General features: G+C 61.1%; 48 protein-coding genes and 1 pseudogene (2 of these 49 running past the window's edge). 22 read left to right on the top strand and 27 right to left on the bottom strand.

Annotated features, from left to right (window positions below):
- The 6 genes from dinG to REH34_RS08005 all read left to right on the top strand — a co-directional run.
- Positions 1–576 carry the end of an ATP-dependent DNA helicase DinG gene (gene dinG / locus REH34_RS08030; protein WP_226505082.1) on the top strand. The gene continues 1569 nt to the left of window position 1, outside the view, so only the last 576 of its 2145 coding nucleotides appear in the window; the start codon falls outside the window, past its left edge; it ends in the stop codon at positions 574–576.
- A 109-nt stretch (positions 577–685) separates the two neighbouring features.
- Positions 686–3103 (top strand): beta-galactosidase, encoded by a 2418-nt coding sequence (locus REH34_RS08025; RefSeq protein ID WP_311971328.1) that lies wholly within the window; start codon positions 686–688, stop codon positions 3101–3103.
- Between the two features lie 104 nt (positions 3104–3207).
- Positions 3208–4353, top strand: a complete 1146-nt coding sequence (locus tag REH34_RS08020) for a serine hydrolase domain-containing protein (protein ID WP_311972059.1) — start codon at positions 3208–3210, stop codon at positions 4351–4353.
- A 110-nt stretch (positions 4354–4463) separates the two neighbouring features.
- Positions 4464–5450 (top strand): OmpA family protein, encoded by a 987-nt coding sequence (locus REH34_RS08015; protein WP_311971327.1) that lies wholly within the window; start codon positions 4464–4466, stop codon positions 5448–5450.
- Positions 5451–5467: 17 nt separating this feature from the next.
- Positions 5468–6115, top strand: coding sequence for a pyridoxamine 5'-phosphate oxidase (gene pdxH, locus REH34_RS08010; RefSeq protein WP_311971326.1), 648 nt, complete (start codon positions 5468–5470; stop codon positions 6113–6115).
- 192 nt (positions 6116–6307) lie between these two features.
- The gene (locus REH34_RS08005; protein WP_226505086.1) at positions 6308–6772 is read left to right on the top strand and encodes a glycine zipper 2TM domain-containing protein; all 465 of its coding nucleotides are present in this window, start codon (positions 6308–6310) and stop codon (positions 6770–6772) included.
- Positions 6773–6844: 72 nt separating this feature from the next.
- Here the strand turns inward: REH34_RS08005 and nhaA are convergent, their stop codons facing one another.
- The 8 genes from nhaA to REH34_RS07965 form a co-directional block, all read right to left on the bottom strand.
- Positions 6845–8026 carry a Na+/H+ antiporter NhaA gene (nhaA, locus tag REH34_RS08000; protein WP_311971325.1) on the bottom strand — a complete coding sequence of 394 codons (1182 nt, stop codon included), beginning with the start codon at positions 8024–8026 and terminating at the stop codon, positions 6845–6847.
- Positions 8027–8284: 258 nt separating this feature from the next.
- The gene (locus tag REH34_RS07995; protein ID WP_311971324.1) at positions 8285–9901 is read right to left on the bottom strand and encodes an NAD(P)/FAD-dependent oxidoreductase; all 1617 of its coding nucleotides are present in this window, start codon (positions 9899–9901) and stop codon (positions 8285–8287) included.
- Between the two features lie 100 nt (positions 9902–10001).
- Positions 10002–10673 carry a hypothetical protein gene (locus tag REH34_RS07990; RefSeq protein ID WP_311971323.1) on the bottom strand — a complete coding sequence of 224 codons (672 nt, stop codon included), beginning with the start codon at positions 10671–10673 and terminating at the stop codon, positions 10002–10004.
- A gap of 209 nt (positions 10674–10882) precedes the next feature.
- On the bottom strand, positions 10883–11584 hold the full coding sequence (locus REH34_RS07985) for an ABC transporter ATP-binding protein (protein WP_311971322.1): 702 nt from the start codon (positions 11582–11584) through the stop codon (positions 10883–10885).
- A complete protein-coding gene (livG, locus tag REH34_RS07980; RefSeq protein ID WP_226505091.1) occupies positions 11585–12352 on the bottom strand; it encodes a high-affinity branched-chain amino acid ABC transporter ATP-binding protein LivG in 768 nt (255 codons plus the stop codon).
- On the bottom strand, positions 12349–13605 hold the full coding sequence (locus tag REH34_RS07975; protein WP_226505092.1) for a high-affinity branched-chain amino acid ABC transporter permease LivM: 1257 nt from the start codon (positions 13603–13605) through the stop codon (positions 12349–12351). The genes livG and REH34_RS07975 overlap by 4 nt, the downstream gene beginning before the upstream one ends.
- Complete coding sequence (livH, locus tag REH34_RS07970) at positions 13602–14525, bottom strand: high-affinity branched-chain amino acid ABC transporter permease LivH (protein WP_226505093.1); 924 nt, start codon at positions 14523–14525, stop codon at positions 13602–13604. Before livH ends, REH34_RS07975 begins: the two co-directional genes overlap by 4 nt.
- Positions 14526–14590: 65 nt before the next feature.
- Positions 14591–15709, bottom strand: a complete 1119-nt coding sequence (locus REH34_RS07965; protein WP_311971321.1) for a branched-chain amino acid ABC transporter substrate-binding protein — start codon at positions 15707–15709, stop codon at positions 14591–14593.
- A 440-nt stretch (positions 15710–16149) separates the two neighbouring features.
- Between REH34_RS07965 and REH34_RS07960 the strand changes: the two genes are divergently transcribed.
- Positions 16150–16452, top strand: a complete 303-nt coding sequence (locus REH34_RS07960) for a DUF2288 domain-containing protein (RefSeq protein WP_311971320.1) — start codon at positions 16150–16152, stop codon at positions 16450–16452.
- A 44-nt stretch (positions 16453–16496) separates the two neighbouring features.
- Here REH34_RS07960 and REH34_RS07955 read toward each other — a convergent pair whose 3' ends face one another.
- The gene (locus REH34_RS07955; RefSeq protein WP_311971319.1) at positions 16497–18716 is read right to left on the bottom strand and encodes an EAL domain-containing protein; all 2220 of its coding nucleotides are present in this window, start codon (positions 18714–18716) and stop codon (positions 16497–16499) included.
- 194 nt (positions 18717–18910) lie between these two features.
- Positions 18911–21757: an RNA polymerase-associated protein RapA gene (rapA, locus tag REH34_RS07950; protein WP_226505097.1), complete on the bottom strand. Its 2847-nt coding sequence runs from the start codon at positions 21755–21757 to the stop codon at positions 18911–18913.
- Between the two features lie 303 nt (positions 21758–22060).
- On the opposite strand from rapA, the gene REH34_RS07945 reads away from it, so the two are divergent.
- Positions 22061–22417 (top strand): aspartate-semialdehyde dehydrogenase, encoded by a 357-nt coding sequence (locus REH34_RS07945; RefSeq protein WP_226505098.1) that lies wholly within the window; start codon positions 22061–22063, stop codon positions 22415–22417.
- 76 nt (positions 22418–22493) lie between these two features.
- Positions 22494–22655: a hypothetical protein gene (locus tag REH34_RS07940; protein WP_226505099.1), complete on the top strand. Its 162-nt coding sequence runs from the start codon at positions 22494–22496 to the stop codon at positions 22653–22655.
- A gap of 137 nt (positions 22656–22792) precedes the next feature.
- On the opposite strand, the gene REH34_RS07935 is transcribed toward REH34_RS07940, so the two are convergent.
- Entirely contained in the window at positions 22793–23263 is a 471-nt protein-coding gene (locus tag REH34_RS07935) for a MaoC family dehydratase (RefSeq protein ID WP_226505100.1), read from the bottom strand.
- A gap of 281 nt (positions 23264–23544) precedes the next feature.
- Between REH34_RS07935 and REH34_RS07930 the strand changes: the two genes are divergently transcribed.
- The 3 genes and pseudogenes from REH34_RS07930 (at position 23545) to hrpA (ending at position 31317) form a co-directional block, all read left to right on the top strand.
- The gene (locus REH34_RS07930; RefSeq protein WP_311971318.1) at positions 23545–25227 is read left to right on the top strand and encodes a long-chain-fatty-acid--CoA ligase; all 1683 of its coding nucleotides are present in this window, start codon (positions 23545–23547) and stop codon (positions 25225–25227) included.
- Between the two features lie 268 nt (positions 25228–25495).
- Positions 25496–27193 carry a long-chain-fatty-acid--CoA ligase FadD1 gene (fadD1, locus tag REH34_RS07925; protein WP_226505102.1) on the top strand — a complete coding sequence of 566 codons (1698 nt, stop codon included), beginning with the start codon at positions 25496–25498 and terminating at the stop codon, positions 27191–27193.
- 213 nt (positions 27194–27406) lie between these two features.
- A pseudogene (hrpA, locus tag REH34_RS07920) lies at positions 27407–31317 on the top strand (ATP-dependent RNA helicase HrpA).
- A 32-nt stretch (positions 31318–31349) separates the two neighbouring features.
- Here the strand turns inward: hrpA and REH34_RS07915 are convergent.
- On the bottom strand, positions 31350–32660 hold the full coding sequence (locus tag REH34_RS07915) for a hypothetical protein (RefSeq protein ID WP_311971317.1): 1311 nt from the start codon (positions 32658–32660) through the stop codon (positions 31350–31352).
- A gap of 383 nt (positions 32661–33043) precedes the next feature.
- On the opposite strand from REH34_RS07915, the gene REH34_RS07910 reads away from it, so the two are divergent.
- Positions 33044–34165: a beta-ketoacyl-ACP synthase III gene (locus REH34_RS07910; protein ID WP_311971316.1), complete on the top strand. Its 1122-nt coding sequence runs from the start codon at positions 33044–33046 to the stop codon at positions 34163–34165.
- Between the two features lie 109 nt (positions 34166–34274).
- Here REH34_RS07910 and REH34_RS07905 read toward each other — a convergent pair whose 3' ends face one another.
- Positions 34275–35573 carry a putative porin gene (locus REH34_RS07905; protein WP_311971315.1) on the bottom strand — a complete coding sequence of 433 codons (1299 nt, stop codon included), beginning with the start codon at positions 35571–35573 and terminating at the stop codon, positions 34275–34277.
- 453 nt (positions 35574–36026) lie between these two features.
- Between REH34_RS07905 and REH34_RS07900 the strand changes: the two genes are divergently transcribed.
- Both REH34_RS07900 and REH34_RS07895 read left to right on the top strand, forming a co-directional pair.
- Complete coding sequence (locus tag REH34_RS07900) at positions 36027–37346, top strand: OprD family porin (RefSeq protein ID WP_311971314.1); 1320 nt, start codon at positions 36027–36029, stop codon at positions 37344–37346.
- Positions 37347–37616: 270 nt separating this feature from the next.
- On the top strand, positions 37617–38741 hold the full coding sequence (locus REH34_RS07895) for a GNAT family N-acetyltransferase (protein ID WP_311971313.1): 1125 nt from the start codon (positions 37617–37619) through the stop codon (positions 38739–38741).
- A gap of 58 nt (positions 38742–38799) precedes the next feature.
- Here the strand turns inward: REH34_RS07895 and REH34_RS07890 are convergent, their stop codons facing one another.
- The 4 genes from REH34_RS07890 to REH34_RS07875 are packed head-to-tail and all read right to left on the bottom strand — an operon-like array spanning position 38800 to position 43003.
- Entirely contained in the window at positions 38800–40632 is a 1833-nt protein-coding gene (locus tag REH34_RS07890; protein ID WP_311971312.1) for an ABC transporter ATP-binding protein, read from the bottom strand.
- Positions 40633–40686: 54 nt separating this feature from the next.
- On the bottom strand, positions 40687–41259 hold the full coding sequence (locus REH34_RS07885) for a peptidylprolyl isomerase (protein WP_226505110.1): 573 nt from the start codon (positions 41257–41259) through the stop codon (positions 40687–40689).
- A 4-nt stretch (positions 41260–41263) separates the two neighbouring features.
- Complete coding sequence (locus REH34_RS07880) at positions 41264–42067, bottom strand: alpha/beta hydrolase (RefSeq protein ID WP_311971311.1); 804 nt, start codon at positions 42065–42067, stop codon at positions 41264–41266.
- A 12-nt stretch (positions 42068–42079) separates the two neighbouring features.
- A complete protein-coding gene (locus REH34_RS07875) occupies positions 42080–43003 on the bottom strand; it encodes a LysR family transcriptional regulator (RefSeq protein ID WP_226505112.1) in 924 nt (307 codons plus the stop codon).
- Positions 43004–43178: 175 nt separating this feature from the next.
- Here REH34_RS07875 and REH34_RS07870 point away from each other — a divergent pair, with 175 nt between their 5' ends.
- Positions 43179–44075 carry a carboxylate/amino acid/amine transporter gene (locus REH34_RS07870; protein ID WP_311971310.1) on the top strand — a complete coding sequence of 299 codons (897 nt, stop codon included), beginning with the start codon at positions 43179–43181 and terminating at the stop codon, positions 44073–44075.
- A 135-nt stretch (positions 44076–44210) separates the two neighbouring features.
- Here the strand turns inward: REH34_RS07870 and REH34_RS07865 are convergent, their stop codons facing one another.
- The 7 genes from REH34_RS07865 to REH34_RS07835 all read right to left on the bottom strand — a co-directional run bounded on the left by REH34_RS07865 (position 44211) and on the right by REH34_RS07835 (position 51845).
- Positions 44211–45518, bottom strand: coding sequence for a mechanosensitive ion channel family protein (locus tag REH34_RS07865; RefSeq protein ID WP_311971309.1), 1308 nt, complete (start codon positions 45516–45518; stop codon positions 44211–44213).
- A gap of 260 nt (positions 45519–45778) precedes the next feature.
- A complete protein-coding gene (locus REH34_RS07860; RefSeq protein ID WP_311971308.1) occupies positions 45779–46624 on the bottom strand; it encodes an ABC transporter ATP-binding protein in 846 nt (281 codons plus the stop codon).
- Positions 46625–46636: 12 nt separating this feature from the next.
- Positions 46637–47440, bottom strand: a complete 804-nt coding sequence (ntrB, locus tag REH34_RS07855; protein ID WP_409373317.1) for a nitrate ABC transporter permease — start codon at positions 47438–47440, stop codon at positions 46637–46639.
- Between the two features lie 221 nt (positions 47441–47661).
- Positions 47662–48993 carry a CmpA/NrtA family ABC transporter substrate-binding protein gene (locus tag REH34_RS07850; protein ID WP_311971306.1) on the bottom strand — a complete coding sequence of 444 codons (1332 nt, stop codon included), beginning with the start codon at positions 48991–48993 and terminating at the stop codon, positions 47662–47664.
- Positions 48994–49290: 297 nt separating this feature from the next.
- A complete protein-coding gene (locus tag REH34_RS07845) occupies positions 49291–50568 on the bottom strand; it encodes a nitrate- and nitrite sensing domain-containing protein (RefSeq protein WP_311971305.1) in 1278 nt (425 codons plus the stop codon).
- A gap of 103 nt (positions 50569–50671) precedes the next feature.
- A complete protein-coding gene (locus REH34_RS07840; RefSeq protein WP_226505119.1) occupies positions 50672–51397 on the bottom strand; it encodes a TorF family putative porin in 726 nt (241 codons plus the stop codon).
- A gap of 259 nt (positions 51398–51656) precedes the next feature.
- A complete protein-coding gene (locus REH34_RS07835) occupies positions 51657–51845 on the bottom strand; it encodes a hypothetical protein (protein ID WP_226505329.1) in 189 nt (62 codons plus the stop codon).
- A 162-nt stretch (positions 51846–52007) separates the two neighbouring features.
- Between REH34_RS07835 and REH34_RS07830 the strand changes: the two genes are divergently transcribed.
- Positions 52008–52844, top strand: a complete 837-nt coding sequence (locus tag REH34_RS07830) for a S1-like domain-containing RNA-binding protein (protein ID WP_311971304.1) — start codon at positions 52008–52010, stop codon at positions 52842–52844.
- Between the two features lie 83 nt (positions 52845–52927).
- Entirely contained in the window at positions 52928–53332 is a 405-nt protein-coding gene (locus REH34_RS07825; protein ID WP_226505121.1) for a DUF2177 family protein, read from the top strand.
- 120 nt (positions 53333–53452) lie between these two features.
- On the opposite strand, the gene REH34_RS07820 is transcribed toward REH34_RS07825, so the two are convergent.
- A complete protein-coding gene (locus REH34_RS07820) occupies positions 53453–53833 on the bottom strand; it encodes a hypothetical protein (RefSeq protein WP_311971303.1) in 381 nt (126 codons plus the stop codon).
- A 201-nt stretch (positions 53834–54034) separates the two neighbouring features.
- Here REH34_RS07820 and REH34_RS07815 point away from each other — a divergent pair, with 201 nt between their 5' ends.
- The 3 genes from REH34_RS07815 to def all read left to right on the top strand — a co-directional run bounded on the left by REH34_RS07815 (position 54035) and on the right by def (position 55975).
- Positions 54035–54217, top strand: a complete 183-nt coding sequence (locus REH34_RS07815; RefSeq protein ID WP_311971302.1) for a CsbD family protein — start codon at positions 54035–54037, stop codon at positions 54215–54217.
- Between the two features lie 256 nt (positions 54218–54473).
- The gene (locus REH34_RS07810; RefSeq protein WP_226505330.1) at positions 54474–55439 is read left to right on the top strand and encodes a YihY/virulence factor BrkB family protein; all 966 of its coding nucleotides are present in this window, start codon (positions 54474–54476) and stop codon (positions 55437–55439) included.
- Positions 55436–55975, top strand: a complete 540-nt coding sequence (def, locus tag REH34_RS07805; protein WP_226505124.1) for a peptide deformylase — start codon at positions 55436–55438, stop codon at positions 55973–55975. The genes REH34_RS07810 and def overlap by 4 nt, the downstream gene beginning before the upstream one ends.
- Positions 55976–56080: 105 nt before the next feature.
- Here the strand turns inward: def and REH34_RS07800 are convergent, their stop codons facing one another.
- Positions 56081–56482, bottom strand: a complete 402-nt coding sequence (locus REH34_RS07800; protein WP_311971301.1) for a GNAT family N-acetyltransferase — start codon at positions 56480–56482, stop codon at positions 56081–56083.
- 315 nt (positions 56483–56797) lie between these two features.
- Between REH34_RS07800 and REH34_RS07795 the strand changes: the two genes are divergently transcribed.
- Positions 56798–57064: a DUF2790 domain-containing protein gene (locus REH34_RS07795; RefSeq protein WP_311971300.1), complete on the top strand. Its 267-nt coding sequence runs from the start codon at positions 56798–56800 to the stop codon at positions 57062–57064.
- Between the two features lie 58 nt (positions 57065–57122).
- On the opposite strand, the gene alkB is transcribed toward REH34_RS07795, so the two are convergent.
- A protein-coding gene (alkB, locus tag REH34_RS07790) for a DNA oxidative demethylase AlkB (protein ID WP_409373262.1) crosses the window boundary here: on the bottom strand, positions 57123–57671 show its 3' portion. It continues 156 nt past the right edge of the window; 549 of the gene's 705 nt are visible here — the last part of the coding sequence; the start codon falls outside the window, past its right edge; its stop codon occupies positions 57123–57125.

Raw genomic sequence — 57671 nt, 5'->3', positions numbered from 1 at the left:
GTTCCGGACCTGGGCGCCGATCCCCGGGATGCCGCCGCCCATACCGCCGCTATCATCCGTGACTTGCCCGACCTGGTCGAAGGCTCGCGCGGCACCCTGGTGCTGTTTTCCTCGCGCAAACAGATGCAGGACGTCTTCGATGGACTGGATCGCGACTGGCGGCGTCAGGTGTTCATTCAGGGCAACCTGTCCAAGCAGGAAACCCTCAACAAGCACAAGGCGCGAGTCGACGGTGGCGAGAGCAGCGTGCTGTTCGGCCTTGCCAGTTTCGCCGAAGGCGTCGACTTGCCTGGCGCCTATTGCGAGCATGTCGTGATCGCCAAGATCCCCTTCGCCGTACCGGACGATCCCGTCGAGGCGGCGTTGGCCGAATGGATCGAGGCGCGGGGCGGTAATCCGTTCATGGAAATCGCCGTGCCCGATGCCTCGCTGCGCCTGATCCAGGCCTGTGGTCGGTTGCTGCGCACCGAGCAGGACCGCGGCACCATCACCTTGCTGGATCGCCGTGTCGTCACCCAGCGCTATGGCAAGGCGATCCTCAATGCACTGCCGCCGTTCCGCCGCGAAATCAGCTGAGCCGTTGACCGCTCAGGTCCAGTGCGGGCATTGAGCGCAATGCCCTTCTATGCTGTCTATACACAAGTACCGAGGTCCGCCGGGCCTCATCGAGGAGATACATCCGTCTATGTTGCGCCGTTCCCTGCCAGCTGTACTTGCGCTGATGTTCGTGGCTCCACTGATGGCCGCCGAGAGCGAGGCACCTGCCGTGCCCGCCAGCGCGCCGAGCCAAATGCCAGTCGCTGCCACGCCGAGCACTGAGGCGCCAACCCCTGTTACCCCGGCAGCCGCTATCCCGCCATCCGCCACTTCGGCTGCGGACTCCAGCGGCCCGCAGGCACTGTTCAACTTCGTGCGGCCGACCGATACGGTCAAGATCATCACGCAGGGTGCCGATCTGCCTCAGGCCAATGCCGAGCAGACCGCAGAGGGTGAGGTCTTGCGGCGCGTTACCTTCAGTGCAGCAGACAAACCCAGCCTGCGCCTGGCACCCCCGACTGGAGTGTGGGACTGGCGGCAGAACAGCGCCCTGACCCTGCGCGTGCAGAGTGCGATGGATTGGGCCCTGACCCTTTATGTCACGCTGCAGAGTACTGACGGCAAGACCCTCACCAGCCGCATCGATCTACCGGCCGGTCCTGCCCAGACGGTGATCGTGCCGCTGCTGGCCAGTTCGCCATCCAGCCAGGGCATGCGTGCCGGCCCGCCGATGCCCTGGACGCAGGACGGCCAACGCGTGCTGCTGGCCAGCAGTGCCGGTGACCTGAGTCGTGATCAGGTGGCGTCGGTGACGCTGTCGCTGGACAAGCCCAACGTCGCGCAAAGCATTTTGGTCGAACGTGTGGCGTTGTCGTCCGGCGATACGCTGCAGAAGGCCGCGTACAGCCAGATCGTCGATGCCTACGGGCAGTTCACTCGCAGCCGCTGGCCGGAAAAAATCAGCAGCGACGAGCAACTCCAGACCGAAGCCGGGCGCGAGCAGCAGCAACTCAAGGGCTGGCTGGCTGAGCGTAAAAAATCGGGCCTTGATCGATTTGGTGGCGTGACGGGGGGCGTGAGCTTCGAGGCCACCGGTTTTTTTCGCACCCAGAAACAGGACGGTCGCTGGTACCTGGTGACGCCTGAAGGCCATCCGTTCTATTCGCTCGGGGTCAACGCGGTGACGGCCGACAACGAGCGGACTTACACAGAAGGCCGTGAATGGATGTTCTCCAGCCTTCCCAAGCCTGAAGACCCGGCGTCGGCATTTTACGGCCAACGGGATGATCGCAGTGGCAACGGCTCGGCCCAGGGCGTGGGCTATAACCATGGGCGCTGGTTCGATTTCTATGCTTCCAACCTGCAGCGCACCTATGGCAAGCCTGGCGCGCCGGCGGCGTTCGATGCCGCGCGCTGGCAGGCCCATACCCTTGATCGCCTGCAAGGCTGGGGTTTCAACACCATCGGTAATTGGAGCGACGCCGGCTTCGAAAGCGCCGAGCGCGTGCCTTACACCCTGCCGCTGTCGATCGTCGGCGATTACGCCAGCATCAGCACTGGCATGGATTGGTGGGGGCGCATGCCCGACCCCTTCGATCCACGCTTTGCCATGGCCACCGAGCGCGCCGTGGCTATCGCCGCCCGCGACCATCGCGAAGATCCTTGGTTGATCGGTTACTACGCGGACAACGAGCTGGCCTGGGCCGGCCCCGGCGCGACGCCTGAAACCCGCTATGCGCTGGCCCTTGGAACGCTCAAGCTGACGACCGATATTCCGGCCAAACGCGCTTTCCTAAAGCAGTTGCGCGATAAATACCGCAATCAGGAAGGGCTGTCGAAAGCCTGGGGCATCCAGCTATCGGCGTGGGAATTGATGGAAGATCCCGGCTTCCAGGGCCCGCTGCCAAACGCCGAACATCCACAGATCGAAGCCGACTACCAGCACTTCCAGGAAACCTTCGCGGACACCTACTTCAAGACCGTGTCCGATGCGTTGAAATGGCATGCGCCGAACCAACTGCTGCTAGGCGGCCGCTTCGCTGTCAGCACTCCGGAGGCGGTCGAGGCCTGCGCCCAGTATTGCGATGTGCTGAGCTTCAACTTCTACACCCCGACGCCGCAGGACGGCTATGACTTCAAGGCCCTGGCGGCGCTGGACAAACCGGTGCTGGTCACCGAGTTCCACTTCGGCTCGCGTGATCGCGGTCTGTTCTGGCCGGGTGTGATGGAGGTGGCCCATGAAGAGGACCGTGGCCCGGCCTACGATAAGTTTCTCGATGCCGCCTTGAAGGAACCGTCGATCGTCGGTGTGCACTGGTTCCAGTATCTGGACGAACCCCTGACCGGGCGCTTGCTGGACGGTGAAAATGGCCACTTCGGCCTGGTGGCGATCACCGATCTGCCCTATACCGGATTTGTGACGTCGGTACGCAAGAGCAATCTCGCCGCCCTTGACCGGCTGCGCAAGCTGGCCCCGGCTGTTGCAGCCCCGGCCCATGATGGCAAGGGCGGCGCCCATGGCGCGGCTGGCGGCCCTGGTCATGGCGGTAAAGGCGGCTCGCACTGACCGGATAACCGGCCATGGGCGCCACCCAGCGCCCATGGGTTCCCAAACGCCGCGCAGACTGGAACAATGCCCGCACTTTTGTTCATGGGTTGCGGGGGCTTTCGGTGCAGATTCAGGGTCATTACGAGCTTCAGTTCGAACCGGTACGCGACGCTTTCGCGGCGTTGTTCGATGATCCTCAGGAGCGCGGAGCGGCATTGTGCATCCAGATCGGCGGCGAGTCGGTCATCGATCTGTGGGCCGGCACCGCCGACAAGGACGCCAGCCAGGCCTGGCACACCGATACCATCGCCAACCTGTTTTCCTGCACCAAGACCTTCACGGCGGTTACCGCCCTGCAACTGGTGGGCGAGGGCAAGCTCAGCCTCGACGCGCCGGTCGCCCATTACTGGCCGGCGTTCGCTGCCGCGGGCAAGGAGCGGGTCACCCTGCGGCACTTGCTCAGTCACCGTGCCGGCCTGCCTGCGTTACGCCAGCAGTTGCCGGCCGAAGCGCTCTACGACTGGCAGGTAATGGTCGATGCCCTTGCCGCCGAAGCACCCTGGTGGACGCCCGGTACCGCCCATGGCTACGCGGCGATCACCTATGGCTGGCTGGTGGGCGAACTGATTCGACTGGCCGACGGTCGCGGCCCGGGCGAGTCTATCGGCGCGCGAGTGGCACGGCCGTTGGGGCTGGATTTCCACGTCGGGCTGGATGACCAGGAGTTCCACCGCGTCGCCCATATTGCCCGTGGCAAGGGCAACAGTGGCGACGACGCCTCCCGGCGCCTTTTGCAGGTCACCATGCGCGAGCCCGAAGCCCTGAGCACCAAAGCCTTCACCAATCCGCCTTCGATCCTGACCAGCACCAACAAACCCGAATGGCGGCGCATGCAGCAGCCAGCGGCGAACGGGCACGGCAACGCCCGCAGCCTGGCCGGCTTTTATAGCGGCCTGCTGGACGGGCGGCTGCTCGAGCCGGAGCTGCTCGAAGAGCTGACCCGCGAGCACAGCATCGGCCAGGACCTGACCCTACTGACGGCCACGCGCTTCGGCCTGGGCTGCATGCTCGATCAACCGCACGTGGCCAACGCCACGTTTGGCCTCGGGCCGAAGGCGTTCGGCCACCCGGGCGCCGGTGGCTCCATCGGTTTCGCCGATCCCGAGCGAGACGTCGCTTTTGGTTTTGTCACCAACACTTTGGGGCCTTATATCCTCATGGACCCAAGGGTGCAGCGGTTGTCAGCGGTACTGGCGAGCTGTCTTTGAGCGAATCGACCGACGGTGCGCTATGATGCGCCGAATGTTCTACTATCCAATCAATAGTTTATGCGGGTTTGTTAACCCGATTTATCTTCACATCACCTTGCGGACTGATCATGTTGCCGAATAAATCCTTCGCTTTTGCACTTTGCCTGGCCATTACCGGTTGCGCGCAAACCCCGTCCCTGAGCGGTGCCGACACCGGGCCGCACTGGTGGCAGTTCGGTTTTCAACAGTCGGCGGACAAAGGCGTCGAGCAGGCGGTGAACGATCGCGTCGCCAAGGCTGATGCGGCCTCCGATGCCAAGGCCCAGAGCGAAAACCACTGGTGGTGGCCGTTCGCAAGCAGCGACAAACCAGCCGATGCCCCGGCCGTGGCAGCCGTTCCCAAGATCGATGCCAAAGCGACCAAAGCCTGGCTCGACAACTACGAGCCCAAGGTGCGCGAAGCTCTCAAGGACAGCAACTTTCAGGTCGAGCGTCGTGAGGACCTGCTGGTCATCACTGTGCCTGCTGACAGCAACTTCAACCCCAAACGTCCGGAAATGCTCCTGCCAGTGACCCTGGGACCGATCACCCGCGTCGCCAAGGTCATCGAAACCGATCCGAAAACTGCCGCATTGGTGCTTGGTCACGCCGACACCAGTGGTGCTGCCAGCGCCAACCAGTCATTGAGCCTGCAGCGTGCACAGTCAGTGGCGTCGATCTTTCGCCTGAGCGGCCTGCAGCGTGACCGCCTCAACCTGCGTGGCATGGGCTCGGTCATGCCGCGCGCCGCCAACGATAGCGTCGAGGGCCGTGCCCTTAACCGCCGCGTCGAAATCATGCTGACCCCGCAAGAAACCATGATCGCGCTGGTAGCCCGCTATAATCAACCGACGCCACCGGCAGCCGAGATGGTCGCGGTGCAGGACGTCAAGCCGTTGCCAGCAACGACTGCAGCCAAGCCTGCAACCGCCGCAGCCAAGAAAACCGCCGGCAAGAATGCCGTTGCCGCCAAACCTGCAGCAACCAAGAAGAAAACCGCTCCGGCCAAAGCGGCGACTCCAGCGAAGAAAACCGTAGCCAAGAAAGCCACTACTGACACCACCAGCAATAACTGAGCGGCGGATAAACAGTCATGAGCCAAGCCATCGCTGACATGCGTCGCGACTACACCCGGGACGGGCTCGCCGAGGCGCAAGCCCCGGCCGAACCTTTCGCGCTGTTTCGGCGATGGTTCGAAGACGCTGTGAAGACCGAACAACCCCCGGTCGAGGCCAATGCCATGACCCTGGCTACCGTGGACGCGCAAGGGCGTCCGCATTGCCGGGTGCTGTTGCTCAAGGGCCTGGATGATCAGGGTTTCACCTTTTTCAGCAACTATGGCAGCGCCAAGGGCCAGCAACTGGCGGACACCGGACTGGGTGCGATGACGTTCTTCTGGCCGATGCTCGAGCGCCAGGTGCGTATCGAAGGGCGAGTGGTCAGGGTCAGTGCTGAAGAGTCCGATGCCTACTATCAGGTGCGTCCGCTGGGCAGCCGGCTCGGGGCTTGGGCCTCTCCGCAAAGCCAGGTCATCAGTGACAGAGCCGAACTGGAGGCGCTGTTGGCGCAGACCCAGCAGCGCTTTGCCGATGATGCGCCCACCTGTCCTCCCCATTGGGGTGGTTATCGACTGCTGCCCGAGCGCATCGAGTTCTGGCAGGGCCGCCCGAGCCGCCTGCACGATCGCCTCAACTACCGCGTCGAAGGGGCCGCCTGGACGCGCGAGCGTCTGGCACCCTGATCCTCCTCCTGTACAATGCGCCTGACCTTTCGGGCGCTTGTGCTGTCGACTGAACAAGGCCGCTGCAGCGATGCCAGCACCGCCTGACATCTCTGTACCTGAGCTGAATGGAAGCAAATTTAAACAGCTTGTTTCGTGACACCGAGCAGACTGCGGCGTCTAATAGCCATCTGCCAATCTGGAGTATTTCTCATGCGTAAATCTGTTGTGATGGTTGCCTTTTTCTCTACCATGTCACTGTTGTTGAGCGGTTGCATGTCCGATCTGAGTGGCGACTCCTACTCCCGCGATGAAGCGCGCCGTGTGCAGACCGTGCGCATGGGCACCATTGATTCGCTGCGGCCGGTCAAGATCGAAGGCAGCAAGACCCCAATCGGCGCTGGCGCTGGTGCGGTAGTCGGCGGCGTCGCTGGCAGTGCGATTGGCGGCGGCCGCGGCAGCATCATCACCGCTGTCATTGGCGCCGTCGCTGGTGGTTTGGCGGGTTCGGCCGCCGAAGAAGGCCTGACCAAAACCCAAGGCGTGGAAATCACCGTTCGCGAAGACGATGGCAGCATGCGCGCCTACGTCCAGGCCGTGCAGGAAAACGAGATTTTCCGTGTCGGTGAGCGTGTTCGCATCATGACCGTCGACGGCACCAGCCGCGTCGCTCACTGATCCAGCGCTGCAATAAAAAGCGGGCCCTTGCATGCAAGGGTCCGCTTTTTTATGCCTGCTGGTTAGGCAAGTTCACGCCAGTTTGGATTTTTTCCTGCTGGCTGCTGCCGTGATCGCGTAACCCAGCAGCGCGGCCATCACCGACCCGGTCAGGATACCCATGCGGTCTTCGCCGGCATACTCGCTGACCCCTGGCACAAATGCCAGCGAGCCGACGAACAGGCTCATGGTGAAGCCAATGCCGCACAGTACGGCGACGCCGAAAACCTGACCCCAGTTGGCGCCGGACGGCAGCTTTGCAATGCCGATTTTTATCGCCAGCCACGTGAGCCCGAACACGCCAGTGGCCTTGCCCAGTAGCAGGCCCGCGGCGATACCCATGGGCACGTGATGGGTGAAACTCTCCAGCGTCACGCCTTTGAGAGACAGCCCGGCATTGGCGAACGCGAACAGCGGCAGGATCGCATACGCCACCCAGGGATGCAGGGCATGTTCCAGGGTGGCCAACGGGGCGGGCTTGTTGCCCGTACGCAGGGGAATGCAAAAAGCCAGCGCCACGCCAGCCAGGGTAGCGTGTACGCCGCTCTTGAGCACGCAGACCCACAAGATCACACCAACGATCAGGTAGGGCGCCAAGCGCACGACACCCAGGCGATTCATGCCGATCAGCACCGCCAGGCAAGCGGCGGCGAGCAGCAGGGCCATGCTTGACAGTTCGCTGGTGTAGAACAGGGCGATGATAATGATCGCGCCCAGGTCATCGATGATCGCCAGGGTCATCAGGAACAGCTTGAGGCTGGTCGGCACACGGTTGCCCAGCAGCGCCAGTACGCCCAGCGCGAAGGCGATGTCCGTTGCGGTTGGAATGGCCCAGCCGGCCAGCGCTGCGGAGTCGTGGTGGTTGAGCCACCAGTAGATCAGTGCAGGCACCAGCATGCCGCCAATGGCTGCCGCGCCGGGCAGAACGATCTGTGCCGGGTTGGACAATTGGCCTGCCAGCACTTCGCGTTTGACCTCCAGCCCGATCAGCAGAAAGAACAACGCCATGAGCCCGTCGTTGATCCACAGCAGCAGAGGCTTGTCGATCTTCAATGCGCCGATCTGCGCTACCACTTGGGTATCAAGCAAGCTCTGATAGAGGGATGACAAAGGCGAGTTGTTGATGATCAATGCCAATACGGCACCCGCGATCAGCAGCAGGCCGCTGGACGCTTCCATTTGGATGAACCGGGTCAGAGCGCCGCGAATACGCATGGCAGCCTCGTTGAAGAATGTTGAAGGACCGCCACCCTAACCTGTGTCGTCAGTTGTTAAAATAAAATTTATATTCTTTTTTGTTATAAGTAGCAATGCCGGGAGTTTTGCGGTTTTGGGCTGATAGGACGAGTCTGATAAGTGTTACAACCCGTTTCTGGAGCATCGATGTAGCGAGGGGATCGCCCCCGAAAAGAGTGTCGGCTACAGGGCTGTGGCTGGCACTCTGATCGCGGGCTCGCCGATTCGCTACAGGCGTTACGGTGTTGGGATACCAAGGATATCCCGCGCCACCGCCTCGGCGATGCGGATTCCGTCGACACCCGCCGACAGAATACCTCCAGCGTAGCCTGCGCCTTCACCCGCCGGGAACAGGCCGCGAACATTGAGGCTTTGCAGGTCGGCGCCGCGAGTAATACGCAGCGGCGACGAGGTCCGGGTTTCGATACCGGTGAGAATCGCGTCGTGCATCGCATAGCCCTTGATCTGCCGGTTGAACGCCGGCAGCGCCTCGCGGATAGCCTCGATGGCAAAGGCCGGCAGCGCCAGGGCCAGATCGCCCAGCGATACGCCGGGCTTGTACGAGGGCTCGACGCTGCCCAGCGCGGTCGATGCCTTGGCGGCGACGAAGTCCCCCACCAGTTGCGCGGGCGCGTGATAGTTGCTGCCACCCAGCAGGTAGGCTTTGGATTCCAGCTGTTCCTGCAACTCGATACCGGCCAGCGGGCCACCCGGGTAGTCCTGCTCGGGGGTGATGCCGACGACGATGCCGGAGTTGGCATTGCGTTCGTTACGCGAATACTGGCTCATGCCATTGGTGACCACGCGCTCGGGCTCGGAGGTCGCCGCGACCACGGTGCCGCCTGGGCACATGCAGAAGCTGTAGACAGAGCGGCCATTCTTGGCGTGATACACCAGTTTGTAATCGGCCGCGCCGAGTTTCGGGTGGCCGGCGTACTTGCCCAGCCGTGCCTGGTCGATGACGGTCTGCGGATGCTCGATACGGAAACCCACCGAAAACGGCTTGGCCTCCATGAACACGTCGCGGGCGTGCAGCATGCGGAAGGTGTCGCGGGCGCTGTGACCCAAGGCCAGCACCACGTGCCGGGACAGCAACTGCTCGCCGCTGGCCAGTTCGATGCCTTGCAGTTGCCCGTTGTCGATCAGTACATCGGTGACTTTCTGTTCGAACCGCACCTCGCCACCCAAGGCTTCGATTTCCTTGCGCATGGTTTCGACCATGCCGGTCAGGCGGAAGGTGCCGATGTGCGGTTTCGACACGTAGAGGATCTCGTCCGGCGCACCGGCTCGCACAAACTCATGCAGCACCTTGCGGCCGTGGTGCAGCGGATCCTTGATCTGGCTGTAGAGCTTGCCGTCGGAGAAGGTTCCGGCACCGCCTTCGCCGAACTGCACGTTGGACTCGGGGTTGAGCACACTTTTACGCCACAGGCCCCAGGTATCCTTGGTGCGCTGTCGGACTTCGCGGCCGCGCTCCAGCACGATCGGCTTGAAGCCCATCTGCGCCAGCAGCAAGGCGGCGAAGATGCCGCACGGGCCGAAGCCGACCACCACAGGACGCTCGCCCAGGTCGGCCGGCGCATGGCCGACTACCTTGTAGGTGACGTCCGGCGCCGGATTGACGTTGTGATCGTCGGCGAACTTTTGTAACAGTGGCGCTTCGTCGGCGACTTCGAGGTCGATCGTGTAGATGAACTGCAACTCGCTGTTTTTCTTGCGGGCATCGTAGCTGCGCTTGAACAGGGTGAAGTTCAGCAGGTCAGCGTCGCTGATGCCCAGGCGCTGCACGATGGCAGGGCGCAAGGCCTCGTCGGTGTGGTCGAGGGGCAGCTTGAGTTCGGTGATTCGTAACATGACAGGTCCAATATCCGAGCCGCAGGGACGGCCCCGCAGCTTTTTCTAGCCGGCGATTATAAGCTGGCAGGGCCTGCCTGCGTCAGGCTAAATCAGACGTTCAGTCGTTGCGCCCACCACCGAAATAGCCGCAGCCGCGCTGAGCCTGGCCGTTGACACGGATTTCGGCAGTCAGAAACTGCACGCTGGCGCCGTCGACGCAGCGCTGCGGCGCCAACCAGACATCGATGCGCTGGTCGTTGGCGGCACTCGACAGGTTGAGGCGGCCGTCGGGCAGTTGTTCTTCCAGATAGGGCAGGGCCAAGGGGGCTTCGCCGGCACGGTTGAGGACCATCCCGCTGGCGCTGACTTTCAGTTCCCATTCAGGGTTGTGGCCGCTGGCATGCACGGTTTGCAACTTGAAATTGGGATCGCTGCAGGCCGTATCGGAACGTTCGACGCGGTACAACTGCGATAGTTTGAGCGTGCCGTCCATGCCCCCGGTCTTGCTGGCATCGAAGCTGCCGCGCAGGTCGACGAACAAGGTGCCAGGTTTGCTCGCCAGGTTGCCGGCTTCCTGCAGCACGCCGGTGTTGCCGACATCGCTCACCGCAAAACGGCGATGTTCGCCACAAGGTTGAAACAGCAGATGACCGCCTTCGCCAATCAGTGCGCCTTGCATGCGCGTGAGCCCGGCATTGGGGTGCGGTTCGTTGGCGCCCAGTCCGAGCATCTGGCAGGCGGAAAACAACGGCAGGAGGGTGAGGAGTGCAGCGGTGCGCAGGTGATGCATTGACGGGGCTCCTTGAACGAGGCGGCCACCGTAGCACAGGCAATAATGGTAAACGTCAAAACGGTGTTGGGGGTTGGCTGGGCGCGGTGTCAGGGCGGGCCTCTTCGCGAGCAAGCTTTGCTCCTGCAGTGCCAGCCGATATCGAGTTGCACTGTAGGAGCAAGGCTGCGCGTCCGGCGGCGAAGGGGTCACCAGCCGCGCCGTATGGATCAGCCGCCCAGATACGCCTCGCGCACCTTGGGATCGGTCAACAACGCCTCGCCCGAACCTTCCATCACCACCCGGCCGTTCTCCAGCACATAGGCGCGGTCAGCGATTTTCAGCGCCTGGTTGGCGTTCTGCTCCACCAAAAACACCGTCACACCATCCTTGCGCAGTTGCTCGATGATATCGAAGATCTGCTGGATGATGATCGGTGCCAGCCCCAACGAAGGCTCGTCGAGCAGCAGCAGCCTGGGCTTGCTCATCAACGCCCGGCCGATGGCGAGCATCTGCTGTTCGCCCCCGGACATGGTGCCGCCGCGCTGGTTGAAGCGCTCCCTGAGCCGCGGAAACAGCGCCAGTACCTTGTCCATCTGCGCCTGGTAATCGCGCTTGTCGGTGAAAAAACCACCCATGGCAAGGTTTTCCTCGACCGTCAGCCGCGCGAAGATCCGCCGCCCCTCGGGCACCACCGCAATGCTCTTGCGCATGATGATCGAGGAGTTCTGGCCCACCAGTTCTTCACCCATGTAGCGGATGCTGCCCGAGTGCGCCTGGGGCGAACCGCAGAGGGTCATCAGCAAGGTCGATTTACCCGCGCCATTGGCGCCGATCAGGGTCACGATCTCACCTTGACGGACCTCGACGTTGACGCTGTGCAGCGCCTGAATCTTGCCGTAGAAGGTCGAAACGTTTTCAAACTGCAGCATTTACGCTTCCCCCAGGTAGGCTTTGATCACGTCAGGATTGTCGCGGATCTGTTCAGGCGTGCCATCGGCCAAGGGTGTGCCTTGATTGATCACCACGATGTGGTCGGAAATGCTCATGACCAGTTTCATGTCGTGTTCGATCAACAGCACGGTGGCGTTGTACTCCTCGCGCAGGACGCTGATCAGCGCTTTGAGATCCTCGGTTTCCTTGGGGTTGAGGCCGGCGGCGGGTTCGTCGAGCATGAGAATGCGCGGGCGCGTCATCATGCAACGGGCGATTTCCAGGCGACGCTGTTGGCCATACGCCAGGGTACCGGCGGTACGGTTGGCGAACTCCTTGAGGTTGACGCGCTCCAGCCAGTGCTCGGCGTACTCCATGGCTTCGCGCTCGCTGCGGCGAAACGCGGGGGTCTTGAAGAGGCCGGAGAAAAAGTTGGTGTTGAGGTGCCGGTGCTGGGCGATCAACAGGTTTTCGAGAGCGGTCATTTCCTTGAACAGGCGTACGTTCTGAAAGGTGCGCACCACGCCCTTGCGGGCGATTTCGTGGCCGGGCATGCCCTGGATCGGCTGGCCATCGAGCAGGATGGTGCCGCCAGTAGGCTTGTAGAAACCGGTCAGGCAGTTGAAGACCGTGGTCTTGCCGGCGCCGTTGGGGCCGATGAGGGCGACGACCTGTTTTTCCTGGACCGTGAGTCCGACGCCGTTGACCGCCAGCAGGCCGCCAAAGCGCATGCTCAGGTTGCTGACTTCGAGAATGTTCCGGATCATTTACGCAGCTCCAGGTGTGGCCTTTGCATCGGGAGAAAGCCCTGCGGACGCCAGATCATCATCAGCACCATCATGGCGCCGAACATCAACATGCGGTATTCACTAAAATCGCGCATCATTTCCGGCAGCACGATCATCACGATCGCGGCGAGTATCACCCCCAGTTGTGAGCCCATGCCACCCAGTACGACGATCGCGAGAATGATCGCCGACTCGATGAAGGTGAACGACTCGGGAGTGACGAGGCCTTGGCGAGCGGCGAAGAAACTGCCCGCGAAGCCCGCAAAGCTTGCGCCCAGGGTGAAGGCCGACAGCTTGATGATGGTCGGATTCAAGCCCAATGCCCGGCAGGCGATTTCGTCTTCACGCAGCGCTTCCCAGGCACGGCCGATGGGCATGCGCAGCAAGCGGTTGATGATGAACAGCGCCGCCAAGGCCAGCACCAGCGCCACCAGATAGAGGAAGATCACCTTGCCTACCGGGTTGTACGTCAACCCGAAGTAATCGTAGAAGGTCTGTCCGCCATCTGCGGCAGTGCGATCGAAGCTCAGGCCGAACAAGGTCGGTTTGGGGATGCTGCTGATACCGTTGGGACCGCCGGTGAGATCGGTGAGGTTACGCAGGAACACCCGAATGATCTCGCCAAAGCCCAAGGTCACGATCGCCAGGTAATCACCACGCAAGCGCAGCACCGGGAAACCGAGCACGAAGCCGAACGCCGCTGCCGCCAGGCCGGCAATCGGCAGGCACACCCAGAAGCTGAAACCGTAGTAATGCGACAGCATGGCGTAGGTGTAGGCACCCACCGCATAGAAGCCGACATACCCCAGATCGAGCAGGCCGGCGAGGCCGACGACGATGTTCAGACCCAGGCCCAGCATCACATAGATGAGCACCAGAGTGGCCAGGTCAACCGCGCCCCGCGAGCCGTAGAACGGCCAGATGAACGCCAGCACGATCAGGCCGATGATGAACCACTTCTGGGTGCTCGGCAGGGTCAGGAAGTTGCTGGCGCTGGGCGGGATCAACGCGCCCTGGCGACGGGATTTCCAGGCAGCGGTCAGGGAACGATCGAACAGCACACGCAAGAACATCAGGACCGAGCACAGGGCGATGATGGTCACCGTAGTGGTGCTGGCGTTTTCGACGATCAGGTTAATGCCATCGATCGACAGCTTGAGGCCGAGCACCGGGTAGGCCACGGCCCACACCAGCAACGCGCTGAACAGCGCGGATTTGAGAGGACGGGTCATACTTTTTCTACCTCCGGACGGCCAAGAATGCCCGTGGGGCGGAACAGCAGCACCAGCACCAACAGACCGAACGACACGACGTCCTTGTACTGATCGCCGAACACATCGGCGCCGAAGGCCTCGGCCACGCCCAGCACCAGGCCGCCGAGCATGGCGCCAGGGATACTGCCGATGCCGCCGAGTACTGCGGCGGTAAAGGCCTTGAGCCCCACCAAGAAGCCGGCATTGGGGTTGATCACGCCATATTGCATGCTCAACAGCACGGCGGCGATCGCCGCCAACGCGGCACCAATGACGAACGTCAGGGCGATGATGTTGTTGGTGTTGATGCCCAGCAGGTTGGCCATCTTGATGTCTTCGGCGCAGGCGCGGCAGGCGCGGCCCAGACGCGAACGCGAGATGAACAGGGTGAGGCCGAGCATGGCGATGAGGGTGATCGCGAAGACCAGTACCTGCATGTAGGAGATCAGCACTTCCTGTGCCCCGCCGGGGCCGAAGGAGAAGTTGCCGGGCAACAGGTTGGGGATCGATTTGTCCTTGGAATCCTGCGAGAGCAGCACGGTGTTTTGCAGAAAGATCGACATGCCGATGGCGCTGATCAGCGGAATCAGGCGGTTGCTGCCGCGCAGCGGTCGGTAGGCGATGCGTTCGATGCTGTAACCGTAGGCGCTGGTGACCACGATGCTGGCGATGAACGCCACAGTCATCAGCAGCGGCAAGCTGTGGATACCGAACATGGCCAGGCCGGCGATGGCGATGAACGCCACGTACGAGCCGATCATGTATACCTCGCCATGGGCGAAGTTGATCATGCCGATGATGCCATAGACCATGGTGTAGCCGATGGCGATCAGGGCATAGGTACTCCCGACAGTCAGGCCGTTCACCAACTGTTGGAAGAAGTGATAAAGGTCGGGCATTGCTGTGCTCCTAAATACAAAGCCCACTGCAGGGAGCAGTGGGCTTTGTAGTCAGTCTGTGGATCTTACTTGGTCGGGGCTTCGGTTTTGCTGCCGTCTTTGTGCCACTCGTAGACCACGAACTTGAAGTCTTTCAGGTCGCCCTTGGCGTCGAAGCTGAGGTCGCCGGTCGGAGTCTTGAAGGTCCCGGCGTGGATGGCTGCCGCCACCTTGGCGGTGTCTTCGCTCTTGGCCGCTGCGATACCGTCAGCGATCACTTCCACCGCTGCGTAAGATGGGAACACGAACGGGCCGCTCGGGTCTTCCTTCTTGGCTTTGAAGGCCTCTACCAGTGCCTTGTTGGTAGGGTCCTGATCGAAGGATTTCGGCAGGGTCACCAACAGACCTTCCGACGCGCCTTGGGCGATCTGGGAGATGGAAGCGTTACCGACGCCTTCAGGTCCCATGAACTTGGCCTTCAGGCCCTTTTCCTGCGCCTGGCGCAGGATCAGGCCCAGCTCGGGGTGGTAGCCGCCGTAGTAGACGAAGTCGACGTTGGCTTGCTTGAGCTTGGCGATCAGCGAGGAGAAGTCCTTGTCGCCGGCATTGATGCCTTCGAACACCGCTACTTTCACGCCTTTGCCTTCCAGGGTCGATTTGACCGCGGTGGCGATGCCTTCACCGTATTGCTGCTTGTCGTGGATGACCGCGACGATCTTCGGCTTCACCTGGTCGGCGATGTAATTGCCGGCAGCCGGGCCCTGAGCGCTGTCCAGGCCGATGGTGCGGAACACCATCTTGTAGCCACGGGCGGTGATGTCCGGGCTGGTGGCGGCCGGGGTGACCATGATCACGCCTTCGTCTTCGTAGATATCGGAAGCCGGCTGGGTGGAGCTGGAGCACAAATGGCCGACCACGAACTTGACGCCGTCGTTGACGACCTTGTTGGCGACCGCGACCGCTTGCTTGGGATCGCAGGCGTCATCGTATTCGACCGCTTCGAGCTTCTTGCCGTCGACGCCGCCTTTGGCGTTGAGCTGCTCGATCGCCATTTTAGCGCCGCTGAACTGCATGTCGCCGTATTGCGCGACAGCACCCGTCTTGGGACCGACAATGCCGATCTTGATGGTGTCGGCGGCGAACGAATGACTGGCAACGCCGGCCAATACCATAGCGGCGAACAGCTTGGAAATCTGCTTGTGCATAATGCTCCACTCTCGTGTTTTAGTTTTTATAGTTCTGGCGGCCAGGGCTGCCGAACCGGGTAGGTCTCGGCCCGTATCGAAAGCACTTTGCTCCCTTTACCAAGGCGCTCCGACTCCCCCGACTTTTTCACCGAGGGCAGTGTAGAGCGCCGGTTTACGCCTTGAAAAGCGGCGAATGGCGAGCGCGATACGGGTGTCGCTAAATCGACACAAAGTTACAGAAACACGGCGCCGCTATCGATTTCAGCCCGCCAAAAGCCCTTTGTGCAACAAGGACTTGCCCATGGCTGGCAAGCAATTCGACCCGGCAGGTGAACCGTCCCCGACGGCGTGCACACCTTTGCCGTTTTAAACGCTGTAATCAATGCTGGATTTGCAACCGGGTTTTGCCGAAAGCGCGCCGACGTTATGATTGCGCCTTCGTTTATTCGGTGAGACCCATGACAGAACAACCTAGCACCCTCTATGCCAAGCTACTCGGCGAGACCGCCCCGATCAGCTGGAAAGAACTGCAACCCTTCTTTGCCAGGGGCGCCCTGTTATGGGTCGACCCCGGCCTGGATCTGGTCGCCGTAGCCGAGTCTTTTGCTTTGGATCAAAAGGAGCCGATCGCTGCCTGGTTGGAGGCCGCAAAGGTTGAAAAGGTGTCTGACTCGCGGGCTCTGGAGCTGCATGACGGCGCTCCAGACCTGTGGGCGGTAGTGGTATCGCCCTGGATACTGATCCAAAACAGGGCAGCCTGATCTTTAGAGCCCTGTTGTGGTGCCAAAAAAAGTAGGTGTCCGGCTCAGCGGTTGGGCGTCTTGCCTACGATCGACAGGGTCGGCGGCGGCGCGGAGGGTGGCGGTGGACGTTTCTCGACCTGGCCTAGCAGTTCACGCAGCTGCGCCATGGGCACCGGATGCCCGAGCAGGAAGCCCTGTGCAAAGTCGCAGCCATACTGTTTGAGCATTTCGTATTGCTCTTCGGTCTCCACACCCTCGGTAATCACCTGCATGCCCAAGGTGTGGGCCATGGCAATGATCGCCTTGACCACTTGCATGTCGTAAGGCGCGGGCGACGTGTTCTGGATAAAGCTGCGGTCGATTTTCAGGGTATTGAGCGGCAGGCGCTTAAGGTAGGCCAAGGACGAATACCCGGTGCCGAAGTCATCGATCACCAGCGATACACCCAGTGCCTCGATGCTGCTCAGCACCTTGATGGCGGCGTCGACGTTGAGCATCACTGCGTTTTCGGTAACTTCAAGTTCCAGTCGTTGTGGCTTGGCGCCGGTATCGGCCAGGGCCTTGGCGATTTCGTCCACCAGCGAATCGCGCTTGAGGTTGAGCGCCGAACAATTGAGGGCGATGCGCAGCTTGTCGTGACCCAGGCGCTCCAGTTCGCCGAGGTCCAGGCAGGCGCGGTTCAGTACCCAGCCGTCCAGTTCGGCGATCAGGCCGTTGGTCTCGGCAATGCCGATAAAGGCGTCTGGGCTCAGCAGGCCATGCTCGGGATGCCGCCAGCGCACCAGGGCTTCGAGGCGGGTAACCTGGCCGCTGCGCAGGTCGAAAATAGGCTGGTAGAACAGTTCAAGCTCCTGTCCGCCGCGCAAAGCCTCACGCAACTCGGCTTCCAGGTGCAAGGCCATGGAAGCCTTGCTGCGCAGGTCCTCGCTGAAAAAGTGCGCGCTGTTGCGCCCGTTTCCCTTGGATTGATAGAGCGCCAGGTCGGCGTTTTTCAGCAACGCTTCGGTGCTGTTGCCGTCATCCGGGAACAGACTGATGCCGATGCTGGTGGTCATCACCATGCGCCTGCCAGCCAGTTCGATGGGGTTTTTCATGGCGGTCATGATGCGCTGGGCCATCATCCGCGCCTCGTCCCGGGTACGCAGGCTCAGCAGCACGCAGAACTCATCGCCGCCAAAGCGCGCGACCACATCATCCTGGCCGCGGGTGGCGTTGCGCAGCAGATTCGCGATTGCCTTTAGCAGCTCGTCACCGGCGTCGTGGCCGAGGCTATCGTTGATCCGCTTGAAGTGGTCGATATCGAGGAACATCACCGCCAGCATGCCCCCCGTAGCTCGGCGCTCCTGCAGTTTGTCGGCGAACAATTGATCGAAGCCGCGGCGGTTGACCAGGTTGGTCAGGCCGTCGTAGTGGGCCGCCTGCTGCAGTGAGACCTGGGCCTGATCGAGCTGGTTGAGCATGGCGGTGGCGTGGCGCAGGTCCTGTTCCTTGCTTTGCAGCTTTTTGTCGGCAAGGGCCGCGTTGATGCACAGGGCCATGATCAGCAGGGTGATCGCGGCTACGGTGATGCCCAATTGGGTGCCGTTGGAGGTGACGTTGCCATGCATGTGCAGGTCGACCGGCATGGCCACGGTCAGCGCCCACATACCGGTAAAGTGGGTGCTGATGATGCCCGCCGCCATCAACAAGGTCGCGGCGTATTTGCGCAGCTCGGCATAGCGCCCACTGGGATAGCGAAAGCGTCGCGTCAACACCAGTGCGGCGAAGCTCACGGCAATGGCGATCACGATCGACAGCGCGAACAGCCAAGGGTCGTAATAGGTTTGGGCATTGGAGCGCATGGCCGACATGCCGTAGTAGTGCATCGCCACGATGCCCAGGCCAAGGATGACCGCCGCTTGCACGTATTGGCCGCCGTTGAGCGTCGCGCGCTCGAGACTGCGCAACGTCGCCAGGCTGGCGATCAGCGCAATCAGCAATGAGACAATGGTGATGGGCAGATCGTAATGCACTTCCATCGGCGCCATGAACGCCAGCATGCTGATGAAGTGCATGCCCCAGATGCCACCCGCCAAACAGGCGGCACCGGCCCAGCGCCAACGGCGGCGAGTGCCTGGATGTTCGGCGTGTTGCAGGCGTTCGGCGATATCGAGGGTGGCAAAGCTGCCAGCGCAGGCGACCACGTAGGCCAGTAACACCAGAAAGGGGTCGTGCGTGCAATGCAGGAGCATCTGCCCCTGTTCGGGGAGCGCACCGGTGAAACGCAAACCAAGCCAGTCCATAGCGCGCCTCGTACAGCCTGTACGTTTTTTAGGCGAGTATACCCAGCGCCCTCGCGGTGATGGCGAAGTGGCTTCAACTATTTCGGAATAAGAACGGCTTTCTCAGAAGCACATTACACCCGTGGGGGCGAACTCTGCTCTCGTAGCATTCAAGGCTTTAGGAGCAGAGCTTCCCGCAGGGGTTGATGTGCAGCTTAGCCGGCTACCAGCACGCGGATGGCCTCAAGGCGCAGCGCCGCCTTGTCGAGCATGGCCAGGCCTTGCTCGCGCTGGGTGCGCAGGGCTTGCAGCTCACTGTCACGTACGGTCGGGTTGACCGCTTGCAAGGCAGTCAGGCGCGCCAACTCTTCATCGGTTTCTGCCGCCAGGCGGCGCTGGGCCTCGGCCACACGTTCGGCATGCCGTGGGGCGACCTTGGCTTCGCCGGCGTTGATACGCGGGGTCAGCTGGTCGCGCTGGGCCTGGATGAACTTGTTGGCGCTGGCCTTGGGCACGCTCTCGAGCTGGTCGTTGAGGGTCTCGAAAGACACCCGTCCAGCCAGGTCGTTACCATTGGCATCCAGCAGGCAGCGCAATGCCGCCGGTGGCAGGTAGCGGCCCAATTGCAGCGAGCGTGGCGCCACCACTTCACTCACATACAGCAGTTCGAGCAGCACCGTGCCTGGCTTGAGGGCCTTGTTCTTGATCAGCGCGACGGCGGTGTTGCCCATCGAACCAGCCAGTACCAGGTCCATGCCACCCTGCACCATGGGGTGTTCCCAAGTGATGAACTGCATGTCTTCGCGGGACAGCGCCTGATGACGATCGTAGGTGATGGTCACGCCTTCGTCGTCACCCAGCGGGAAGCTGGCGTCGAGCATTTTTTCGCTGGGCTTGAGGATCAGCGCGTTCTCGGAGTGATCTTCGCTGTCGATGCCGAAGGCGTCGAACAGGGTTTCCATATAGATCGGCAGGGCGAACTGATCGTCTTGCTCCTCGATGGCCTCGACCAGGGCCTGGCCTTCGCCGGCGCCACCGGAGTTGAGCTCCAGCAGGCGGTCGCGACCGCCATGCAGCTCGGCCTCCAGGCGCACGCGTTCAGCGAGGGCTTCGTCAACCAGCACTTGCCAGGCTTCGTCGTCACCTTCATCCAGCAGTGGCAGCAGGCGTGGGCCGAACTGGTGCTGCAGGGCGTTGCCGGTCGGGCAGGTATTGAGGAAAGCGTTGAGGGCCTGGTGATACCACTGGAACAGGCGCTCTTGCGGGCTGTTCTGCAGATAGGGCACGTGCAGCTCGATGATGTGCTTCTGGCCGATCCGGTCGAGACGGCCGATGCGCTGTTCGAGGAGATCGGGGTGCGCCGGCAGGTCGAACATCACCAAGTGATGGGCGAACTGGAAGTTGCGACCTTCGGAGCCGATCTCCGAACAGATCAGCACCTGGGCGCCAAACTCCTCGTCGGCAAAGTAGGCTGCGGCGCGGTCGCGCTCCAGAATGCTCATGCCTTCATGGAAGGTGGTGGTCGGAATGCCGGAGCGCACGCGCAGGGCGTCTTCGAGGTCCATGGCGGTTTCGGCATGGGCGCAGATGACCAGGACCTTGACGCGCTTGAGCATCTTCAGAGTATCGATCAGCCACTCGACCCGTGGGTCGAAGCGCCACCAGCGGGTTTCTTCGCTGCTGTCGGCCTGCGCCTGGAAGGCCACTTCCGGATACAGCTCGGCCTTTTCGCCAATCGGCAGTTCGAGGTATTCATCCGGGCAGGTCAACGGGTACGGGTGCAGCTTGCGCTCGGGGAAGCCTTGCACGGCGGCGCGGGTGTTGCGGAACAGCACGCGGCCGGTGCCGTGGCGGTCGAGCAATTCGCGGATCAGACGCGCGCTGGCTTCGGCGTCGCCATCGTTGACCGCGGCCAGCAGGGCATCGCCCTCGGCACCCAGGAAGCCCTGGATGGTGCTGTGCGCGCCAGGCGACAGGCGACCTTGTTCGAGCAGTTCCTGCACAGCTTCGGCCACTGGGCGATAGTTTTCGCTCTCGGCGCGGAAGGCAGCCAGGTCGTGGAAACGGTTGGGATCGAGCAGGCGCAGGCGCGCGAAGTGGCTGTCCTGGCCCAGTTGTTCCGGAGTCGCGGTGAGCAGCAGTACGCCAGGGATGACCTCGGCAAGCTGTTCGACCAGCGAATATTGCGGGCTGGCCTTTTCTTCATGCCACACCAGGTGGTGCGCCTCGTCGACCACCAGCAGGTCCCAGCCTGCGGCGAACACGGCATCTTGAGCTTTTTCGTCTTCGGTCAGCCACTCCAGCGAAACCAGCGCCAGTTGCGCGTCTTCGAAGGGGTTGCTCGCGTCGCTCTCGATAAACCGTTCGGCGTCGAACAGGGCAACCTGCAGGTTGAAACGCCTACGCATTTCAACCAGCCATTGGTGCTGGAGGTTTTCCGGGACCAGGATCAGTACCCGATTGGCGCGCCCCGACAGCAACTGGCGATGGATCACCAGGCCGGCCTCGATGGTCTTGCCCAGGCCTACTTCGTCGGCCAGCAGTACCCGCGGGGCGATACGGTCGGCCACTTCGCGGGCAATGTGCAATTGGTGAGCGATCGGTTGCGCGCGCACGCCACCCAGGCCCCAGAGCGAGGACTGCAATTGCTTGCTGGTGTGTTCGAGCGTGTTGTAGCGCAGCGAGAACCAAGGCAACGGGTCGATCTGCCCGGCGAACAGGCGGTCACTGGCCAGGCGGAACTGAATGAAGTTGGAGAGCTGGGTTTCCGGCAGCACGCAGGTCTGGTTCTGGCTGTTGAGGCCATGATAGACCAGCAGGCCGTCGACGTCCTCGACCTCGACGACCGTGAGCTTCCAGTTCTCGAAGTGCGTGATGACGTCGCCTGGCGAAAACCGCACTCGGGTGAGCGGGGCGTTGCGCAGGGCGTATTGGCGGGTCTCGCCAGTCGCCGGATAGAGTACGGTCAACAAGCGGCCGTCCTGTGCCAGAACGGTGCCTAGACCTAACTCGGCTTCGCTGTCGCTGATCCAGCGTTGCCCCGGTTGATACTGCTGCGCCATGCTGCCTGACTCCCGCCCTAAAAAGCCGACTATTCTAACGGATAGGGACCCCGAGGGCCAAAGACTCTGGTCAGAAACATGGCAATGAGCTCGGTTATCTGCTGTCGGAGTGGGGCCCTGCCCACTGATGGGGCTGTGCGGTGCCCCGGCTGACGCCTTCGCGAGCGAAGCCCGCGCCTGCAGGAAGCGACCGGCGGTGCAGTGAAAGTGTGATCCAGGTAACGATATTGATACAAGGTGCGACAAATAGACTCAAGTCGCCTCATGCGCTGCCGACAGCCTTGGCGACAGGAGACCTAAACGATGATACCGCCCCATTTACCGATCAGCGCCTTGCCCGTGACGTCGCAACTGGATCCCGTGCGCCAGCCGCCCGCGATCCCTCCGGTGGCGCCGGTTCAGGCCAGTCCGGGGAATCCGACGCTCGAATTTCGTCAGCGCGATCAGGACGAGACCGCGCAGCGCCTGCATGAAGAATTCCAGCGCCAATATCGCGAGCGGCGCGGGGAGGGCGAGGAAGAGGAGCACGCCGAGCCCGAGGAGCCTGAGGCCTATCTGCCGATGCCCGGCTACGAACTCAACCCCGATGACACGGTGCCGGTGGCGCCGCTGATCGACAACGAGCCGCGCCAGGGCCTGTTGATCAATATCGAGGTCTGACGGCGGGGCTGGTCAGCGGCCCGAGCAGCCCGCATTATGAGTGCATCCCGAAATCGAAAACCGATGTGCGATGACCATGAGCGATGACCCGAACCTGATCGACTTTTCTGCCGAACGCGCCAAGCGCGTGCATGACCTCAACGAAAAACGCCTGAAGGAAGTCCGTCAGGCGTTCGAGCAGGCGCTGCCGCTGGGCAAAGGCGCCAAGAAAGCGAAAAAGAAACCAAAGAAGAAATGACCCGTGGTCACCTTGATCCAGGTCAATGTCGCCCCGCTGCCCTGCGGTTATTCTTGCCCCATGCACTCGCAAACAGGCACGCAAGGCATTCGGGGCGACTTCGGTCGCCTTTTTTTTCGTCTGGATTTTAGTGCCGATCAACCGACCTGAATCGCCGGCAGCGTCGCCAAGGTCACGGTCTGCTGCTTGCGCGGCGCGAGGATTTCCGCTTCGCCGTCCACCACCAGCTCATCGCGCTGATTGAAGACGCGAGTAGCGATGCGCACGCGAAATTTCGGCAGTTTTTCGAGAATTTCCAGGCGCACGGTCAGGGTGTCGCCCAGTTTGACTGGCTTCTGGAAGGTCATCTGCTGGCCCAGGTAGATGGTCCCCGGCCCAGGCAGTTCGCAGGCCACTGCCGCGCTGATCAGGGCGCCGCTGAACATGCCGTGGGCGATGCGCTCCTTGAACATGGTGGCGGCGGCGAATTCGGCATCCAGGTGCACGGGGTTGCAGTCACCCGACATGGCGGCGAACAACAGGATGTCACGTTCCTCGACGGTCTTGCTGAAGCTGGCGGTCTGGCCGACTTCAAGCGCTTCGTAGGGCGTGTTGGTGACTTGGGTCATGGAGAAGAATCCTTCGCTGAACGTGAAAAGCCGCGATGCACCGTGCATCAGGTGGACACGGTAGTGGCAGCGGTGACGAAATTGCTTTGAATGGTTGAGACGTCCGACCAAGCGCAGTGGAGCACATTGGCGATGCCTCTATATTAAATAGATTCACGATGTTAATAGTGAAGCATTGCCTGTGGGACTGTTCGTGCTGACCTGCTAACGTCCTGAACGCTGCGCTGTGCTTGCCCTGCATGGGGTTCGGCAGGTGTCTGCGCGGCCTGAGGACAATAATAATGAATGCCGATTTCTGGAACGACAAACGCCCTGCCGGTGTGGACTCGTCCATCGACTTGACTGCCTATCGCTCCGTGGTCGAGGTCTTCGATCGCTCCTGTGAACGCTTTGCCCAGCGCCCGGCGTTCAGCAATCTGGGTGTAACGCTCGATTACGCCCAGCTCCAGGCTCACGCCCGTGCCTTCGCCGGCTGGTTGCAGCAGCACACCTCGCTGCGCCCCGGTGACCGCATCGCCATTCAGATGCCCAACGTGTTGCAGTACCCCATCGCCGTGTTCGGTGCGCTGCTGGCCGGGCTGGTGGTGGTCAATACCAACCCGCTGTACACCGTGCGCGAGATGCGCCACCAGTTCAAGGATGCCGGGGTGCGCGCGCTGGTCTACCTCAACCTGTTTGGCGACAAGGTCGAGCAGGTGTTGGATGACACGGATATCGAATTTCTCATCGAGGCAAGGATGGGCGACCTGCTGCCGGCGCCCAAAAGCTGGCTGGTCAATCTGCTGGTGGCCAAGGTGAAGAAAATGGTACCGCTCTATCACCTGCCGCAGGCCGTCAGGTTTCGCCAGGTGCTCCACGCGCAACTACAGGCCGTTGCGGTAGCGGTCGGCCAGGATGACACCGCGGTACTGCAATACACCGGCGGTACCACCGGTCAGGCCAAAGGCGCGATGCTCACCCACGGCAACCTGATTGCCAACATGCTGCAGGTGCAGGCCTGTTTTTCCCAGCGGGGCGAAGGCGGCGAGCGGATGATCGAGCCGGGGCAGGAGGTGATGATCGCGCCGCTGCCGCTGTATCACGTGTATGCCTTCACGGCCAACTGCATGTGCATGATGGCCAGCGGCAATCACAACGTGCTGATCACCAACCCGCGGGATATCGGCGGCTTTATCAAGGAACTGAAAAAGTGGCGGTTCACCGGGCTGCTGGGGCTCAACACCTTGTTCGTCGCCTTGATGGACCACCCGCAATTTAGCAGCCTGGATTTCTCCTCGCTGAAGGTCACCAATTCCGGTGGTACGGCGTTGTCCACCGCCACGGCCGAGCGCTGGGAGGCGCTGACCGGTTGCCGTATCGTCGAAGGCTATGGCTTGACCGAGACCTCTCCCGTAGCCTGCGCCAACCCCTATGGCCCCAGCGCGCAATTGGGCTCGGTGGGTATCCCGCTGCCGGGCACTGCCGTCAAGGTCATCGATGACCAGGGCGTCGAGCTGGCGCTGGGCGAGCGCGGCGAGTTGTGCATCCAGGGCCCGCAGGTGATGAAGGGCTATTGGAACAATCCCCAGGCGAGCGCCGACACTCTGGACAGCGACGGCTGGTTGAAGACCGGTGACATCGCCATCATCAGCAGCGACGGCTTCGTGCGCATCGTCGACCGCAAGAAGGACATGATCATCGTCTCGGGCTTCAACGTGTACCCCAACGAAGTCGAAGAGGTGGTGATGGGCCATCCCAATGTCGCCAGCTGCGCCGCCATCGGCGTTGCGGACTCGCGTACCGGCGAGGCGGTCAAGCTGTTCGTGGTGCCGCGCGGGGCGGGGCTCGACCTCGAGGAGTTGAAGCAGTTCTGCAAGGCTAACCTCACCGGCTACAAGGTCCCGCACCAGATCGTCCTGCGCGAGAGCCTGCCGATGACGGCGGTGGGCAAGATCCTGCGTCGGGAGCTGCGGGATGAAGGTTGACTGCTTGCATGCTCGTAATGGGTAGGGCCGGGCAGAGCCCGGTCCTACAGTGTGGTGCTTTTACTTTAAATATGACCAGATATTAATATTTGGTTCCGAATATGACCATTAAGCCCTGCTCGGCCCTCTGGTGGCCGTTTTGCAAAGCTGCTACTCTCGGCCGCGCTTTGGCTCTATCTCGCTGTTGTGGGAGAGGCCGAACGACACTTTTAATAATAGCCGCATCAAATGCGGTGAGTCTTTGCAGTGGCTGGAGGAGCGGGGTTCGATGATCGACAACTTCTGGAAGGACAAATATCCGGTGGGCATCGCCGCCGATATCGATCCGGATCAGTATCCGAATATCCAGGCAGTGTTGCAGCAGTCCTGCCAGCGTTTCGCCGACAAGCCGGCGTTCACCAACCTGGGCAAGACCCTCACCTACGGCGAGCTCTACGAGCTGTCCGGCGCCTTTGCGGCTTACCTGCAACAGCACACCGATCTGCAGCCCGGCGATCGCATCGCCGTGCAGTTGCCCAACGTGTTGCAGTATCCGGTGGCGGTATTCGGCGCTATCCGTGCCGGGCTGATCGTGGTCAACACCAACCCGCTGTACACCGCGCGGGAAATGGAACACCAGTTCAACGATTCCGGCGCCAAGGCGCTGGTGTGCCTGGCCAACATGGCGCATCTGGCACAGAACGTGGTGCCCAAGACCAAGGTCAAGCACATCATCGTCACTGAAGTGGCCGATCTGCTGGCGCCGCTCAAGCGCCTGCTGGTCAACAGCGTCATCAAGTACGTGAAGAAAATGGTGCCGCCGTACCACCTGCCCACCGCCGTGCGTTTCAACGACGTGTTGCGCAAGGGCCATGGCCATGCGGTGCGCGAAGCCAATCCGCAGCATGACGATGTAGCCGTGCTGCAGTACACCGGGGGGACCACCGGTATTGCCAAGGGCGCGATGCTCACCCATCGCAACCTCATCGCCAACATGTTGCAGTGCAAGGCGCTGATGGCCTCCAACCTCAACGAAGGTTGCGAGGTGGTCATCACGCCATTGCCGCTCTACCACATCTACGCGTTCACCTTCCATTGCATGGCCATGATGTTGATCGGTAATCACAACATCCTGATCAGCAACCCGCGGGACCTGCCAGCGATGGTCAAGGAACTGTCGAAATGGAAGTTCAGCGCCTTCATCGGCCTCAACACGCTGTTCGTGGCGCTGTGCAACAACGCTGAATTCCGCGCGCTGAACTTTTCCTCGTTGAAGGTCACCCTGTCGGGCGGGATGGCCTTGCAGCTGGCCGCCGCTGAACGCTGGCGGGAAATCACCGGTTGCCCTATCTGCGAAGGTTACGGCATGACCGAAACCAGCCCGGTGGCGAGCGTCAACCCGATCCAGAAGATTCAGGTCGGCACCATCGGCATTCCGGTACCCTCGACGCTGTGCAAGGTGGTCGACGACAGCGGTCAGGAATTGTCCTTCGGTGAAATCGGCGAGCTGTGCATCAAGGGCCCGCAGGTAATGAAGGGCTACTGGCAGCGCCAGGAGGCAACCGACGAAATCCTCGACAGCGAAGGGTGGCTGAAGACCGGTGATATCGCCTTGATCCAGGAAGATGGCTACATGCGCATCGTCGATCGCAAAAAGGACATGATCCTGGTCTCGGGTTTCAACGTGTATCCCAACGAGCTCGAAGATGTACTGGCTTCGCTGCCAGGCGTGCTGCAGTGCGCGGCCATCGGTATTCCGGACGAAAAATCCGGCGAAGTCATCAAGATTTTCGTGGTGGTACGCCCGGGCATGACCCTGACCAAGGAGCAGGTCATGGAGCACATGCGCGCCAACGTCACCGGCTACAAGGTGCCCAAGTCCGTGGAGTTCCGCGACGCGCTGCCGACCACCAACGTCGGCAAGATCCTGCGCCGCGAGCTGCGCGACGAAGAGCTGCGCAAGCTGGGGCTGAAGAAGATCGCTTGATCGGATCGTGCGGCGATGCGCAGGGCCTCTTCGCGAGCAAAGCTCGCTCCCACGATAGTACGGTATACACCTGTGGGAGCAGGGGCGCGCGTTCGGCGGCGAAGAGGCCGGTACAGCCTGCGCACATTCCCCCATGCCCACGTCACCGGGCATTTCTGCGATAATGCCCGATCACGGTGAAATGCCCTCCTGTAGAAGACTCCGACGTACCTGATGACCCTCCAGACTCCCGCTACCGGCGACCTGCTCAATACCCTCGACCATGCCATGATCGGCGATCGCAACCGCCTGCGACGCCAATTGCTGGAACTGCGCAAAAAGCCCGATGAAGGCAAGCTGGCGCAGTGGGTCGAGAAACTGCAGGCCTCGTGCGCCCGGGTCACGGCGCGGCGCGACAGCGTGCCGACGATTCGCTACGACGACAATCTGCCGATCGCCGCCAAGCGCGACGAGATCAAGAAGCTGCTGTCCGAGCACCAGGTGCTGATCATCGCCGGCGAGACCGGCTCGGGCAAAACCACCCAGTTACCGAAGATCTGCCTGGAACTGGGCCGCGGCCAACATGGCCAGATCGCCCACACCCAGCCTCGACGGATCGCCGCACGCAGCGTCGCCGCACGAGTCGCCGAAGAACTCGCCACCCCGCTGGGGGGGCTGGTGGGCTATCAAGTACGCTTCGAAGACCAGAGCGACAGCAATACCCTGGTCAAGCTGATGACCGATGGCATCCTGCTGGCCGAAACCCAGCACGACCGCTTTCTGGAGCGCTACGACACTATCATCGTCGACGAAGCCCACGAGCGCAGCCTCAACATCGATTTCCTCCTCGGCTTCCTCAAGACCTTGCTGCCACGCCGCCCGGACCTGAAAGTCATCATCACCTCGGCGACCATCGACCTGGAGCGGTTTTCCGAGCACTTCGACAAGGCGCCGATCATCGAGGTGTCCGGCCGCACCTACCCGGTGGACACCTGGTACCGGCCGCTGACCAGCGAGCAGGACGAGGAGGGCAACAGCGTCGAGGAAGACCTCAGCGTCGACCAGGCAATCATCGCCACGCTCGATGAAATCGCCCACTTCGAACGCAGCAACGGCAAAAGCCCGGGCGACGTGCTGGTGTTTCTGCCCGGCGAGCGGGAAATTCGCGATGCGGCCGACATGCTGCGCAAGGCGCAACTCAAGCACACCGAAATCCTGCCGTTGTACGCGCGGTTATCGCCGGCCGAACAGCAGCGCATCTTCCAATCGCATCCAGGTCGACGGGTGGTCCTGGCCACCAACGTCGCCGAAACCTCGCTGACCGTGCCCGGCATCCGCTACGTGATCGACAGCGGCACCGCGCGCATCAGCCGCTACAGTTACCGTGCCAAGGTCCAGCGCTTGCCGATCGAGGCGGTGTCCCAGGCCAGCGCCAACCAGCGCAAGGGTCGTTGCGGGCGGGTCGAGCCGGGCATTTGCGTGCGCCTGTACAGTGAAGAAGACTTCAACGCGCGGCCGGCCTTCACCGATCCCGAGATCCTGCGCACCAACCTGGCGGCCGTGATCCTGCAGATGCTGCACCTGCGCCTCGGCGCCATCGACGCCTTCCCGTTCATCGAGCCGCCGGATGGCAAGGCCATCACCGACGGCTTCAATCTGCTGCAAGAGCTCTCTGCGGTGACCCGCGACAATCAACTGACCCCCATGGGCCGGCAGTTGGCACGTTTGCCGGTGGACCCGCGTCTGGGGCGGATGCTGCTCGAAGCCGCGCAGCAAGGCAGCCTCCAGGAAGTGTTGATCGTCGCCAGTGCGCTGTCGGTGCAGGACCCGCGCGAGCGCCCACCCGAGCGCCAGCAAGCGGCGGACCAGGCCCACGCACAGTGGAAGGACGCCGATTCGGATTTCGCTGCATTGGTCAATCTGTGGCGCGGCTTTGAAGAGCAGCGTCTGGCCCTGACCGCCAGCCCGCTGCGCAACTGGTGCCGCAAGAATTTCCTCAACTACCTGCGTCTGCGCGAGTGGCGCGATGCCCACCGCCAGCTCGGGCTGATCTGTCGCGACCTGCAGCTGACCGTCAACAAGGACCCGGCCGATCATCCCAGAATGCACAAGGCGATCCTTTCCGGCCTGCTCAGCCAGATCGGCCAGAAAACCGAAGAAGGTGATTACCTTGGCGCTCGCCAACGGCGCTTCTGGATTCATCCGTCGTCAGGTATTGGCCGCAAACGTCCGCAATGGTTGATGGCCGCCGAGTTGATGGAAACCACCAAGTTGTACGCGCGGATGGTGGCCAAGATCGAACCGGACTGGATCGAGCCCCTGGCGCGCCATCTGGTCAAGACCAACCACTTCGAGCCGCACTGGGAGAAAAAGCGCGGCCAGGTGGTGGCCTTCGAACAGGTCACGCTGTACGGCCTGATCATCATCGGTCGGCGGCCGGTGCATTTCGGCCCGGTGGATCCGGTCGCCTCGCGCGAACTGTTCATCCGCGAAGGCCTGGTGCGTGGCGAGATCCAGTCGCGGGCACGCTGCCTGAGCGCCAATCGCGAATTGCTCGAGCAGCTTGATGCACTGGAAGCCAAGGCGCGCCGTCGCGATATCCTCGCCGACGAAGAGACCCTCTACGCCTATTACGACGCGCGGGTACCGGCGCAGATTCACCAGACGGCCACCTTCGACAGCTGGTACAAGGTCACCAGCCAGAAAGACCCGCACTTGCTGATCATGCGCGCCGAAGACGTGCTGGCGCGCGAGGCCAGCGAAGTCACCGCCGCGCAGTACCCCGATACCCTGCGCCTGGGCGACCTGACCCTGGCCCTGAGCTATCATTTCGAGCCCAACCATGCCCGTGATGGCGTGACCCTGACCGTGCCCGCGCCGCTGTTGCCTTCGCTGCCAGGCGAGCGCCTGGAATGGCTGGTGCCTGGCCTGATCGAGGCCAAGTGCATCGCCCTGGTGCGCAACCTGCCCAAGGCGTTGCGCAAGAACTTCGTGCCGGTGCCGGATTTCGTCAAGGCCGCTTTGCAGCGCATGACCTTCGCCGAGGGCTCGCTGCCGCAGGCGCTGGGCCGCGAGTTGCTGCGGATGACGGGCGCGCGGGTCAGCGATGAGGCTTGGGCCGAGTCCGAGCAGCAGGTCGAAAGCCACCTGCGCATGAACCTCGAAGTGCTCGACGGCGCGGGCAAATTTCTCGGCGAAGGGCGCGATCTGGCCGAGCTGACCGCGCGTTTCGCCCAAGCCAGCCAAGCGGCGCTGGCGGTACCGCGACGGCAAAAAACCAGAAGCCGGTGGAGGCCAAAGTCTTCGCCGCCGTGGCCGAGACCACCCAGCAGAACATCGCCGGGTTGTCGCTGACGGTGTATCCGGCGCTGGTAGAAGAAGGCGGTACGGTCAAGGAAGGGCGTTTCTCCACTGCCGCCGAAGCCGAATTCCAGCATCGTCGCGCGCTGCAACGCCTGCTGTTGCAGCAGCTGGCGGAACCGGCGAAGTTCCTGCGCGGCAAGCTGCCGGGGCTGACCGAGCTAGGCCTGATGTATCGCGACTTGGGGCGCATCGACGCGCTTGTGGAGGACATCCTGCTGGCCAGCCTCGACAGTTGCGTGCTCGAGGGCGAGCCCATCCTGCCCCGCGACGGTGCCGGGCTGCTGTCGCTGGCCGAGCGCAAGCGCGGTGCCTGGGCCGAGCATGCCGAACGCCTGGCACGCTTGAGCCTGGAGATTCTCAAGCTGTGGCACGGGCTGCAAAAACGCTTCAAGGGCAAGATCGATCTGGCCCAGGCCGTGGCCTTGAACGATATCAAGCAGCAGTTGGGCAACCTGGTCTATCCGGGGTTCGTGCGTGAAACGCCTGGGCTGTGGCTCAAGGAGCTGCCACGGTTCCTCAAGGCCATCGAACTACGCCTCGAAAAACTGCCGGCCCAGGTGCAGAAGGATCGGGTCTGGAGTGGCGAGCTGTCCGGTTATTGGGCGCAATATGCCACGCGCCTGGACAAGCACCGCCAGGAGGGCAAGCGTGATCCGCAGTTGGAGCTGTTTCGCTGGTGGCTGGAGGAGTACCGGGTGTCGCTCTTCGGCCAGCAGTTGGGCACCAAGGTGCCGGTATCCGACAAGCGTCTGAGCAAGCAGTGGAGCCAGGTGGAAGCCTGACCCCCCTGCAGGCAAGCCGGGGGCGCCAGGGTTCAGGCAAACAGGCGAGTCGCGTAGGGCATGGCTGCGCGGTCGGTGTAGCCGACGGCGAGGAGCTTGCCGTCGGGTTGGGCAATCACGCTGGCGCCAATGGCGTCGAGAGTATCCAGACGGGCAACGCCCGCGACACCGAACTCGGGGTCGACGCTGCCATCCGCCATGAGGCGGGTGACCATGGCGCGCAGATAGCCCGATTGCATGTCCAGATAATCACCAATGAAAAACAGACGTCCTCGCGCGTCGATTCCCGCGTAAGTCAGGGCGGAGTAAGCGAGCCCCGGGATGTAGGCACCGTTGTCGCCAAAGTCGTCATCCTGCACACCGCCGGCGCTGAAGCGCACAACGATGGCCCGCACACTGCTGCCGACACCGACGCCGAACAGTTCGCCTTGATCATCAACGACCAGATCGTTGATACGGAAGGCCTGACGGGTCAGGGCGAAGCCGTTGTCAGTGCCAAAGCCTGGATCCTTTATGCCGGCGTAGTCGACGCGGACGGCCAGCGCGGGATTGCTGCCTCCTGCGGCGCCGCCGGCCACATAGATCCAGTTTTCCTGCACGGCGATGGAGCGCAGCAACACGCTGTAGTCGTCCGATTGCAGCGCCGCCACACCTTGGTCGGCAAACGCTGCGTCCAGCCGACCTTCGGCGGTGATACAGAAGATCAGGCCGGCCAACCGAGGAGAATCGCCGACCCTTCCGGTAGCCACCACGTACAGCTTGCCGTGGGCCACACGCATGTCGAAGTTGACCTGATTGAAATCCTGCATCTGCCTGGACGGCGCCGCAAAGCGGGTATTGATGGCCAGGCCGGTAGTGCTGCACAGGGCCAGATTGGTTTCGAAGCGGATAGGGCCCATTGCGCATCGTGCCGTTGCCAGCACCTCGGCCAGCACCAACTGACCGGTGCCATTGAATCGCGTCACACGCTGGCCCTGTAGGTCATAGCATGCGATGGCGGGGGAATATTGGCCTGGTAGATATTCGGTCATGCCGCCGATCATGATGGTCTGGTCAAGGATCGCGACACGGCGACCTGGGGTGATGCCGTCGCCGACGTTGGAGCCGTAGCAGTCGCGAACGATACCTGCCGAGCCGAATGCCGGGTCGGCGATACCTTGATCGTCGATGACCGCCAAGGCGTACTCGCGCCCTTTGCTGAGAGCCAGGCAGGTGCGCGAGTGTTGCTGCCAATGGGTGACACCGTGCAATTGGAAACCATCCAGGCTCGCTAATACCGAGGCAGGATTGAAGCTGGCATCCGGGGTGCCGGGCAGGGCGTGCGGGTGGGTGTGATCGTGCATCAGGGGCATCCTTAATAGGTTCTAGGGTTCCATACCGGTGTGTGCCGGGCGGATGACTATTAAGTGCTCCGGGAGCCGTGCTTCCTATGGGGAAGTGATTCCCTGTTGACAGCCCTGGCGGCGCTCAAGGGGGCGCCAGATAGGCCGTCAATCGGGGCGGCGCTCAGTATTTTCTGGGGGAACAGCGTTGAGCGACGACCGACTCGGGCGGCGAACTTTGAAATTTACGGTAATAACATCCTGCTTTATGGACGACATCTACCGCTTTCTGGTGGGTGTAGTTTTGTAGGGCGGTTTTGCACAGGCGCGCGCATCGAAAGCGGATATGGCACACTTGGCAACTAATAACGAACAACATTGGCGTCATTCATAGAGGAACGATCGTGCATAACGTCGTCATCAGCGGTACCGGGCTCTACACCCCGGCCGACAGCATCTCCAACGAAGAACTCGTGGAGTCCTTCAACGCCTATGTGCACCAGTTCAACAGCGACAACGCCGCCGCCATCGAGCGCGGCGAGGTCGTCGCCCTCGGCGAATCCAGTGCACCGTTCATCGAGAAGGCCTCGGGTATCAAGAGCCGCTTCGTCATGGACAAGGCCGGCATTCTCGATCCCCAGCGGATGAAGCCACGGTTGCGTGAACGCAGCAACGATGAGCCGTCGATTCTGTGTGAAATGGCCACCGCCGCCGCCGAGCAGGCCTTGCAGCGTGCCGGCAAGACCGCCGCCGATATCGACGCGGTGATCGTCGCCTGTTCCAATCTGCAGCGCCCCTATCCAGCCGTTGCCATCGAAGTCCAGCAGGCGCTGGGTATTCAGGGTTTCGGCTTCGACATGAACGTCGCATGCTCCTCCGCCACCTTCGGCATCCAGACCGCCGCCAACAGCGTGCAACTGGGCCAGGCGCGGGCGGTGCTGGTGGTTGATCCAGAGATCTGCACCGGGCACCTGAACTTTCGCGACCGCGACAGCCATTTCATCTTTGGCGACGCAGCGACCGCCGTGGTGGTCGAGCGCGCCGATCTGGCGACCTCGGCGCATCAGTTCGATATCGTCAGCACCAAGCTGTTGACTCAGTTCTCCAACAACATTCGCAACAATTTCGGCTTCCTCAACCGCACAGCAGAAGAGGGCATCGATGCCATCGACAAGCTGTTCGTGCAGGAAGGCCGCAAGGTGTTTCGCGAAGTCTGCCCGATGGTCGCCGAGCTCATTGCTCAGCACCTGGCCGAGAACGACATCGAGGTCAGCACGGTGCGGCGCTTCTGGCTGCACCAGGCCAACCTCAGCATGAATCATCTGATCGTCAAGAAGCTGCTGGGGCGAGATGCCACGCTGGACGAGGCACCGGTGATTCTCGATACCTACGCCAATACCAGCTCGGCGGGTTCGGTGATTGCCTTGCACACGTATCAGGATGACTTGCAGGCTGGGGCGTTGGGCGTGCTGAGTTCTTTCGGGGCGGGATATTCGATCGGTAGCGTGATCTTGCGCAAGCGTTGAAGCGGCTGGCCTCTTTGCGAGCAAGCTTTGCTCCCACGCACTGGAACGGTGTGAACGGTGGGAGCAAGGCTTGCCCGCGAGGAGGCCGGCAAGCCTGTCGAGATGAACCTTAGAACTTGGCTTCCAGGTCCAGCTGCAGGGTGTTGACGTCGTCGTCGCGCTGCAGGTTCGCGGCACCGTTGGACTGGGTATTGGTCTTGGCCATGAAGTAAGTCACGCCCAAGCCGAAGTTCTTGTCGATGTCGTAGCCCAGTTTGATCTTGCTGCCGTGGGCGCCGGTGTAGCCGTTGCCGAAGTCGGAGTCGGTGAACGCGCCCACCACTGCGTTGTTTTCTACGCGGCGGTAGTTGTAGTCCAGCGAGAAGTCACCCAGCTTGGTTTTGACACCCACCAGGTAAGCTTTGTCGTCGCTGTCGACCGCTTGGCTGTTCTTCACGTATTGGCCATAGATCGCCAGTGGAATCGGCAGGTTCTTGATGTCGAGTTGACCAAAGCCTTCCCACAGACGGAAGTCTTCGTTGGCCACCGAGTTGCCGTTACGCGACAGCGCAGTATTGGCCGCAACGGTGCCGTTGTTGTCTTCGTTGTTGTAGGTATAGAGGCTGCCACCTACGGTCACGCCGACCGCATTGCCCAGGTTGAACTTGCCACCCAACTGACCGGCGTACAGGCTCAGGTCGTGGTTGTATTGATAGCCTTCGCCGTCAACGTTGTCGGTCAGGGTGTAGTAGCCCAGGCTGCCGAACAGCGATGCGTCTTTGCTCAGCGGCAGTTTGTAAGTGGCGGTGACGCCTTCAGGGTTGATGTCGCTATCCCAGATCACGTCGCCCATGCTCACCCACGGCTGGTTCATCTTGCCGCCGATCAGGTGCAGGTTGGGCACGGCAGTCGGGTGCCAGTCGAGATAGCCCAGGTCCAGCCACAGGGATTTCTTCGAGAAGTTGCCGTTCAGGTCCTGGTTGGTCGAGCGGGTGTCGTTGCTGCCACCGGTGGCGACGCGGATACCGGCGTCGACCTGCGGGTTGATCTCGCTGTACACACCCAGGCGGGCGCGGATGCGCTGGCGGTCGGCGATGCGATCACCGTCGGAGCTGGAGGAGCCGTGATCCTGGTCGATGTTTTCCTGGCGAACGCGCACGTCACCGTGAATCTGGGTCTTGGCGGCCCAGGCAACTTTCTGATCAAAAGCCGACAGTTCGGTCTTTTTCTGCGCGGCATCGGCGGCGGCTTGCTGTTGGTCCTTCGCCAGTTCGCCTTGCAGCTCGCTATATTGGGCGGGCGTGATCGAGCCGTTGGCCTTGAGCATTTCCAGCAGTTTGGCGTCGACAGCGGCATTGGCAGAAGCGCTGGCGGCGAGAATCAGACCGCCGCACAAACCTGCCGCAGTACGTTTAAATACGAAACCCATGTGTGAACTCCCCAACTCTAATACGGCGAAAAGCGCCTGAATGCACGCCGAGCGCAAGGCTCGGTCGCGTGGGGGTTTAGCACCCCCGGTTCTAAAAACAGGCGCCAGTATTGCGAGGGCTTATGACAGATAGATGGCGGTTTGATAGCAGAAAGATGAATCGGTTTAGCCCTCGAGAACACCGAACTAGAGCGGTTGCGTTGGTTTGTCGCAGGGTATTGAAAGTCGACGAAGTCAGGGAAACCGTGGCTTTCACGGATTTTTCACATGTGTGGGGAGGGGGCCCTCATGTCGTTTTCAGAAGCGTCTCGACGACAATTCGAGTTCCGTTGTCATAAATAATTAATTTACATAAATCTCCATAGCGTTTTCTTAATCCAGTTTCATTGGTGGCTGTACCCTGTGCTCGTCTTAATGCCGCTACACGATTTTCGTGCAGGGGAGTGACATAAAATGAGAAAAATCTTTAATACGCTTCAATTGAGCGCCATGACCGCTGCCGTCGTGATGGCATTGCCAACCTTGGTGCACGCCAGTGATCAATCCGACACCAAAGGCTTTGTCGATGGCAGCAGTTTGAATCTGCTGAACCGCAACGTGTTCTGGAACCAGACCGGGGGCGGCGGTCATACTCGTGACTGGAGCCAGGCACTGATGGCCACCTTCAGCTCGGGCTTCACCCAAGGCACCGTCGGCGTGGGCGTTGACGCTTTCGCTGACCTGGCATTGCGTATCGATGGCAGTACTGACCGTGCGGGCGGTCCGACCATTCCCACCGATAACGACGGTGATCCGAAGCACGGCATCGCCAAGGGCGGCGGCGACGTCAAGTTCCAGGTGTCCAACACCCAGTTGAAAGTGGGGGATCTACAACCCAATGCGCCGGTCTTTGCCACCGCTGACAACTATCTGATGCCGCAAACCGCGTCGGGCTTCTTGATCACCAGCCACGAGTGGGCGGGGCTGAACCTGGAAGCCGGTCACTTCACGTCGGGCACCGGCACCACCACTGCTGCGCATAGCGGCAACATCATGGCCAGCTATGCCAAGGTCGATACTCCTTCGGCGAGCTATGCGGGCGCCAAGTACCAGTTCAGCAAGGAGTTCACCGCTTCGCTGTACGGGGCTCACCTGGAAGACGTGTGGAACCAGTACTACCTGAACCTGAACCTGGTTCATCCGTTCTCGGATAACCAGGCGCTGGCGGTGGATTTCAACCTGTACCGCACCCTCGACGACGGCGATGCCAAGGCCGGTACCATCAACACCACCGCGACGTCGCTGTCGGCTGCCTACACTTTGGGCGCGCACACCTTCACGCTGGCCGGGCAGAAGATCAACGGTGACGAGCCGTTCGATTACGTCGGCTTCGGTGACAACGACGCTGCCGGCCGCTACGGCAACTCGATCAGCCTGGCGGACTCGGTGCAGTACTCCGACTTCAACGGCCCGAACGAGCGCTCGTTCCAACTGCGTTATGACCTCGACATGACCAGTTACGGCGTGCCAGGGCTGGGCTTCATGGCGCGTCATATCCGCGGTTATGGCATCGATGGCACCCACGTCGACAGCTCTTCGGCGTACGTCAATTTCTATGGCGCGGATGACAGCGAACACGAAACCGATGCCGAGGTGAAATACGCGGTGCAATCGGGCCCTGCGAAGAACCTGACCTTCCACCTGCGCGAAGCCTGGCACGATGGAGATGCGTCCACCGGTGGCAAGTTGATTCAGACTCGCTTGATTACCGAATACCCGCTGAATATTTTCTGATTCTATACAATTGATATCAAGTAGCTCACCGGCATGTCATAAACGTTATATATAAAGTTTCAGTGAAGGATGTTTAAAGGTTGTCGGTGATGGTGGCTGTTAATATCCAGTCTTGATTGCTCCTACAATCAACTTGGCCGGCAGGGCGCCCACTCTGTCGGCCTTTTTTATGGGCGCCGATTGTCCACCTGCGGATGAAAATCCTTGTACCGCCTTGCGAGGCGGGGCCTATGTGCTGATACTCGACCTATTCTTGCGTCGAGGTGGGTCATGTCCGTTCGTATAATTTCCAGCCTCGCTGATGTTCTCCCCGACCAGTGGGATAGATTGCTGGACGCACCTCAGCCGTTCTTGCGCCACGGATTTCTCTCGGCACTCGAGGACAGCGGCAGCCTCGGGCCCCAATCGGGCTGGCGCGCCGAGCATCGGCTGCTGGAACAGGACGGACAGTTGGTGGCGGCGCTCCCGGCTTATCGAAAATGGCATTCCTATGGCGAGTACGTCTTTGATCACGGTTGGGCCGACGCATGCCGGCGCGCTGGCATCGCTTACTACCCCAAGCTGCTCTGCGCCGTGCCGTTCAGTCCGGTAACCGGGCCGCGCCTTTTGGCCCGCAATCCAGGTGATGGTCTGGCGTTGTTGCGCGAGCTACCGGGCTATCTGCAGGCAGAGGGGCTGTCCAGCGCCCATTTGAATTTCACCGAGCCTGCGCTCGACGAGCATATGCGTGGTCAAGTGGGTTGGCTTGAGCGGTTGGGGTGCCAATATCACTGGCATAACCGCGGTTATCGGGATTTCCAGGATTTTCTCGACACCCTCAGCTCGCGTAAACGCAAGCAGATGCGCAAGGAGCGTGAACAAGTGGCCGCCCAGGGCATGGTGTTCGACTGGCGTGAAGGGCACGAGCTGAACGAACGAGACTGGGATTTCGTCTATCTGTGTTACGCCAATACCTACGCGGTGCGCGGGCAGTCGCCGTATCTGACACGTGAGTTCTTCAGCCTGCTGGCCGAGCGCATGCCCGATATGATTCGCGTGGTGTTCGCCTTGCAAGGCTCGCGTCCGGTCGCCATGGCGTTCAGCCTGGTCGGTGGCGATAGCTTGTATGGCCGTTACTGGGGATGCCTTGCCGAGTTCGACCGGTTGCACTTCGAGACGTGTTTCTATCAGGGCATGGATTACGCGATCGCCAAGGGGATCAAGCGCTTTGACGCTGGCGCTCAGGGCGAGCACAAGCTGATTCGCGGCTTCGAACCGACCATCACGCGGTCGTGGCACTACCTGACGCATCCTGGGCTGGAGGCTGCGGTGCGAGAGTTCCTGGAACAGGAGCGGGTGGGGGTATTGGCCTATGCCGAGGAGGCGCGGGCGGCGTTGCCTTATCGGCAGGGGTGAGTCAGTGATGAATCTTTATGGCTGATGGCCTCTAGCGGGCAGAGGCCATCAGCAGCGATCAATCAATCCCGACAAACCCTCCCGTCTGGTGATGCCACAGCCGCGCATACAGCCCTTGTTGGGCCAGCAGCTCGGCATGACTGCCGACCTCGACGATACGCCCATGCTGCAGCACCACCAGGCGATCCATCTTGGCAATGGTCGACAGTCGGTGCGCGATGGCGATCACGGTCTTGCCCTTCATCAGCGTCTCGAGGCTCTCCTGGATCGCTGCCTCGACTTCCGAGTCCAGTGCTGACGTGGCTTCGTCCATGATCAGGATCGGTGCGTTCTTGAGCAATACCCGCGCAATCGCGATGCGCTGGCGCTGACCACCGGAAATCTTCACCCCGCGTTCGCCCACATGCGCTTCGAAACCGGTTCGTCCCTCGGAGTCGGACAGCAGCGGGATGAACTCTTCGGCGCGCGCCTTGCGTACCGCATCCCAGACCTGTTCCTCCGTGGCATTCGGCTTGCCGTAGCGCAGGTTCTCGAGGATCGAGCGGTGCAACAGCGAAGTGTCCTGAGTGATCAGGCCGATCTGTGCTCGCAGGCTCTCCTGAGTGACGCTGGCGATGTCCTGGCCGTCGATCACGATGCGCCCGGCAGGCAGGTCATAGAGGCGCAGCAGCAGGTTGACCAGGGTCGATTTGCCAGCGCCGGAAGGACCGATCAGGCCGATTTTTTCGCCGGGGCGAATATCCAGGGTCAGGCCATCGATGATGTTAGGGCCTTTACCGTAGCTGAAGTCGACGCTTTCGAAGCGCACATTGCCACGGCTGACGTTGAGCGCCGGAGCGCCTTTAGGATCGGTCACCGTTACGGGCTGGGCGATGGTCTGCAGGCCGTCCTGCACCATGCCGATGTTCTCGAAGATGCCATTGACCACCCACATGATCCAGCCAGACATGTTGACGATACGAATTACCAGGCCTGTGGCCAGCGCGATGGCGCCCACCGAAATCAGCGATTGCGTCCACAGCCACAGTGCCAGCCCGGTGGTGCCGACGATCAGCAGACCGTTGATGGCGGTGATGGCGAAATCCATGCTGGTAATGACCCGGCTGGCCATCTGAGTTTTTTCGGTCTGCTCGGTCAATGCTTCACGAGCGTATTGCTGCTCCATGCTGGTGTGGGCGAACAGCTTGAGGGTGGCGATGTTGGAATAGCCATCGACGATGCGCCCCATCAGCTTGGAACGGGCATCGGAAGAGATCACCGAGCGTTCCTTGACCCGTGGCACGAAGTAATACAACGACAGGATGTACAGCCCGATCCAGCAGATCAGCGGGATCATCAGGCGCCAGTCCGCCTCGGCGAACAGCACCAAGGCACTGATGGAGTAGATCAGCACGTGCCACAGGGCATCGACGGCAGCCACGGCCGAGTCGCGCAGCGAGTTGCCGGTCTGCATGATGCGTTGGGCGATGCGCCCGGCAAAGTCGCTATGAAAGAAGTTCATGCTCTGCTTGAGCACGTAGTTGTGATTTTGCCAGCGGATCATGCTGGTCATGCCAGGGCTGATGGTCTGGTGCACCAGCAGGTCGTGCAAACCGATGAAGATCGGCCGCAGCACCAGGGTGACCACCAACATCCAGATCAGCTCGAGGGCGTTGTCCTGGAAGAAGTGCACGTTGGGTGTGCCCTGCGCCATGTCGATGATCCGGCTGAGGTAGCGGAACAGCGCGACTTCGATCAGCGCGCCGATCAGCCCGACCACCAACAGCACGGCGAAGGTCGGCCAGACCTGGCGCAAGTAGTAGATATAGAACGCCAGGACCTTGCTGGGCGGCGACTCGGTTGGAGCTTCGCGGAAGATATCGATCCATTGCTCGAAGCGGCGGTAGATCATGGGGGCGGGCTCTCCTGTGCGATTGGGGCAGTCCTGGCGGGCTAGAGCTAGACGTCAGTCGATGCGCTTGGCCGAAAGGATCAATACGGGGTCGACGGGCACGTTCTGCATGCCGCTTTTGGTCGTGGTGTTGCTGTTGGCGATGATGTCGACGACATCCATGCCCTTGACCACCTTGCCGAACACCGCGTAGCCAGCGTTACCCGGGGCGTAGTTGAGCGAGTCGTTGTCGCGGTGGTTGATGTAGAACTGGCTGGTGGCGGAGTCAGGATCCGAGGTACGGGCCATGGCGATGGTGCCACGCGCATTCTCGAGGCCGTTGTTGGCTTCGTTCTTGATTGGCGGGTTGGTGTCCTTTTCCTGCATCTGCTGAGTGAAACCGCCACCCTGAATCATGAAATTGGGGATCACGCGATGGAAAATGGTGTTGGTGTAGAAACCCTTGTCGACATACGCGAGGAAGTTCTTGGTGCTGATGGGCGCTTTGTCGCCATCCAGCTCCAGCTCGATGTCGCCGTTGCTGGTGTGCAGCAATACGTGGGGCTTGTTGCCGCTGGCCGGTTGCGCGGCCATCAGGTTGGCGGCGAAGAGCAGGGTGGAGGCGGCGATCAGGATTTTCTTGAACATGGACTCATTGATCCTTGAGGGTGTTGTCTGCGGTGGCGATGAAGCGCAGCAGGGTTTGGTTGAAGCGTTCTGGTTGATCCAGCGGTGTAGCGTGACGCGAATCTTCGATGACCGCCAGATGCGCGTCCGGAATGAGTGTGACGTAATGTTCTTTTACCGCCACCGGGGTGTAATCGTGGTCAGCGCTGATCACAAGGGTAGGACAGTCAATGGCGCCGAGACGTTCCTGCACACCCCAGCCAACGATGGCGTTGAAGCTGGCGAGATAAGCGCGTTTGTCGTTGCCGGCCCAGCGCTCGGCGACTTTGGCGCGCAGTGCGCCCTGGTCGGGGTTGGGAAAAAGATTCTTGCCCAAGGCGATGCCGATGGTGCGCATGCTGGCCACCTGCATGAGGCTCCAGCGCTTGAGCCACTGCCAGTAATCGCTCGGGGAAAGCAGCTTGACCTGTGGGCCACTGTTGACGATGCACAGGCTCTTGAGCCACTGCGGATGATCCACCGCCAGTTGGAAACCGATCATGCCGCCCATCGACAGGCCGACCAGATGTACCGGCCCGCAACCCAGGTGTTCGAGCAGCGCGATGACATCGGCGCTGAAGCCTTCGATGCTGTAGCGCTCGGGGGGCTTGGCGGATTGGCCATGGCCGCGCAGGTCGAGCACGATGACTTTATAGTGAGCCGCCAACGCCTCGGTCTGGTATTCCCAGTCCAGCCCGCTGGAGCCCAGGCCATGCAACAGCAGCACAGGGCTGCCATGGCCGGTGACTTCATAGTGCAGGGCGCAGCCTTGGTGGTCGAAGCGAGCCATGGAGCTTCCTTGTCAGACGGTCAGCGCAGTGGCTTGCAGGGTGCTCAGCGGGGTGGTATCGAAAGTGCGCAACAACTCGATGAGGATCTGCGTCGCCGGGCCGAGAGGTTTATCCTTGTTCGAGTATAGGTAGAACAGCGGATGGCGCGAGCCGCCCTGATCCAAAGGCAGTGGCTTGAGCACGCCCTCGCGCAGTTCGCGGCTGATCATGTGCCGAGGCAACCAGGCGAAACCCAGCCCGCTGCCGACGAACGTGGCGGCGGTACCGAGGCTGCCGACGGTCCAGCGCTGTTCGGCGCCGAGCCAGCCGACATCACGTGGTTGCTGGCGGCCGGAATCGCGGATCACCACCTGGAGCTGGCTTTCGAGGTCCTGAAAATTCAGTGTGCGGTTCATCTTGTGCAGCGCGTGGTCAGGGTGGGCGACGGCGACGAACTCGACTGCGTTCATTTCCGTGCCGAGGTAACCGGGGATGTTGTAGCCGCTGATGGCCAGGTCGGCGATGCCTTCGTGCAGCACCTCCTCGACCCCTGACAGCACTTCTTCACGCAAGCGCACGCGGCAGCCACGGCTTTGCGGCATGAAGGCCGTCAGCGCATGGACCAGCCGCGCACTGGGGTAAGCGGCGTCGACCACCAGTCGGACTTCCGCCTCCCAGCCCTGTTCCATATGCAGCGCCAGGTCTTCCAACTGGCTGGCCTGTTTGACCAGCTGCCGGGAGCGGCGCAGCAATACGCCACCCGCTTCAGTGAGTACCGCCTTGCGGCCATCGATACGCAACAACGGCACGCCCAGTTGCTCCTGCATGCGCCCGACGGTGTAGCTCACGGACGATTGCGAACGGTGCAAGGCTTCGGCGGCCTGGGCGAATCCGCCGTGATCGACCACTGCCTGAAGCGTGCGCCATTGGTCGAGGGTTACGCGTGGCGCTTTCATGACCGGCTCTCTAGGTAATTACACATCTGGCTAATAAAACAATTAAATCGATGGATTACGAGCCTTTTTTCAAATGTTTCATCGAAGGTTAATAGGCGAAGCGATCAACCAAGCACAACAATTGCCTCACGCCGAGCGAGCCGCTATGGTCGCCGGCTCACTGCACGAGGCCGTCATGCCCTACCTTCTGATCGTTACTCTTATCCAGGCATTTTCCTTCAGTCTGATCGGCGTCTACCTTGCTGGCCACGTCGACAGCTACCTGGCTGTGGTCTTGCGAATCCTCTTCGCCGGCCTGGTGTTCATCCCGCTGACCCATTGGCGTCAGGTCGAGCCACGGTTCATGCGCTCGATGCTGCTGATCGGCGCTTTGCAGTTTGGCGTCACCTACGTGTGCCTGTACCTGAGCTTTCGCGTGCTGACTGTGCCCGAGGTGCTGCTCTTCACCATCCTCACGCCGGTGCACGTGACCTTGATCGAAGACGCGCTTAATCGGCGCTTCAATCCCTGGGGATTGGTGGCGGCGCTGGTGGCGGTGATGGGCGCTGCGGTGATTCGCTTCGACAGCATCGGTGCGGACTTCTTCATGGGCTTTTTGCTGTTGCAACTGGCCAACTTCACCTATGCGGCGGGGCAGGTGATGTACAAGCACCTGATTGCGCGCTACCCCAGTGATCTGCCGCATTACCGGCGATTCGGCTATTTCTATGTCGGGGCATTGCTGGTGGCGTTGCCGGCCTGGCTGGCGTTCGGCAACTTGCACCACTGGCCAGAGGCGCCGCTGCAGTGGGGCGTGCTCATGTTCCTCGGGCTGGTGTCCACGGCGCTGGGCATGTACTGGTGGAACAAGGGCGCGTGTCAGGTGAGCGGTGGGACCTTGGCGGTGATGAACAACCTGCATGTACCGGTGGGGCTGTTGCTGAATCTGCTGATATGGAATCAGAGCGAGCCGCTGGGGCGATTGGCGTTGGGTGGGGGGGTGATTATGGCGTCGTTGTGGATCAGTCGGCGTGGGCGACGGGCTTGCCACTCGCCTGCCTCGCGCCACGCTGATTCGGGTCTGGAGCGCTAAGTGCTCCAGTTCCAAGGATCCATCACTTTCAAGCCAGCAGCCTATTAGGGCGCCGTAGCCCTGGAAGCAATTGCATACCCGCGCGCAGCGGCAATGACTGCGATATACCCATTCAGTGGCGTACCTGCGCTGCGGTCATTCCTGCATCGGAGATGGGATGGAGGGCGCATCCGCGGATGGCAGGCGTATACCGCCCCCCAGTAACCCTGCCCGTATATCCGCGCCACTCGGCTGCTGAAACACCCCCAGCCCGAACTCCGGCAATACCGCCAGCAGGTAATCGAAGATATCCCCCTGAATCCGCTCGTACTCCACCCAGACCGTCGTGCGGGTAAAGCAGTAAATCTCCAACGGCACCCCCTCGGCGCCGGTTTCCATCTGCCGGACCATGCAGGTCATGTTCGGCTGGATGTCCGGATGGCTTTTCAGGTAGGCGAGGGCATAAGCCCTGAAGGTGCCGAGGTTGGTCATGGTCCTGCGGTTGGCCGCGACGCTGGCGACATTGCCCTGGGCTTCGTTCCAGCTCTGCAGTTCGGCTTGCTTGCGGCCCATGTAGTCCGTCAGCAGATGCACCTGGGTCAGCCGCTCGATCTCGTCCTGGCGCAGAAAGCGCACGCCACTTGAATCGATGAACAGGCTGCGCTTGATGCGCCGGCCACCGGCCTGCTGCATGCCGCGCCAGTTCTTGAACGACTCGGACATCAAGCGCCAGGTAGGAATGCTGACAATGGTCTTGTCGAAATTCTGCACCTTCACGGTATGCAGGGTGATATCCACCACATCGCCATCAGCCCCCACCTGGGGTACTTCGATCCAGTCGCCGACCCGCAGCATGTCGTTGCTGGTCAGCTGCACGCCGGCCACGAACGACAGCAGCGTGTCCTTGTAGACCAGCAGGATGACGGCCGACATGGCGCCCAGCCCGGACAGCAGCAACAGCGGCGAGCGGTCGATCAGGGTGGCGACGATAATGATGGCGCCGAAGATGTAGAGGATCATTTTGGCCAGTTGCACATAGCCCTTGATGGAGCGGGTGCGGGCATGTTCGGTGCGCGCGTAGATGTCCAGCAAGGCGTTGAGCAGGGCGCCCACGGCAAGCATCTGGAACAGGATGGTGAAGGCCAGGGCGCCGTTGCCGAGGAAGTGGCGGGCGACTTCGGTCAATTCCGGCACCAGATTGAGCCCGAATTGCACGACCAGCGAGGGGACCGTCTGGGCCAGGCGGTGGAAGACCTTGTTGTGCAAAAAATCGCTGAGCCAATGCAGCGCCGGTTGGCGGCTGAGCAGCTTGATGCCGTGGATGATCACATAGCGCGCGACCCGGCCGAGCGCCAAGGCCACACCGAACAGCAGGATGAGGCCCAGAGTGGCGTGCAGCCAAGGATGTTGATCAAGCGCGTCCCAGAGATGGTGGGCGCGCAGCCAGAGTGATTGAAAATCCATATTGGTGGCAGGCCGTCGCTCGATAGGGCGGCTATTAAAGCGCAGACCTTGTTGTCGATGCCATGCGCCGAGGCCTCAAAGAGTGTGACTGTATGTTTGAGAGCCGAAGTCATGCTGTGGTCCTGCGCAGCATTCTCCGGCGTCTTCGCGAGCAAGCTTTGCTCCCACAGGGGTACGCCGATGCAACTGTTTGCAGAGTGGGAGCAAGGCTTGCCCGCGAATAGGCCCGACGCGCCACTGCAAATCTTGCAGTATCGTACTTAAGCCCGGGCCTGATCCTTGGCCGCTGGGGCAACCGAACGCCGAGCGCCGACATCCTCCACCTTGCGCTGCTTTTCATACAAAAAGCTCAGCACCGCATGACGATACTGGTTATACAGCGGATCGTCCGCCAGCTCGATGCGGTTGCGCGGGCGCGGCAGGTCGATGCTGAGGATCTCGCCGATGGTCGCCGCCGGGCCGTTGGTCATCATCACGATGCGATCGGACAGCAGCACGGCCTCGTCGACATCGTGGGTGATCATCATTACCGTATTGTGCAGTTCGCCCTGAATCCGCATCACTTCATCCTGCAGATGCGCGCGGGTCAGGGCGTCGAGGGCGCCGAACGGCTCGTCCAGCAGTAGCACCTTGGGTTGCATGGCGATGGCGCGGGCAATGCCGACGCGCTGCTTCATGCCGCCGGAAATCTCGCTCGGGCGCTTGTGCAATGCATGGCCCATGCTGACCATCTCCAGGTTGTACAGCGTCCATTCGTGCCGTTCGGCCTTGGTCTTGCTCGACTTGAACACCTTGTTGACCGCCAGCGAGACGTTTTCGTACACCGTCAGCCACGGCAGCAGCGAGTGGTTCTGGAACACCAGGCTGCGATCCGGGCCGGGCGAATGCACTTCGCGGCCATCGAGGATCACTGCGCCGCTACTGGCCTGCAGCAGCCCGGCGACGATGTTCAATACCGTCGATTTGCCACAGCCCGAGTGGCCGATGATGGAGATGTATTCGCCGCGCTCGATGTCCAGGTTGACGCCGCTCAGGACCTGACTGCTGACCCCGTCGCGCTCGAAATGTTTGTCGACGTTTTCGATGCTCAGATAACGTGTGCCCATGGGCTGTGCTCCTTAGCTGGCGGACGTGCCGCGGGTGACCAGTTGGCCCACGAGGGCGACCAGGCGATCGAGGCAGAAGCCGACGATACCGACGTAGAACAGCGCGAGGATGATGTCGCTGATGCGCGAGGCGTTCCACGCATCCCAGATGAAAAAGCCGATGCCTACGCCGCCGATCAGCATCTCGGCCGCGATGATCGCCAGCCACGACAGGCCCACACCGATGCGCAGCCCGGAGAAGATGTACGGCGCGGCGGCCGGCAGCATGATCTTGACGAAGTACTCGATGCCATTGAGGCGCAGCACCTTGGCGACGTTACGGTAGTCGTCGGGGATGTTGCGCACGCCCACCGAGGTATTGATGATGATCGGCCAGATGGCGGTGATGAAAATCACGAAGATGGCCGACGGGTGACTGTCCTTGAAGCCTGCCAGCGACAGCGGCAACCAGGCCAGCGGCGGCACGGTACGCAGGATCTGGAACAGCGGATCGAGGCCGCGCATGGCCCAGCTCGATTGTCCGACGAGCACGCCCAGGCTGATGCCGGCGACCACTGCCAGCAGGTAGCCGTAGGCGACGCGCTTGAGGCTGGCGAGCAGTTGCCAGGCCATGCCGACATCGTTGCCGCCATTGTTGAAGAATGGATTGACGATCAGCTCCCAAGTGTCCTTGATCACCTGGGTCGGTGGCGGCAACGCCGAGCCCTTGCCGCTGCACAGCAGTTGCCAAAGACACAGCAGCAGGGCGGCGATCACCAGGGGTGGCACGACATTGTGCAGCAACGCCGTGCGCAGGCGCTTGAGCCAGCCGGGCATCGGGCGCTGAACAATCGGTTTGGGCTCTAGCGCGTGAGCGGTGGCCTTGGGTAGTTTTGCATCAGCGTTCATCGGCGTCTCCAAGGATGCGTGAATAACGGTATTTTGCGCTGGGATTGCGAGCCTCTTCGCGGGCAAGCCTTGCTCCCACAATGCATGCCGTTGTGGGAGCGAGGCTTGCCCGCGAAGAGGCCCTCAGAGGCCCCGCAGATGTCAGGGAGTTACACCAACGCCTTGATCGCCAGGCTGTCGAGGTAGGCCTTAGGGTTTTGTGGATCGAACTGCTTGCCATCGAAAAAGGTTTCGATGCCACGGGAAGTCGAGGTCGGGATCAGCTCGGCGGACAGGTTCAATTCGCCGGCAGCCGTGCGCCAGATGTCCTCGCGGTTGACCTTGTCGATCAGCGCCTGGGTATCGAGGTTCTGCGGCAGGTAGCCCCAGCGCTGGTTCTCGGTGAGGAACCACAGGTCGTGGCTCTTGAAGGGATAGGAGGCGTGGTCATCCCAGTAGCGCATCATGAACGGGCTGTTTTCTACCACCTTGCCGGTGCCGTAGGCGAAGGTGCCCTTCATGCGCGAAGCGATGTCTTCGACCGGTGCGTTGATCCAGCGACGCTTGGCGCAGATCTGCGCGACCTCGTCCTTGTTCTCCGGTTTTTCGCAGAACATCTGCGCTTCCATGATGGCCTTGAGCAATGCCTTGGCGGCATTAGGGTTGGTGGCGACATAGTCCGAGCGCAGGGCGAAGGCTTTTTCCGGGTGCTTGTCCCACAGCTCGCCGGTGGTATTGGCGGTGTAGCCGATCTTCTGGTTGACCAGCTGCGAGTTCCATGGCTCGCAGACGCAGAAGGTATCCATGGTGCCGACCTTCATGTTGGCGACCATCTGCGGCGGCGGTACGACGATGGTGGCGACGTCCTTGTTGGGGTCGATCCCACCGGCGGCGAGCCAGTAGCGCATCCACAGGTCGTGGTTGCCACCGGGAAAGGTCACTGCGGCGTTGACCGTCTTGCCGGCGGCTTTCTTGGCCAGCAGGGCGGCCTTGAAGGGACTCGAATCGGTGCCCAGTTTCAGCGCCGAGTACTCCTCGCCCACGGAGATGCACTGGCCGGCCAGGTTGAGGCGCGCCAGGATGGAGATCGGCACCGGCTGGTTGTTGGTGGTGATCTTGCCGGTGCTCATCAGGTACGCCATGGGCGTCAGCAGGTGCGCGCCATCGATGCCATTGGCCGCCGAGCCGAGCACCAGGTTGTCGCGGGTGGTGCCCCAGGAGGTTTGTTTGAGGATGTCGACTTCGGTCATGCCGTATTTGGCGAACAGGCCCTTTTCATCGGCAACGAACAATGGCGCAGCGTCGGTGAGTGCGATGAAGCCCAGCTTGGCCCTGGTGGTTTCCGGCGCATCGCTGCCGGCCGCCCAGACGTTCGACTGCAGGCCCGCCGGCAGCAGGGTCAGCGCTGCGCCAGCGCCGAGTACGCCGAGGGATTGCTTGAGAAAGGTGCGCCGCGGGGCATCGTGTTGTTCATCTGCTGCACTGAAAGGTGTGTCATCCATCGTCGATTCCCCAAATGACGCGCATAAAAAAACGGCGACCACTCTTGATGGGCAATGCTGCCGCAAGAAGAATGGACGCCGTTGTCCTGTATTCGATTGAGAGGCCCGTGTCGTGCGGCCTGATCAACACAAAGCAGAATGTGTGCCAGCGAGAAGGATGAACGAATGCTCTGAAACTAAACCTTTTAAATCATGGGTTTGTAGGGCGCCAGCATGGGCGATGCCGAGCCATCGATCCGGTTTGCGCCGCACACTGCAGGAGCACGCTGCACTTCAACGGCGCAACCCTGGGCCGCTTCAGCGCCGCCGTGCGGCAAGATTGAGCAGATTCTGCGCGACATCCACCAGGCGCTCGCCGCGCTCCATGGCGGTCTTGCGCAAGCGCACGTAGGCCTGGCTTTCAGTGACCTGATATTCCTCCATCAACAGTTTTTTCGCGCGCTCGACCACCCGCCGCTCGTTCAGTGCCTCGCGCGCCTCGTCGAGTTGCTCGGTGGCAGTGACCAGGCGCTGGGTCTGGGCTTGCAGCAGGTCCAGCACCGAGCGGCTGAGGTGCGGGCCCAAGGTGTCATGACCATTGCCGCCGAGGTCGCTGGCGTGGACATTGAACAGTTTGCTGAACTCGCCTTCGTCGCGGCGTTCCAGGCTGCCCAGGCGTTTGAGCAGCTCGCGGTGGTTGTCGAGGTCGGCGCGGGCGTGCTGGATGCCACGGTGGCAACTGCTGTGGAGCAAGGTAGAAATATGATTTTCGACACCCTTGAAAGCATCCATGCGCTCGGTGCAGACGTCGAACCAGAGCTCGGACAGCTCCGGCGAGACCTTGTCCTTTTCCGAGGTGCGCAGCGCCATGGCGCGCATGCGTGCCTGCTTGGCGTTGACGTCGCCGGTGGCTGTGTTGAACCACATTTCCCGGGCCCGGTCATCGGCGAAATCGAGAAAGGTTTCAAAGCAGCGCTCCTGGCTGTGGGCGAGTTGCTCCATTCGATCGCGCCGTGGGGCGTCGAAAAACCCTTGGGAAAAGCCGCCTACGCCGCACGCGCGTTCCTGACCGGCCAGTTCCTTGCCCTGCATGAAATTGAACATGGCCACCAGCACCCGAGTGATAAGCGGATCGGCGGCCGTGTCGGCGGCTTCGAACACCACGGCCAGCAAGCCGCCGATCATGCGCGTGAACGCTACTGTGGCATCCCCAGGCTCCAGCATCTGGTCGCGAATTCGCCGGCGCAGGCCGGGCAGCTCGTCGAGGCCGTGCAGCACATGGGCGATCCGGTTGAACAGGCGGGCCCGATCGGTGGCGCTGTTGGATTCCAGATCCATGCTGTCGAAGCGCTCGCGCACCACCCGCTCGATCTCCAGAGCGTCGTCGCTGAGGTGATCGAGGTAGACCCGGTGGGCATCGCTGAGCTGGGCCAGATACAGATTGGTATAGCCGCGTTCGCGTTGCAGGGCGTGGATCAATTCGCTGATGCGCGTGACCAGCTCGCAGGTGACGGCAAGGCCTTCAAGGCCCTCCAGCTCGATTCGGCGTGCGGCAAGCATGAAACGCAGGGCGGGCGGCATCTGACGGTCGGGCATGGCGGCGGTCTTGTGTCGAGGTGGGAGGGCTGTGTCTGCTCGTTACAGCCTATACCAGCTTGATGCCAAATATGTAGTGGGGCGAAGAAGCCATCCGCCCACATCAAAAGAACGCGCGGACGGCCTGAACCGTGAACACCCCTTCACACTGCGGGTTGTGCCCCGAGTACGCCGAGCAATCTTCGCCACGCAGGCTCGAATCGCTGTAGATGAAGTCCAGGTTGACGCCTTTCCACGGTTTGGAAAGCTGCAGCGACCAATCATTGAAGCTGGCCACCTGGCCACCGGAGCCCAGTATGTACGGGGAGTCGAGCTGGTGGTTGGTAACCTTGAAGCTCATGTCGACATCCAGCAGCGGTAAACCGTGCAGGCTCGCGAAAAGGGTGCTGTTACGGCTGTCGACGGCTTCGTTGAAGGCAGCGCCGAAGCGTGTGTCGAGCACTTTCAGGCCCGCGTAGAACTCATGGCTGTCAGTGGCCTCGAGACGGGGATAGCTGTAATGGATAATGCCCGCTTCATAGCCCATCCCCAGATTCTTGTCGAAGGGGTGCTTGAAACCGGCATACGAGTCGATTTCCAGGGTGCTGTCACTGGTCAGTCCGACACTGGGTGACCACTGGCCCGCATAGAAGCCACTGTCGTGAGTCAGGTCGAGGCCTCCGTGCAAGGTGCCAACGGAGGCTGGTTGAACCAGGCCTGCCGCCATGCTGCGCGTAGGCGTGGTGCCGATCTTGAGATCGAAGTCACCCAGATTGCGCTCGGCAACCTGCCCATGGGCGTAGGGTATGGCCAGAAGCGTGGCGGTCAGAACAAGTCGGGTTCTGAGCATGTCTTACTCCGTGTAGTGCCGAACGCAGTGTGCCGCGCAATGATCGGCGCGGTCTGTGAAGGTGGGCGCAAAGGCCCGAGCTAGACGGTGCAAAGCATACCCTCTGAACTGCGCAGATGGGCGCCACTCGTCTATTTTTCGGCAGGCTGCGACATCGAGTCGCAAAAAAGAGGATGTTGCGGGCGACGGTTTGTCGCCTGAAGCCGTGGGCGTTTCGCGCTGCCCACTGACTTCGATTCAGGCTCGGGTGCTTTTAAGCTTACTTCTTGCCGAGGCTGATATGGCGCGAAGGGGTGAAGGTCTGGCCGCTCACACCTTTGGCGATCTGCTGGATCTCGCCGCCCTTGTTCAGAAACGCAGCGATCTGTTCGTTGATCGACTCGCTGGTCTCGACGGCCGGAGCTGGTTTCGCTTTGGTGGTGGATGCTTTTACGCGCATGGCTGCCATTAACCTTTGAAAATTAACTTGGCCAGGCATTGTACACGAAATAACCAGTGGCCGGTGGCCGAATGTCGCAACGGACCAGAATGCCACGGTTGCCGTTCGTCAGGCAAGGCATGCGGCAGCGATCTCGGGTAGAATACCGGCCTCGCAGTGAGGATCTTGAGCATGGCTTTGATTGGGCGTTACAACAGTTTGCAAGTGGTTAAGCACACGGACTTCGGTCTGTATCTGGACGGAGGCGCCGATGGCGAAATCCTGCTGCCCAATCGGTACATTCCCAAGGACACGCCCTCGGAGGTCGAGGACTGGCTCAACGTGTTCGTCTACCTCGACAGCGAAGACAAGCTGCTGGCCACGACCGAAAAGCCCAAGGTTCAAGTCGGCGAATTCGCCAGCCTCAAGGTCAAGGAAATCAACAGCATCGGCGTGTTCCTCGATTGGGGCCTGCCCAAGGACCTCCTGCTGCCGTATTCCGAAGAAAAGCGCCAGCTCAAGCAGGGCGATTACTGCGTCGTGCACGTCTACCTCGACAAGCGCACCCGGCGCATCACCGCCACCGCTCGCCTGGACCGCTATCTGGACAAGGTCGCCGCCAACTACAGCCTGGGTCAGGAAGTGAAGCTGCTGGTGGTCGAAGAAAGCGATCTGGGTTTCAAAGCGGTGATCAACAACCAGCACTGGGGCTTGATTCACAAGAACGAAGTGTTCAAGTTCCTGCGTTCGGGCAAGCAGGAAGTCGGCTACATCAAAGCCTTGCGCGATGATGGCAAGATCGCCTTGAGCCTGCAGCCGGTAGGCGCCCAGGCAGCGGACAGCCTCAACGAGAAGATCCTCGGCAAGTTGCGCGACAACCAGGGCAGCCTGCCCGTGAGCGACAAGAGCGAGCCGCAGGTGATCGCCGATCTGTTCGGTGTCAGCAAGGGCAACTTCAAGAAGGCCATCGGCGCGTTGTACAAGAACGGCCAGATCGTCATCCACGCCGATCGCATCGAATTGAGCTGATTCAGCGCGTAAGTTGAGCGAAAGTCCCTGTGTGAGGTCCACTTTCTGTCTTTACACAGAATTCTTCGCACAGAGGCTTCCCCATGAAACGTTTCGCCCTTGCCTATCTGGGTGCCTTGCTGGCGCTGATCATCCTCGATGGATTGTGGCTCGGGGTGTTGATGGGCCCCACCTACAAGGCCATGCTCGGGCCGTTGATGCTCGATCAACCACGGTGGCTGCCAGCGCTGCTGTTCTATCTGCTGTATCCGCTGGGCGTTGCATATTTTGCGGTGTTGCCGGGGCTGCTCAGCGGGCGCCTGGGGCGAGCGCTGAGCAGCGGCGCCTTGCTCGGCCTGATCGCCTATGGCACTTACGACCTGAGCAATTGGGCGACGCTGACCGGGTGGCCCGGCGCGCTGGTTGCCATTGACATGGCTTGGGGCGTGGTCATCTCGGCTCTGAGCGCGGCTGCGGGCGTGTTCATCGCTCGGCGTGCGACCGAGTGAAGCCCTTCGCGGGCAAGCCTCGCTCCCACAAGTGCAAGCTCAGGTGCGGCGGGCACTGAGGGAGCCGAAGTTGCTCGGGAAGAGGTCATCAGCCACAGCGCAACTATCGGAATCTCGGTATCAATCCTGCACGAAAGACGCGAAGCCCATATTGCTGCTCAGCGGCCGGACGTCCTTGAGGAAGGAATCCTTGTCGGCGCTCAACTCCAGGCTCACCGTCGATTTGCGCTTGCCGGCGTTGCGCACCACCAAACCTTCAAGCCCCTCGCGCATGACTTTTGTCGGCACCTTGGCATGAACCAGGCGATCAGTCAGCGGATCGTGCATCAGCAGGTGAATCCACTCGTACTGGCCAATCTGCAAGCGTGCCACCGGGATATCGAACCACCAGATGTTGCGGCGCTTGTCGAGAACGGAAAAATGGCAGTTATTGACGCCGAGCACTGCGCCGCCGAGTTGTTCGTTGCGGCGAACGATGGCCTGGGGTTTATCGAGCTTCATGGAAAACCTGTAAAAAAATGACGCACGGGCACATGCCTGAACTGGCGCCTATTCTGGTGGCAAAACCTTTGAATATAAAGCCCCGGACGATTTTTTCAGGCGCGCCGATGAACGGTTGCAGTAAAAATTGAAACTCTCTCGCCTGCGTTGCAGTCAACCTTATGTCGATTAAGACACTTCGATCTCATTAGGAGAAACACCATGAGTGGCACTAAAGATAAAGTGAAAGGTGCGGTAAACGAAGCAGTCGGTAACGTCAAGCAAGGCGTCGGCAAAGCCACTGGCAGCGCCAAGATGCAAGCTGAAGGTAAAGTGCAGGAACGCAAAGGCGAAGCACAGAAAACCGTCGGCAAGGTCAAAGATACTGTGAGCAAGAAGCATTAAGGCGCACGCCGACACCGGATGCGCTCCGGTGAGCTGTAGCACTATCAACGGTCATCCACGGATGGCCGTTGCGCTGTCAGCGGGTAGCGAATTGGCCCCGCGCATCAAGATAGGGTAACGTCGGCGCGCCGCAAGGCATTGGCCGCGCGCGTTGACTGATCAAAAGCGTTCACGTTGTCGTGGCGAGTGAAGGGGGTGCCAGATGCCCCGTTGTATTCAAGCCGCTGCTCGACAAGGCGAGGCGAAAGGAGACGCTATGATTTTCCCCACATTACGTAATTTGTCGTTGGGCCAGGTCATGGTCAGGACGGTCAAAGAGTTCGTCGACGACGAGATGTCGACCTATGCCTCGGCATTGGCCTATCAGATGCTGTTCTCACTGTTCCCATTCATCCTCTTTCTGATCGCCTTGATCGGTTTCCTGCATTTGCCTGATTTCTTCTCCTGGCTGCGCATGCAGGCGGGGATGGTCTTGCCGCCTCAGGCGCTGGATCTGGTCAATCCGGTGATCGACCAATTACAGACTTCCAAGAGTGGCTTGTTGTCGGTGGGTATCGTCGTCGCGCTGTGGAGTGCGTCGGCGGGTATCCGCCTGCTGATGAGCGCGATGAACGCCGCTTACGATGTTCCGGAAGAGCGCCCGGTCTGGAAGCGTCTGCCGTTGTCCGTACTGTATACCGTCGGAATTGCTGGCATGTTGCTGGCGGCGGCGGCCCTGATGGTATTGGGGCCGCAAGTGATGAACTGGATCGCTGCGCAGATCGGCCTCGAAGACATAGTCGTCACGTTATGGACCATCGCCCGGTGGCCCGTGATCATCATTTTGATGATGGTGGCCGTGGCGCTGATGTATTACGTGCTGCCCGACGTGAAGCAGGAGTTTCGCTTCATCACCCCTGGTTCTGTGTTGGCGGTGGTGATCTGGATCATCGCATCACTGGGCTTCGCCTTCTATGTGAAGACATTCGCCGATTACAATGCCATGTATGGCAGCATCGGCGCGATCATTGTCCTGCTGCTGTATTTCTATATTTCCTCGGCGGTGCTGTTGCTGGGGGCAGAAATGAATGCCGTGATCGAGCATATGTCGACGGAGGGCAAGGCCAAGGGTCAGAAGGACGCAGACGCGCCAATGGAGGAAAAACATGCCACAGTATTGGGCCACACGCACAGCCCATCTCCTGTTGCGCCGCCCCCTCCAACCGGAAGCATGACCCGATGATCCGCGACATTCTGAAAATGGGTGACGAGCGTCTGCTGCGAATCGCCCCACCCGTGCCTGAAGCCTTGATCGGTACCGAGGAGCTCGATGCGCTGATCGCCGATATGTTCGAAACCATGGAGCATGTCGGTGGCGTCGGTCTTGCCGCGCCGCAGATCGGCATCGACATGCAGTTGGTGATATTTGGTTTCGAGCGCAGTGAGCGTTACCCAGAAGCCGAGCCGGTGCCGCAGACCGTGTTGCTCAACCCGTTGATCACGCCGCTGAGTCCGACTGTGGAAGAGGGCTGGGAAGGGTGCTTGTCGGTGCCTGGCTTGCGCGGTGTAGTCGAGCGTTATCAGCACATTCGCTATGAAGGGGTCGATCCGCAGGGGCGACCCATTCAGCGTGTAGCCCATGGATTTCATGCGCGTGTGGTGCAACACGAATGCGATCACTTGATCGGCCGGTTGTATCCGTCGCGCATTCGCGACTTCACCCGGTTCGGGTTCACCGAGGTGTTATTTCCAGGGCTCGATCCCAACGCCGACGATTGAATCGTCGCTGCCGGCCCTTTCGCGGGGCGGCGCTCGCTCCCACAAGAGCCGTGGGTTGGATGGGAGCGGCTCCGCCCGCGAAGAGGCAATCGGGGGACACCACCCTCACCCCCGCTGCATCGCAATCAACTCTTTGCTCTGCTGATAGCGCCTGAGGCGCTCTGCCAGCGCTGGCGGCAGTGTCTCGGCGACATCGAACTCGACCCGCTCATAGAATCCACGCAACTGCGGATGACAGAACAACCATACTGGCCCTGCAGCGATCGAGGCGTCGATCAGCGCGTGCGCCACGCCGCGCCCCCGCCAGCCTGGTGTCACCAGCAAACCCGTCAGCCATTGACCCCGAGCCACCGGGGTCAGGCACAAGCCAGCGATGATTTCGGCGTCACGTGCGACCCAGCCTTGAGCATCCGGGGGCAAGCGCATGGCAGAGCGGTGTTGGCGGTAGAACTTGTTCAGCAGTGGGCGAGCAGCGGCTTGCAGCGCAGCGTACTGGGGTATGGACATGGCTGGCCTTCCTTGGGACTTAGGTAGAGTGTATCCGATTGTTGCTGAAACGGTAATAGTGCATGTCTATAACATGTGTTTAATCTAAATTTCATTCTTGTAAGATATGTTCATCCCTTACGAAAACAACCCGCAGGGGACTCCGGAAGAGTAACTGTCTTCTAAGAGATCTGGATACTTCGTGTTACGACGCGGTGAATCGTCAAACTATAATAAGCTGTTTAATTTGACCCTATACTGTCCTTATAAAAACTAATAAGCCTAGTCGCCACATGAAGCAAATCGGTTGTAAGATTGCTCTAAAGGCCATTGATCATGAAAAGTATCGCTGCTCTCGCTCTTGTTGGTTTTTCGATTATCGGTTGCATGCCCGCTGCTCAGGCAGCTGATGGCAGCAGTCGTAAGTTGGCGGTTACCGAATATACCTACGGTACCAAGCTGGATATCGCCAAGGTCGTTGATGTTTCACCGGTTCCGGATGTGTGCGGTGTGGTGCCCGTCACCATGACTTATTTCGACCATCAGGGTCAGGAACACAAGATTGAATACCGTGTGATGGGTAACGGTTGCCAGCAAGGCTAATGTGTTAATTGTTACGCCAAAAGCCCCAGCAGCAGCTGGGGCTTTTTGTATTCGAACTTTAATGCCCTGCCTTGCGAAAAGTGCAATTGATCCTCCAAGGGCCCAGCAATGAATGCTCGGCAGGTTTGATCGGTAATACGCCATGAAAGCGCAGCCGGTCGGCACCGCCCCATACCACTACGTCGCCATGGACCAGCGGAACACGCTGGGTACGGTCGCTGCGCTCGAAGCCACCAAATAAAAACGTCGCAGGCAAGCCCAATGAAACAGAAACAATGGGTTCGCCCAGTTGTTTTTCGTCGCGGTCCTGATGCAGTGACATGCGCGCACCCGGCGCGTAGTGATTGATCAGGCAGGCATCCGGATCGAAGTGCTCGAAACCGGCTTTCTGCGCGGCCTCGCGCGCCAGTTCCAGCATCAGCGGCGGCAGCGCGGGCCAAGGCTCGCCGCTTAGGGGATCGACGGCCGAGTAGCGGTAACCCTGGCGGTCGCTGACCCAGCCGAGGGACCCGCAATTGGTGAGGCCGACGGACATGGTGAAACCGCCAGGGGTGACCATGTGACGGATCTGTGCGCGGCGTTTGATGCTGTCCAGCAATGGCAGCAG

The organism is Pseudomonas baltica, from assembly GCF_031880315.1.
Lineage (GTDB): Bacteria > Pseudomonadota > Gammaproteobacteria > Pseudomonadales > Pseudomonadaceae > Aquipseudomonas.
Note: the sequence above shows the minus strand (reverse complement) of the source record. Positions and strands in the feature narration are given on the sequence as shown.

Coding starts and splice junctions, on each gene's coding strand:
- REH34_RS08025 (WP_311971328.1), top strand. CDS start 686: ATGTTGCGCCGTTCCCTGCCAGCTGTACTTGCGCTGATGTTCGTGGCT.
- REH34_RS08015 (WP_311971327.1), top strand. CDS start 4,464: ATGTTGCCGAATAAATCCTTCGCTTTTGCACTTTGCCTGGCCATTACC.
- pdxH (WP_311971326.1), top strand. CDS start 5,468: ATGAGCCAAGCCATCGCTGACATGCGTCGCGACTACACCCGGGACGGG.
- REH34_RS08005 (WP_226505086.1), top strand. CDS start 6,308: ATGCGTAAATCTGTTGTGATGGTTGCCTTTTTCTCTACCATGTCACTG.
- nhaA (WP_311971325.1), bottom strand. CDS start 8,026: ATGCGTATTCGCGGCGCTCTGACCCGGTTCATCCAAATGGAAGCGTCC.
- REH34_RS07995 (WP_311971324.1), bottom strand. CDS start 9,901: ATGTTACGAATCACCGAACTCAAGCTGCCCCTCGACCACACCGACGAG.
- REH34_RS07990 (WP_311971323.1), bottom strand. CDS start 10,673: ATGCATCACCTGCGCACCGCTGCACTCCTCACCCTCCTGCCGTTGTTT.
- REH34_RS07985 (WP_311971322.1), bottom strand. CDS start 11,584: ATGCTGCAGTTTGAAAACGTTTCGACCTTCTACGGCAAGATTCAGGCG.
- livG (WP_226505091.1), bottom strand. CDS start 12,352: ATGATCCGGAACATTCTCGAAGTCAGCAACCTGAGCATGCGCTTTGGC.
- REH34_RS07975 (WP_226505092.1), bottom strand. CDS start 13,605: ATGACCCGTCCTCTCAAATCCGCGCTGTTCAGCGCGTTGCTGGTGTGG.
- livH (WP_226505093.1), bottom strand. CDS start 14,525: ATGCCCGACCTTTATCACTTCTTCCAACAGTTGGTGAACGGCCTGACT.
- REH34_RS07965 (WP_311971321.1), bottom strand. CDS start 15,709: ATGCACAAGCAGATTTCCAAGCTGTTCGCCGCTATGGTATTGGCCGGC.
- REH34_RS07960 (WP_311971320.1), top strand. CDS start 16,150: ATGACAGAACAACCTAGCACCCTCTATGCCAAGCTACTCGGCGAGACC.
- REH34_RS07955 (WP_311971319.1), bottom strand. CDS start 18,716: ATGGACTGGCTTGGTTTGCGTTTCACCGGTGCGCTCCCCGAACAGGGG.
- rapA (WP_226505097.1), bottom strand. CDS start 21,757: ATGGCGCAGCAGTATCAACCGGGGCAACGCTGGATCAGCGACAGCGAA.
- REH34_RS07945 (WP_226505098.1), top strand. CDS start 22,061: ATGATACCGCCCCATTTACCGATCAGCGCCTTGCCCGTGACGTCGCAA.
- REH34_RS07940 (WP_226505099.1), top strand. CDS start 22,494: ATGAGCGATGACCCGAACCTGATCGACTTTTCTGCCGAACGCGCCAAG.
- REH34_RS07935 (WP_226505100.1), bottom strand. CDS start 23,263: ATGACCCAAGTCACCAACACGCCCTACGAAGCGCTTGAAGTCGGCCAG.
- REH34_RS07930 (WP_311971318.1), top strand. CDS start 23,545: ATGAATGCCGATTTCTGGAACGACAAACGCCCTGCCGGTGTGGACTCG.
- fadD1 (WP_226505102.1), top strand. CDS start 25,496: ATGATCGACAACTTCTGGAAGGACAAATATCCGGTGGGCATCGCCGCC.
- REH34_RS07915 (WP_311971317.1), bottom strand. CDS start 32,660: ATGCACGATCACACCCACCCGCACGCCCTGCCCGGCACCCCGGATGCC.
- REH34_RS07905 (WP_311971315.1), bottom strand. CDS start 35,573: ATGGGTTTCGTATTTAAACGTACTGCGGCAGGTTTGTGCGGCGGTCTG.
- REH34_RS07900 (WP_311971314.1), top strand. CDS start 36,027: ATGAGAAAAATCTTTAATACGCTTCAATTGAGCGCCATGACCGCTGCC.
- REH34_RS07895 (WP_311971313.1), top strand. CDS start 37,617: ATGTCCGTTCGTATAATTTCCAGCCTCGCTGATGTTCTCCCCGACCAG.
- REH34_RS07890 (WP_311971312.1), bottom strand. CDS start 40,632: ATGATCTACCGCCGCTTCGAGCAATGGATCGATATCTTCCGCGAAGCT.
- REH34_RS07885 (WP_226505110.1), bottom strand. CDS start 41,259: ATGTTCAAGAAAATCCTGATCGCCGCCTCCACCCTGCTCTTCGCCGCC.
- REH34_RS07880 (WP_311971311.1), bottom strand. CDS start 42,067: ATGGCTCGCTTCGACCACCAAGGCTGCGCCCTGCACTATGAAGTCACC.
- REH34_RS07875 (WP_226505112.1), bottom strand. CDS start 43,003: ATGAAAGCGCCACGCGTAACCCTCGACCAATGGCGCACGCTTCAGGCA.
- REH34_RS07870 (WP_311971310.1), top strand. CDS start 43,179: ATGCCCTACCTTCTGATCGTTACTCTTATCCAGGCATTTTCCTTCAGT.
- REH34_RS07865 (WP_311971309.1), bottom strand. CDS start 45,518: ATGGATTTTCAATCACTCTGGCTGCGCGCCCACCATCTCTGGGACGCG.
- REH34_RS07860 (WP_311971308.1), bottom strand. CDS start 46,624: ATGGGCACACGTTATCTGAGCATCGAAAACGTCGACAAACATTTCGAG.
- ntrB (WP_409373317.1), bottom strand. CDS start 47,440: ATGCCCGGCTGGCTCAAGCGCCTGCGCACGGCGTTGCTGCACAATGTC.
- REH34_RS07850 (WP_311971306.1), bottom strand. CDS start 48,993: ATGGATGACACACCTTTCAGTGCAGCAGATGAACAACACGATGCCCCG.
- REH34_RS07845 (WP_311971305.1), bottom strand. CDS start 50,568: ATGCCCGACCGTCAGATGCCGCCCGCCCTGCGTTTCATGCTTGCCGCA.
- REH34_RS07840 (WP_226505119.1), bottom strand. CDS start 51,397: ATGCTCAGAACCCGACTTGTTCTGACCGCCACGCTTCTGGCCATACCC.
- REH34_RS07835 (WP_226505329.1), bottom strand. CDS start 51,845: ATGGCAGCCATGCGCGTAAAAGCATCCACCACCAAAGCGAAACCAGCT.
- REH34_RS07830 (WP_311971304.1), top strand. CDS start 52,008: ATGGCTTTGATTGGGCGTTACAACAGTTTGCAAGTGGTTAAGCACACG.
- REH34_RS07825 (WP_226505121.1), top strand. CDS start 52,928: ATGAAACGTTTCGCCCTTGCCTATCTGGGTGCCTTGCTGGCGCTGATC.
- REH34_RS07820 (WP_311971303.1), bottom strand. CDS start 53,833: ATGAAGCTCGATAAACCCCAGGCCATCGTTCGCCGCAACGAACAACTC.
- REH34_RS07815 (WP_311971302.1), top strand. CDS start 54,035: ATGAGTGGCACTAAAGATAAAGTGAAAGGTGCGGTAAACGAAGCAGTC.
- REH34_RS07810 (WP_226505330.1), top strand. CDS start 54,474: ATGATTTTCCCCACATTACGTAATTTGTCGTTGGGCCAGGTCATGGTC.
- def (WP_226505124.1), top strand. CDS start 55,436: ATGATCCGCGACATTCTGAAAATGGGTGACGAGCGTCTGCTGCGAATC.
- REH34_RS07800 (WP_311971301.1), bottom strand. CDS start 56,482: ATGTCCATACCCCAGTACGCTGCGCTGCAAGCCGCTGCTCGCCCACTG.
- REH34_RS07795 (WP_311971300.1), top strand. CDS start 56,798: ATGAAAAGTATCGCTGCTCTCGCTCTTGTTGGTTTTTCGATTATCGGT.